General features: G+C 55.0%; 49 protein-coding genes, 2 tRNA genes and 1 pseudogene (1 of these 52 running past the window's edge). 26 read left to right on the top strand and 26 right to left on the bottom strand.

Features of this window, described 5'->3' with window-relative positions:
• The 4 genes and pseudogenes from NW211_RS09495 to NW211_RS09480 all read left to right on the top strand — a co-directional run.
• Window positions 1–13, top strand: partial view of a zinc ribbon domain-containing protein gene (locus NW211_RS09495; RefSeq protein WP_025278023.1) — the 3' end only. The gene continues 668 nt to the left of window position 1, outside the view; 13 of the gene's 681 nt are visible here — the last part of the coding sequence; its start codon lies off the left edge, out of view; its stop codon occupies window positions 11–13.
• A 2-nt stretch (window positions 14–15) separates the two neighbouring features.
• A pseudogene (locus NW211_RS09490) lies at window positions 16–552 on the top strand (GNAT family N-acetyltransferase); the annotation flags it as partial.
• Window positions 526–1,041, top strand: coding sequence for a GNAT family N-acetyltransferase (locus tag NW211_RS09485; protein WP_308778226.1), 516 nt, complete (start codon window positions 526–528; stop codon window positions 1,039–1,041). The pseudogene NW211_RS09490 and the gene NW211_RS09485, both read left to right, overlap by 27 nt.
• Window position 1,042: 1 nt before the next feature.
• Entirely contained in the window at window positions 1,043–1,471 is a 429-nt protein-coding gene (locus NW211_RS09480) for a hypothetical protein (protein ID WP_258327696.1), read from the top strand.
• 334 nt (window positions 1,472–1,805) lie between these two features.
• On the opposite strand, the gene NW211_RS09475 is transcribed toward NW211_RS09480, so the two are convergent.
• Window positions 1,806–1,880, bottom strand: a tRNA-Met gene (locus tag NW211_RS09475).
• Between the two features lie 244 nt (window positions 1,881–2,124).
• Here NW211_RS09475 and NW211_RS09470 point away from each other — a divergent pair.
• Together NW211_RS09470 and fabG are read left to right on the top strand one after the other, a co-directional pair.
• Window positions 2,125–2,703 carry a TetR/AcrR family transcriptional regulator gene (locus NW211_RS09470; protein ID WP_087408438.1) on the top strand — a complete coding sequence of 193 codons (579 nt, stop codon included), beginning with the start codon at window positions 2,125–2,127 and terminating at the stop codon, window positions 2,701–2,703.
• A gap of 57 nt (window positions 2,704–2,760) precedes the next feature.
• Complete coding sequence (gene fabG / locus NW211_RS09465; RefSeq protein ID WP_087408439.1) at window positions 2,761–3,507, top strand: 3-oxoacyl-[acyl-carrier-protein] reductase; 747 nt, start codon at window positions 2,761–2,763, stop codon at window positions 3,505–3,507.
• Window positions 3,508–3,636: 129 nt separating this feature from the next.
• On the opposite strand, the gene NW211_RS09460 is transcribed toward fabG, so the two are convergent.
• Entirely contained in the window at window positions 3,637–5,826 is a 2,190-nt protein-coding gene (locus tag NW211_RS09460) for a TonB-dependent siderophore receptor (protein WP_258327674.1), read from the bottom strand.
• 209 nt (window positions 5,827–6,035) lie between these two features.
• Between NW211_RS09460 and NW211_RS09455 the strand changes: the two genes are divergently transcribed.
• The 4 genes from NW211_RS09455 (at window position 6,036) to NW211_RS09440 (ending at window position 8,623) form a co-directional block, all read left to right on the top strand.
• Window positions 6,036–6,917, top strand: a complete 882-nt coding sequence (locus NW211_RS09455) for a decaprenyl-phosphate phosphoribosyltransferase (RefSeq protein WP_258327673.1) — start codon at window positions 6,036–6,038, stop codon at window positions 6,915–6,917.
• 1 nt (window position 6,918) lies between these two features.
• On the top strand, window positions 6,919–7,518 hold the full coding sequence (locus NW211_RS09450; RefSeq protein WP_258327672.1) for an HAD-IB family hydrolase: 600 nt from the start codon (window positions 6,919–6,921) through the stop codon (window positions 7,516–7,518).
• A 2-nt stretch (window positions 7,519–7,520) separates the two neighbouring features.
• Complete coding sequence (locus NW211_RS09445; RefSeq protein WP_258327671.1) at window positions 7,521–7,871, top strand: EamA family transporter; 351 nt, start codon at window positions 7,521–7,523, stop codon at window positions 7,869–7,871.
• Window positions 7,872–7,936: 65 nt separating this feature from the next.
• Window positions 7,937–8,623, top strand: a complete 687-nt coding sequence (locus NW211_RS09440) for an RluA family pseudouridine synthase (RefSeq protein WP_258327670.1) — start codon at window positions 7,937–7,939, stop codon at window positions 8,621–8,623.
• Window positions 8,624–9,059: 436 nt separating this feature from the next.
• Here NW211_RS09440 and NW211_RS09435 read toward each other — a convergent pair whose 3' ends face one another.
• Entirely contained in the window at window positions 9,060–10,394 is a 1,335-nt protein-coding gene (locus NW211_RS09435) for a DEAD/DEAH box helicase (RefSeq protein WP_258327669.1), read from the bottom strand.
• Between the two features lie 501 nt (window positions 10,395–10,895).
• Complete coding sequence (locus NW211_RS09430; RefSeq protein ID WP_258327668.1) at window positions 10,896–12,080, bottom strand: hypothetical protein; 1,185 nt, start codon at window positions 12,078–12,080, stop codon at window positions 10,896–10,898.
• Window positions 12,081–12,455: 375 nt separating this feature from the next.
• Here NW211_RS09430 and NW211_RS09425 point away from each other — a divergent pair, with 375 nt between their 5' ends.
• The gene (locus NW211_RS09425; RefSeq protein WP_258327667.1) at window positions 12,456–14,804 is read left to right on the top strand and encodes a PKD domain-containing protein; all 2,349 of its coding nucleotides are present in this window, start codon (window positions 12,456–12,458) and stop codon (window positions 14,802–14,804) included.
• Between the two features lie 204 nt (window positions 14,805–15,008).
• Window positions 15,009–16,205, top strand: coding sequence for a TPR end-of-group domain-containing protein (locus NW211_RS09420; RefSeq protein ID WP_258327666.1), 1,197 nt, complete (start codon window positions 15,009–15,011; stop codon window positions 16,203–16,205).
• A gap of 302 nt (window positions 16,206–16,507) precedes the next feature.
• Here the strand turns inward: NW211_RS09420 and NW211_RS09415 are convergent, their stop codons facing one another.
• From NW211_RS09415 to NW211_RS09400, 4 genes are read right to left on the bottom strand one after another with little or no spacing between them, the layout of a single operon-like run.
• On the bottom strand, window positions 16,508–17,089 hold the full coding sequence (locus tag NW211_RS09415) for a Maf-like protein (RefSeq protein ID WP_087408447.1): 582 nt from the start codon (window positions 17,087–17,089) through the stop codon (window positions 16,508–16,510).
• A gap of 22 nt (window positions 17,090–17,111) precedes the next feature.
• On the bottom strand, window positions 17,112–17,636 hold the full coding sequence (locus NW211_RS09410) for an HAD family hydrolase (protein WP_258327665.1): 525 nt from the start codon (window positions 17,634–17,636) through the stop codon (window positions 17,112–17,114).
• Window positions 17,633–18,418 carry a Rossmann-like and DUF2520 domain-containing protein gene (locus NW211_RS09405; protein ID WP_258327664.1) on the bottom strand — a complete coding sequence of 262 codons (786 nt, stop codon included), beginning with the start codon at window positions 18,416–18,418 and terminating at the stop codon, window positions 17,633–17,635. The genes NW211_RS09410 and NW211_RS09405 overlap by 4 nt, the downstream gene beginning before the upstream one ends.
• A gap of 11 nt (window positions 18,419–18,429) precedes the next feature.
• A complete protein-coding gene (locus NW211_RS09400) occupies window positions 18,430–18,960 on the bottom strand; it encodes a nitroreductase family protein (RefSeq protein ID WP_087408449.1) in 531 nt (176 codons plus the stop codon).
• A 256-nt stretch (window positions 18,961–19,216) separates the two neighbouring features.
• Here NW211_RS09400 and NW211_RS09395 point away from each other — a divergent pair, with 256 nt between their 5' ends.
• A complete protein-coding gene (locus tag NW211_RS09395; RefSeq protein ID WP_258327663.1) occupies window positions 19,217–21,631 on the top strand; it encodes a TonB-dependent receptor in 2,415 nt (804 codons plus the stop codon).
• Window positions 21,632–21,640: 9 nt separating this feature from the next.
• Here the strand turns inward: NW211_RS09395 and NW211_RS09390 are convergent, their stop codons facing one another.
• Window positions 21,641–22,153 (bottom strand): DUF308 domain-containing protein, encoded by a 513-nt coding sequence (locus NW211_RS09390; RefSeq protein WP_258327662.1) that lies wholly within the window; start codon window positions 22,151–22,153, stop codon window positions 21,641–21,643.
• Window positions 22,154–22,426: 273 nt separating this feature from the next.
• Here NW211_RS09390 and NW211_RS09385 point away from each other — a divergent pair, with 273 nt between their 5' ends.
• Window positions 22,427–23,395, top strand: a complete 969-nt coding sequence (locus NW211_RS09385) for a diacylglycerol kinase family protein (RefSeq protein WP_258327661.1) — start codon at window positions 22,427–22,429, stop codon at window positions 23,393–23,395.
• 52 nt (window positions 23,396–23,447) lie between these two features.
• Here the strand turns inward: NW211_RS09385 and NW211_RS09380 are convergent, their stop codons facing one another.
• Window positions 23,448–23,954, bottom strand: a complete 507-nt coding sequence (locus NW211_RS09380; RefSeq protein WP_258327660.1) for a metallophosphoesterase — start codon at window positions 23,952–23,954, stop codon at window positions 23,448–23,450.
• A gap of 89 nt (window positions 23,955–24,043) precedes the next feature.
• On the opposite strand from NW211_RS09380, the gene NW211_RS09375 reads away from it, so the two are divergent.
• Window positions 24,044–24,116: transfer RNA gene (locus tag NW211_RS09375), tRNA-Gly, on the top strand.
• 364 nt (window positions 24,117–24,480) lie between these two features.
• Here the strand turns inward: NW211_RS09375 and NW211_RS09370 are convergent.
• Complete coding sequence (locus tag NW211_RS09370) at window positions 24,481–26,025, bottom strand: bifunctional GNAT family N-acetyltransferase/carbon-nitrogen hydrolase family protein (RefSeq protein ID WP_258327659.1); 1,545 nt, start codon at window positions 26,023–26,025, stop codon at window positions 24,481–24,483.
• Window positions 26,026–26,277: 252 nt separating this feature from the next.
• Between NW211_RS09370 and NW211_RS09365 the strand changes: the two genes are divergently transcribed.
• The 3 genes from NW211_RS09365 to NW211_RS09355 are packed head-to-tail and all read left to right on the top strand — an operon-like array spanning window position 26,278 to window position 27,816.
• Window positions 26,278–26,946, top strand: a complete 669-nt coding sequence (locus NW211_RS09365) for a DUF6249 domain-containing protein (protein WP_258327658.1) — start codon at window positions 26,278–26,280, stop codon at window positions 26,944–26,946.
• Between the two features lie 14 nt (window positions 26,947–26,960).
• Window positions 26,961–27,506, top strand: a complete 546-nt coding sequence (locus NW211_RS09360) for an RNA polymerase sigma factor (RefSeq protein ID WP_258327657.1) — start codon at window positions 26,961–26,963, stop codon at window positions 27,504–27,506.
• Window positions 27,490–27,816, top strand: coding sequence for a hypothetical protein (locus NW211_RS09355; protein ID WP_258327656.1), 327 nt, complete (start codon window positions 27,490–27,492; stop codon window positions 27,814–27,816). The genes NW211_RS09360 and NW211_RS09355 overlap by 17 nt, the downstream gene beginning before the upstream one ends.
• Window positions 27,817–27,905: 89 nt before the next feature.
• Here NW211_RS09355 and NW211_RS09350 read toward each other — a convergent pair whose 3' ends face one another.
• The 8 genes from NW211_RS09350 to NW211_RS09315 form a co-directional block, all read right to left on the bottom strand.
• The gene (locus NW211_RS09350) at window positions 27,906–28,664 is read right to left on the bottom strand and encodes a LytTR family DNA-binding domain-containing protein (protein ID WP_258327655.1); all 759 of its coding nucleotides are present in this window, start codon (window positions 28,662–28,664) and stop codon (window positions 27,906–27,908) included.
• Between the two features lie 18 nt (window positions 28,665–28,682).
• Window positions 28,683–29,750 (bottom strand): sensor histidine kinase, encoded by a 1,068-nt coding sequence (locus NW211_RS09345; RefSeq protein WP_258327654.1) that lies wholly within the window; start codon window positions 29,748–29,750, stop codon window positions 28,683–28,685.
• Window positions 29,751–29,787: 37 nt separating this feature from the next.
• Window positions 29,788–31,008 carry an ABC transporter permease gene (locus NW211_RS09340; RefSeq protein WP_258327653.1) on the bottom strand — a complete coding sequence of 407 codons (1,221 nt, stop codon included), beginning with the start codon at window positions 31,006–31,008 and terminating at the stop codon, window positions 29,788–29,790.
• Between the two features lie 13 nt (window positions 31,009–31,021).
• Window positions 31,022–31,768 carry an ABC transporter ATP-binding protein gene (locus NW211_RS09335; protein ID WP_087408460.1) on the bottom strand — a complete coding sequence of 249 codons (747 nt, stop codon included), beginning with the start codon at window positions 31,766–31,768 and terminating at the stop codon, window positions 31,022–31,024.
• Between the two features lie 18 nt (window positions 31,769–31,786).
• On the bottom strand, window positions 31,787–32,992 hold the full coding sequence (locus NW211_RS09330; protein WP_258327652.1) for an efflux RND transporter periplasmic adaptor subunit: 1,206 nt from the start codon (window positions 32,990–32,992) through the stop codon (window positions 31,787–31,789).
• A gap of 36 nt (window positions 32,993–33,028) precedes the next feature.
• Complete coding sequence (locus NW211_RS09325) at window positions 33,029–34,372, bottom strand: TolC family protein (RefSeq protein WP_258327651.1); 1,344 nt, start codon at window positions 34,370–34,372, stop codon at window positions 33,029–33,031.
• Window positions 34,373–34,593: 221 nt separating this feature from the next.
• Window positions 34,594–36,270: a putative transporter gene (locus tag NW211_RS09320; protein WP_087408463.1), complete on the bottom strand. Its 1,677-nt coding sequence runs from the start codon at window positions 36,268–36,270 to the stop codon at window positions 34,594–34,596.
• 285 nt (window positions 36,271–36,555) lie between these two features.
• Window positions 36,556–37,284, bottom strand: coding sequence for an HAD family hydrolase (locus tag NW211_RS09315; protein ID WP_087408464.1), 729 nt, complete (start codon window positions 37,282–37,284; stop codon window positions 36,556–36,558).
• A gap of 270 nt (window positions 37,285–37,554) precedes the next feature.
• On the opposite strand from NW211_RS09315, the gene NW211_RS09310 reads away from it, so the two are divergent.
• Window positions 37,555–38,214, top strand: coding sequence for an HAD family hydrolase (locus NW211_RS09310; RefSeq protein ID WP_258327650.1), 660 nt, complete (start codon window positions 37,555–37,557; stop codon window positions 38,212–38,214).
• 242 nt (window positions 38,215–38,456) lie between these two features.
• On the opposite strand, the gene NW211_RS09305 is transcribed toward NW211_RS09310, so the two are convergent.
• The 7 genes from NW211_RS09305 to NW211_RS09275 form a co-directional block, all read right to left on the bottom strand.
• Window positions 38,457–39,215, bottom strand: coding sequence for a nitroreductase family protein (locus tag NW211_RS09305; protein WP_087408466.1), 759 nt, complete (start codon window positions 39,213–39,215; stop codon window positions 38,457–38,459).
• 12 nt (window positions 39,216–39,227) lie between these two features.
• Window positions 39,228–39,638 carry a 2-amino-4-hydroxy-6-hydroxymethyldihydropteridine diphosphokinase gene (gene folK / locus NW211_RS09300; protein WP_087408467.1) on the bottom strand — a complete coding sequence of 137 codons (411 nt, stop codon included), beginning with the start codon at window positions 39,636–39,638 and terminating at the stop codon, window positions 39,228–39,230.
• Window positions 39,635–41,764 (bottom strand): Tex family protein, encoded by a 2,130-nt coding sequence (locus NW211_RS09295; RefSeq protein WP_258327649.1) that lies wholly within the window; start codon window positions 41,762–41,764, stop codon window positions 39,635–39,637. Before NW211_RS09295 ends, folK begins: the two co-directional genes overlap by 4 nt.
• Entirely contained in the window at window positions 41,761–42,951 is a 1,191-nt protein-coding gene (locus tag NW211_RS09290; protein WP_258327648.1) for a metallophosphoesterase, read from the bottom strand. Before NW211_RS09290 ends, NW211_RS09295 begins: the two co-directional genes overlap by 4 nt.
• A gap of 83 nt (window positions 42,952–43,034) precedes the next feature.
• On the bottom strand, window positions 43,035–44,201 hold the full coding sequence (locus NW211_RS09285; protein WP_258327646.1) for an acyltransferase: 1,167 nt from the start codon (window positions 44,199–44,201) through the stop codon (window positions 43,035–43,037).
• Between the two features lie 73 nt (window positions 44,202–44,274).
• The gene (locus NW211_RS09280) at window positions 44,275–45,336 is read right to left on the bottom strand and encodes an RluA family pseudouridine synthase (RefSeq protein WP_087408471.1); all 1,062 of its coding nucleotides are present in this window, start codon (window positions 45,334–45,336) and stop codon (window positions 44,275–44,277) included.
• A gap of 18 nt (window positions 45,337–45,354) precedes the next feature.
• Window positions 45,355–45,933 carry a PASTA domain-containing protein gene (locus NW211_RS09275; protein WP_158096849.1) on the bottom strand — a complete coding sequence of 193 codons (579 nt, stop codon included), beginning with the start codon at window positions 45,931–45,933 and terminating at the stop codon, window positions 45,355–45,357.
• Between the two features lie 328 nt (window positions 45,934–46,261).
• Between NW211_RS09275 and NW211_RS09270 the strand changes: the two genes are divergently transcribed.
• The 7 genes from NW211_RS09270 (at window position 46,262) to NW211_RS09240 (ending at window position 57,453) form a co-directional block, all read left to right on the top strand.
• Window positions 46,262–47,155 (top strand): hypothetical protein, encoded by an 894-nt coding sequence (locus NW211_RS09270; RefSeq protein WP_087408473.1) that lies wholly within the window; start codon window positions 46,262–46,264, stop codon window positions 47,153–47,155.
• A 218-nt stretch (window positions 47,156–47,373) separates the two neighbouring features.
• Entirely contained in the window at window positions 47,374–48,828 is a 1,455-nt protein-coding gene (locus NW211_RS09265; RefSeq protein ID WP_087408474.1) for a TolC family protein, read from the top strand.
• A gap of 36 nt (window positions 48,829–48,864) precedes the next feature.
• Window positions 48,865–49,866, top strand: coding sequence for an HlyD family secretion protein (locus NW211_RS09260; RefSeq protein WP_258327645.1), 1,002 nt, complete (start codon window positions 48,865–48,867; stop codon window positions 49,864–49,866).
• A gap of 40 nt (window positions 49,867–49,906) precedes the next feature.
• Window positions 49,907–51,088, top strand: a complete 1,182-nt coding sequence (locus tag NW211_RS09255) for an ABC transporter permease (protein WP_258327644.1) — start codon at window positions 49,907–49,909, stop codon at window positions 51,086–51,088.
• Between the two features lie 18 nt (window positions 51,089–51,106).
• Complete coding sequence (locus NW211_RS09250; protein WP_258327643.1) at window positions 51,107–52,327, top strand: ABC transporter permease; 1,221 nt, start codon at window positions 51,107–51,109, stop codon at window positions 52,325–52,327.
• A 162-nt stretch (window positions 52,328–52,489) separates the two neighbouring features.
• Window positions 52,490–54,541, top strand: coding sequence for an endonuclease (locus NW211_RS09245; protein WP_258327642.1), 2,052 nt, complete (start codon window positions 52,490–52,492; stop codon window positions 54,539–54,541).
• Between the two features lie 65 nt (window positions 54,542–54,606).
• Window positions 54,607–57,453, top strand: a complete 2,847-nt coding sequence (locus NW211_RS09240) for an endonuclease (RefSeq protein ID WP_258327641.1) — start codon at window positions 54,607–54,609, stop codon at window positions 57,451–57,453.
• The last annotated feature ends 218 nt before the right edge of the window (window positions 57,454–57,671 follow it).

Genomic DNA, 57,671 nt, shown 5'->3' with positions numbered 1-57,671 from the left:
CTCTAACATCTAACAATGATTAAAGAAATAAATACAGAACGGCTTATACTGCGACCTTGGCAAGAATCCGATGCCGAGGCTTTATATAAATACGCTCAAGACCCTGCAATCGGGCCTATTGCTGGATGGCCACCGCATACTTCCGTGGAAGACAGTTTGAACATCATCCGTACCGTTTTTGCTGCTCCGGAAATCTACGCTGTTGAGTTAAAACAAACCGGTGAACCGGTCGGGAGCATAGGTATTATGTTCGGGGATGGTCTGCATAGTGCCGAAATGCAAGAGAATGAGGCGGAGATAGGTTATTGGATAGGCAAGCCGTATTGGGGACAAGGATTGATACCGGAAGCCGTGCGCCGTCTGATGCAACGATGTTTCGAGGATTTGGGAATAAATGCCATTTGGTGTGGCTACTATGACGGTAACACGAAATCCCGCCGGGTGATGGAGAAGTGTGGTTTCCGTTTCCATCATACGGAAGAGGGCAAGACTTCTCCTCTTGGGGATATTCGCACGGAACATTTTATGCGAATGACGAAGGAGGAATGGGAATCTGCTCAACATTTATCTATACGTTCGTTGGCAGAACAAGACATTCCAGAAATGCGGGAATTGTTCCGCGCCACTGTTCTTACTATCAATTCCAAGGACTACACGAAGGAGGAAGTAGAAGACTGGGCTTCGTGCGGTGACAGCATAAAACATTGGAAAGAGCTGCTTGCAAAGAACAATTATATCGGTGCGCTTGACGGACAAGGTAGAATCGTAGGTCTTTCCTCTATGAATGCTAACGGCTATCTGCACTCCATGTTTGTCCACAAGGACTGGCAAGGAAAAGGTGTGGCAACCTTGCTGCTTTCGGAAGTAGAAAAGATAGCTCATGAATACGGAGTGTCCAAAATTACTGCCGAAGTCAGCATCACCGCACGTTCTTTTTTTGATAAACGAGGTTATACAGTGGTACGAGAACAGAAAGCAAGAGCTAAAAAGCTGTATCTGACAAACTATGTAATGGAAAAGGCATTAAATGTTATCGAATAATATGGGAAACTCTGATTGGTTCAAAGGATTTGAGAAAGGAATTGCTAAACTTACAGCAGAACAAAGAGAACAATTCTTTTCGGAATGCGGAAAGAATTGTGTGAATGGCGGTACGCTTTCCGTTTATAGAAAACTCTATGAGGACGCGAAAGGTGACTTGGATGTTTTCTTTCAAATGGCAAATGATTTACCGGGAGTAAAAGGAGAGGTGGTAGAGAAAGGGCGTATATATCATCTTATTTTCTTAGCGTGTACTTGCGATTTGTGCAAGAAAGGTTATATCACTACACCTTTACTCTGTGAATGTTCCCGCCAAAGTGTCATTTATTCTATGCAAAGCCTTTGGAAAGAACTGAAATTTAATATCACGCTCTGCCATTCTATTTTGCAAGGTAAAAAGGATTGTAAGATAAGGATTGAAGTGATATAGGGCACATCCATCTTATTTAATTGAATAAAACAATGTAAGCAGGCAAAAAGAAAATGGCTTTATTTTTCTTTTTGCCTGCTATATTTCACTATATTTACATCCGTAAGAGTTATCCGAACAAGCAAAGCGATGCAGACCACGGCAATTGGAACGGTTGCCAACTCATTACCTCAAAACGAGGTAATTCTTCTAACTCTCTTGATTTCAAGCAGGTATATTCTTTTTGCAGAATTACGGAATAATTTTGTATCCTCTGAATATTTTCGGGAGGCCGACATAAGAGAAGGGGGAGGGGTAGATACGAAAAAAGGGTCGCTGTTGCGACCCTTTGTCTTGGTTGCGGGAGCCGGACTCGAACCGACGACCTTTGGGTTATGAGCCCAACGAGCTACCACTGCTCCACCCCGCGGTGTTTGTGAGTGCAAAGGTACGGAGAATAATTGAAAAAGCAAATGTTTGGATATATTTTTTTAGCCTGATTTGATGATTTTGAATTAAAATATTGTGTGTCAAATAGTTATTGTTGTGTTAAAGTTTTTAGCACTTCGTGCGGTTTGAAAAACGAAGTGCATACTTTGGTTTTTAATAATAAAAATATGTAATTTCGCACACGTTTTGCACGATTGTGCAACTGAAAAAAAAGAGACAGGTTTATGGTTCGTACGCGTGAATTGCTTATCGATGTGGCTCGCCAGTTGTTTGCCCGCAAAGGGGTGGCAGCTACGACGATGAACGATATAGCCGAAGCGTCGGGGAAAGGGCGTCGCACGATCTATACCTATTTCAAAAACAAGAACGAAATCTATTGGGCCGTGGTCGAGGCCGAGTCGGAGCACCTGTATGCCCGGCTCGAGGGGCTTGCCAACCGCGACTTGCCGCCCGAGGAGAAGTTGCTCCACTACATCAACACCCGGCTGGAGGCGGTCAAGGAGGCGGTGGTGCGCAACGGTACGCTGCGGGCCGAGTTCTTCCGCGACATCTGGAAGGTGGAGAAGGCCCGGCGCAGCATCGACATCCGCGAGGAGGCGCTCTTGCGGAGCATCCTCACCGAAGGGGTAGAGCAGGGGGTGTTTCATATCCCCAATGTGACGGCTACCGCCTCGGTGCTGCACTATGCGTTGCGGGGGCTCGATGTGCCCTACATTCGCGACAACTTTGCCGAGTCGGGCATCGAGCGGTCGCGGCTGAAGGATTACATCCTGGATTTCATCTTGTACGGGATAAAACGATAATTTTATTAACCGAGGGCGGCGAGGCGACTTGCGGCCCTGCATATAAACAAGAAAATTATGAAATTACTGGAAGGAAAAGTTGCTGTCATTACTGGTGCAGCACGGGGTATAGGAAAAGCTATCGCCCTGAAATTCGCTTCGGAAGGAGCTGATATTGCATTTACCGACCTCGCCATCGACGAGAACGGAAAAGCTACCGAGCAAGAGATTGCCGCTCTGGGTGTACGTGCCAAAGGGTATGCTTCGAATGCCGCCAACTTCGAGGAGGCTCACAGCGTGGTTGCCGAAATCGTGAAGGACTTCGGCCGTATCGACATCCTGGTAAACAATGCCGGTATCACTCGCGACGGTCTGATGATGCGTATGACCGAGCAACAATGGGATATGGTTATCAACGTAAACCTCAAGTCGGCTTTCAACTTCATCCACGCCGTTACGCCCATCATGATGAAACAGAAGGGCGGAAGCATCATCAACATGGCTTCGGTGGTAGGTGTATCGGGTAACGCCGGACAGTGCAACTACTCGGCATCGAAGGCCGGTATGATTGGTTTGGCCAAGTCGATTGCCAAAGAGCTGGGCTCGCGTGGTGTACGTGCCAACGCTATCGCTCCGGGCTTCATCATCACCGACATGACGGCCGCTCTCTCCGACGAGGTGAAAGCCGAATGGGCCAAACAGATTCCTCTGCGTCGTGGCGGAACGCCCGAAGATGTGGCCAACGTGGCTACGTTCCTCGCATCTGACCTGTCGTCGTATGTAACGGGTCAGGTTATCCACTGCTGCGGTGGTATGAACATGTAATTCAGAAACCTGCATAAAGAACGGGGCTGTATCGCGCAAACGATACGGCCCCGTTTTGTTTCTGTTGGATGCCAGGCCGGGAACCTGTTGGCCGCGGGGGGGGGGAGGGGCCGGCCCGACGGACAGGGGTTATTTGCCGGCGGCATTGACACCACCGCCGCCTATCGCGTTGTTGATGCGCTGCTCGCCAGCCTCGTATCGGCGGCCCCAGTTGAGGTTCCAGCTCACGCTGACGACAACCAGTTGTTTGACCATGTTCGAGGTCATTGTCTGTTGGTATCCGGCGTAGCGGTTCCAGTTCTCGCTTTTCACTTTGTAGTCGTTGACGAAGGGGTCGAACACCATCACCCCGAAATTCCAGTCCTTGTAGTTGTAGGTGAGCTTGAGGGTGTGCACGTTCTCTCCGCCATTGAGCGTCTCTCCCCAGAACCGGTTGAAGTTGGTCTGGAGCATACCCTCGAGCGAAAATCCCCAGTGCGACAGTTCGAAGGTGGCGTAGCAATAGAAGTTGTTGTAGACGTGGGTGTAGTTGTTGCCCCGCATCCAGTAGCGGTGCCAGGCGGGCCCGACACTGAGGGTGAGCCAGTTGGGGATGGCCGTTACCCGGGTATCGAGGTAGAAACGCAGCTCTTCGGCATTTCGCTGGTTGTTGTAGCGGGTGAGGATTTTTTCGCCTACCCACACCTTTTCGGGCATGATGGCTCCCGGGGCATGGGTATAGAAGGCTCCCAGCTTGCCGTAGAAGATGCCGCGGTTGTACTGGTATTGCAGGTCGTACTTGTAGGTGGCATAGGGCTTGACATCGGGGTTGCCGGTCGATTGCTGTATGCCGTCGACATCCTGCACCACGGGGCTGAGCATGTCGAGGCTGATGACGCTGCCCATGCGCACGAAGTTGAACCGCAGCGACGAGTGGTCGTCGATGGTGTATCGGGCCGAGATACGGGGCCGCCAGATGGAGTAGAGGTGCGACTCCCGGTCGCGCGGCACATAGGAGTAGAGGCTGTATCCGATGCCGGCCGAGAAGTCGAAATGTTTTCCCAGCCGCATCCAGTATTCGCCGAAGATGTAGCTGTTGCCCTGGTTCATGTGGTCGTCGACGCCCTGCGCCACATAGTCGTTGGTAATCCACGACTGCGTGTGGCGGATACCGGCCGTCACGCGGCTGTTTTTCCACCTCTTTTCATAGTCGACTTCGCCCAGTATCGAGTAGGTGCGGTTCTTGATGAGGTTGTCGATGTCGACCAGCGGCGAGCCGGTGGTAAAGCCGTTGTCGGTATAGATGAGTTCATCCTCGGTATAGATGCGGTGGCTGTTGGGTCGCTCGTAGCTGGCCACGACGTTGGCCATGAGCAGCTGGTCTTTGTCGAAGTTGTATTGATAGTAGAGGTTAAGCGAGGGCCTGATACGATGCGTTTTCGAGTCGTCGAGCATGAGGCTGGTCGTGCCGCCGGGCGAATGGTCGGTGAGGATACCTCGGTAAAGGTTCTCTTGGTGACCATAATAGAAGTTGAGCGAGGCGTTGAACATCTGCTTTTGAGGGTCGAGGTAGTTGTAGTTGAGCGAATGGCCGTTGGTCCACTGTTCGAATTTGTTCCCGTCGAGACTCTCCTCGGTGCGGGTATAGCGGGTGCCGTCGGGCAGTTCGTAGTGTTCGGTATTGTCGCGCAGCATCTCTATATTCCAACGGGGCGAGCACCAACCCGAGTAGGAGAACTCAGACTTGCCGCTGTTCACCTTGGCTGCGAGCCAGTATTCGCCGAATCCCCGGTTGACGCTTTGGCTGATGTCGCCCATGAAGCTGCCGCCCGAGGTGGGGTTCTTGACGATGAAATCGATTACGGCACTCACCTCGCCGTAGCGTACGCCGGGATTGTCGATGTACTCGACGCGCACAATCTGCTCGGGCGAAAGAGCCTGAATCTCCTTGTTGTCGGCGGGGCGGCCATTGATGCGCAGGCTCACCTCGCTCTTGTCGGCCAGGGCAATGCTTTGGTCCGAGGGGTTTATGATGACGCCGGGAATCTGCAACTTCTGGAGCAACTGCAAGCCGTTGCGCGATTGCTTTATCTGCTGGGCGTTGGGAAATAACAGGTTGCGGTCGGCCTTCTGCACCCACGACGAAGCCTCGACAGTCACCTCGTCGAGGTCGACCTGCTTGAGCGAACTTTCGATAGAGTCGACATTCAGGCCGGTGGTATCGGCATAGACTACGGCGATGGAATCGTCTGCATGAGTCGAAGTTTCGGGGGTGGCACCGTGTGCGCACAAGGTAGAGAGAGCCACCGCAAGCAGGGTGGCCGGGAGCGTTTGTTTCATTCTGTATCGTCTTTTCTCTTATAGACGTAAAAACTTCGAGTTCCGTTGCAAAAAAACGGCTCAAAAAAGAAAAATTTTTAGGGCGAATATGACAATACGTTGTAAATCTTTATGTTATTGTAAATAATTCTTGCAGATAAAGAAGGTGATATTTGTGACTGTAAAATTTTACATATACTTTTGTTTTTAGTCTAAATATTTTTTTGAAGATGAAAGATTTTATTCTTCTACTGCGGCCTCACCAATGGATAAAAAATGGATTTGTTTTTCTTCCCTTGTTCTTTTCTGGGCAAATTCTTCATTACGACTATTTCTTGGCAACAGTGGTTGCTTTCTTTGCATTCAGTTTTATGGCAAGTTCGATTTACTGTTTCAATGATATATGGGATGTTGAGGCAGACCGAAGGCATGCCAAGAAGCGCTTTCGTCCTATTGCTTCGGGGAGAGTCTCGAAGAATATGGGTTATTGTCTAATGGGGGTAATGGCAGTTCTATCCATATTGTTGACTTGCATTTATTTCCCCCAAGCTCTTTTTTATAAAGTAGCAGGGGTGTTATTGACCTATTTTATAATGAATGTCGTCTATTGCATAAAACTTAAAAATGTAGCAATAGTCGATGTTTTTATCATTGCTACAGGATTTGTTTTGAGAGTCTTGTTGGGTGGATTGGTTACGGGTATATGGATTTCACATTGGATCATATTGATGACATTCCTGTTGGCTCTCTTTCTGGCTTTTGCCAAGCGTCGTGACGATGTAGTGGCATTTGAAGAAACCGGAGTAGTATTGCGGAAAAATGTGAGCAGGTATAATTTGGCTTTTATAAATCAAGTCATAACCATTCTGGCAACCATAATTATGGTGTGTTACATCATGTACACGGTGTCGGAAGAGGTGGTTTCTCGTATGGGAACTCCCTATTTGTATGTTACGTCGGTTTTCGTGTTGGCCGGACTTATTCGCTACTTGCAGCTGACAATTGTCGATGTAAAAAGTGGAAGCCCTACTCGTGTATTGATGCACGATCTGTTCATCCAACTCTGTGTTGTGGGATGGATACTTTCTTTCTTTGTAATTATATACATCTGATATGAAAAAGAGGACTGTGGCGACGTTCGATTTCGATGGAACGATTACTCGCAAAGATACCTTATTGGAATTTATTAAATTTGTAAAGGGTGCACCTGCTCTTTACGGAGGCCTGTTGTGGCATGCCCCTCTATTGGTAGCTTATAAATTGAGGTTGTATCCCAACTGGAAAGTGAAGCAGAAGTTTTTTTCTCATTTCTTCAAAGGAATGTCGTATAATGAATTTTGCCGTTGGGGCGAATGTTTTGCCGATACTGTAGACCAGATGATAAAGCATTCGGTTTTTCAAAAGTTGTTGCAGCATCAACGACAGGGCGATACGGTTTATATCGTCAGTGCCAGTGTGAAAGAGTGGATTCTGCCATGGGCACGAAAGTCGGGTATATCTCATGTGATTGCGACCGAGGTGGAGGTTGATGAGGACGGTCGGTTGACCGGCCGATTCGCCTCTAGAAATTGTTACGGTCAAGAGAAAGTAAACCGATTTCTGGCAGAGGAACCTCGGCGGGAGAGCTATTATTTATATGCCTATGGCGATAGTCGGGGAGACCGGTATATGTTGGATTTGGCCGATCGGGCTATCTGGTGTAAAAAGATGTAAGTATGATTTATCTGTTGGCCTTTATCAGTATTTTGTTGGGAGCCGTTGCCCAGTATTTTTTGAAGATGGGTATGACAAATTGGACCTTGAAGGGTTCTGTGGTTGAGATGCTCCGCCTCCTTTTTCACAATTATTACCTGTGGAGCGGCATTCTTTGCTATGGTGTGAGTATGCTCTTTTGGCTTTATGTGCTGTCGCGAATGGAATTGAGCAAGGCCTATCCGATGGTGAGTCTGGGGTATGTCATCACATTGCTGATCGGGTATTTTTTATTGAATGAGCCGTTGAATGTTTCTAAGGTAGTAGGCATATTGCTGATTGTCGCGGGCGTGTGTTTCATAGCTCGAGGTTAGCATTCTCTCGGGTTGCATGCTTGAGAGGTTTGCACTATCTTTGTGCCGAAAAAAACGGGATAACTATGGAGGTACTCTACGAAGACAATCATGTGATTATCGTCAACAAGACCTGCTCCGAAATCGTGCAGGGCGACAAGACGGGCGACACGCCGTTGAGCGAGATGCTGAAGGCTTGGCTCAAGGAGAAGTACAACAAGCCGGGCAATGTCTTCGTGGGGGTGACTCATCGCCTCGACCGTCCCGTGAGCGGGCTGGTGGTCTTTGCCAAAACGAGCAAGGCGCTGGCCCGGTTGAACGAGATGTTCCGCAACGGCGAGGTGAAAAAGCAGTATTGGGCTATCGTGAAGCAGGCCCCCGAGCAGGAGAGCGGCGAACTGGTGCACTACCTGGTGCGCAACGAGAAGAGCAACAAGTCGGTGGCCTATGACCGGGAGCGGCCGGGAGCCAAACGGGCGGTGCTCGACTATCGCGTGTTGGCTCACAGCGACCGCTATACGTTGCTCGAGGTGAATCTGAAGACGGGGCGTCACCACCAGATACGCTGCCAGTTGGCCAAGATAGGGTCGCCTATCAAGGGCGATTTGAAGTATGGGGCCGAGCGCTCCAACCCCGACGGCGGTATCTCGCTCCATGCCCGCCATGTCGAGTTTGTCCATCCCGTGTCGAAACAGCTCATCAGCGTGACGGCTCCCGTACCCGACGACAAGTTGTGGAAGGCTTTCGAGCAGATGGTCGAGGCCGGTAAATAAAGGGGAAATACCTGCAAGACTTATTGCTGAAGATTGTCTCTGGACCCCGCATCGGGGTGCGGGGTGACACGCACGTCATACCGCGCTACGACGCGGTATCCAGGTACTGGCAGGGGTAATACCTGTAAAATACATTTCCTTTTGCTTGCATTTGACTGGACCCCGCATCGGGGTGCGGGGTGACACGCACGTCATACCGCGCTACGACGCGGTATCCAGGTACTGGCAGGGGTAATACCTGCAAAATACATTTCCTTTTGCTTGCATTTGACTGGACCCCGCATCGGGGTGCGGGGTGACACGCACGTCATACCGCGCTACGACGCGGAATCCAAGAATACTGGCTGGGGTAAATATCTGCAAAATACATTCCCTTTTGCTTGTACTCGACTGGACCCCGCATCGGGGTGCGGGGTGACAGAGGGGCGTGGAGCCATCAGTAGCTGAACGAAATCTTTGCCTTTTTGCCTTTTATCTTTTCGTCGCGAAGGCGGCGCAGCGTTTCGTGTGCCTTGTTGCGCGCTACGGCGGCGTAGCTGTAATGGTCTTTTACCTCGATGAGACCGATTTCGTCGGCCGCCAGTCCGCCCTTCTGGGTGAGGAATCCCACGATGTCGCCCTTGCTAATCTTCTCCTTTTTACCGGCGGCAAAGTGCAGGGTGGCCATCGGCGGCGTTTGCAGCCAGTTGGCCTTGGGGTCCAGCCTGAAGTCGGTCGCTTGATTGGCATACTCGGGCAGTTGCTCGGTGGGGCCCACAATCAGGAAGGCCTCGCCCTCGGCGTGCATGCGGGCGGTGCGGCCGTTGCGGTGGGTGAAGCTCTCGAGGTCGACAGGCAGGTGATAATGGATGATATATTTCACCTCGGGGATGTCGAGGCCGCGGGCGGCCAGGTCGGTCGAGATGCAGATGTAGCTGCTGTGGTTGCGGAATTTACAGAGGGCCCGTTCGCGGTCGGCCTGCTCCATGCCGCCGTGAAACGATTCGGCAATGATACCCCGGTCGGTGAGGAACTGCTGCACCCGCTCCACGCTCTCGCGCTGGTTGCAGAAGACGAGCGTAAGCCCCGGCTTCAGGTTGCGCAGCAGGAGCAGCAGGGTGTCGAGCTTGTCCTTCACGGGCGAGTCGATGCGGTAGAGTGTCAGCCGCTCGTTCGTGCTCTCCTCGCTCCGTTTCGAGCCCAGAAAGTCGAGCTTCACCGGGCGGCGCAGGGCGGTGAATGCCGGCAGCGATTCGCTGTCGGTGGCCGAGGTGAGAATCTTTTTCTTCACTCCCTCGAGTGGGGCGATAATCTCTTTCATCTCGTCGTGGAAACCCAGGGCAAGGCATTTGTCAAACTCGTCGAGTACCAGCGTGTCGAGGGTGTCGAGCGACAGGCGTCCGCGGCGCAGGTGGTCGGCAATGCGGCCCGGAGTACCCACCACGAGGGCCGGAGCCACCTCGAGCGACTTGCTCTCCTCGCGCACCGAGTGGCCTCCGTAGCAACATACGATTTTGATGCCTGCGGCAATCTTGCGCAGCACGCTCTCGATTTGCAGCGCCAGTTCGCGCGAAGGCACCAGCACCAGCGCCTGTACACCGGCAGCCCGCGGGTCGATACGCAGCAGCACCGGCAGCAGGAAGGCCAGTGTCTTGCCCGACCCGGTGGGCGATAGCAGGATGATGTCGTTGGGGCGTTGCGCCGTCTCGAGCATTTGTTTCTGCATGCCGTTCAGCGAATCGATGTTCAGGTTGCGGCACGCCTTTTCGATGAGTGACTGTGATTCTTTCATGGCTGCAAAGATACGACATATCGCCACACCGTGCAAACCGCCTGACGTTTGCCTCTTACTGCAAGGAGTAAAAATGGTTTGCCGCATCGTTGGTTGGTTTGTCGATACTTAAATAATATTAAATCGGTATGAAATATGCTTGAAAATTATGTTGTATAACAGAAAGTGCCTATATTTGCACTGTGTTTTTCATAGTATTAGATTAAGATTAAGGTTAACAAAGATTGGTTGTCGTGAGACAATCAATTTTTTTTGTACCTGTTCGAACCCTTTTCTCGATATGTAATCAGTTTATATACAATTGTTTATGTCTTAAATTTGCGTAGCTGGGTCTCGTGATGTGTAGCCCGGTAGATTGTCTATCGCCGGTAGTTTTGCGGGTATTTCTGGATACCGCGTCGTGGCGCGGTATGACGAGGGTGTCACCCCGCACTGTGATGCGGGGTCCAGAGATGTGTAGCTGGGTAAAATCCTTTTTGCCGGTAGTTTTGCGGGTATTATTCATCGGGCATCAAATTCGATGCAGGCGCGGTATTGGCTGTCGGGTAGAACCGGGGTAAGGGCAAAGTATCCGCCGGCGAAGCGGCCGTCGACAATCCGGGCGGGGTGTTGGTGGAGGCGCTCCAGGTGGTCGCGATAGAGGGTGCCGGGCCGGGGGAAATAGTCGATGCGGTAGTGCCCCTCGCAGCCCGGAGCCACGAAGCGGTCGGCGATGCGGCGGGCCACCACGCCCATATTCATGCGCAGGTTTATTTCGACGAAGGGGTGCAGCCGGGTTGTGCCGTCGGGGGCGAGGTAGGTCATCATGTCGACCCCGAGGTAGCCGGTATAGACCGGGGCAACGCGTTCGGTGAAGAAGCTGGCAAGGGCCTCGCGCACGGCCGTGACGATGTGGGGGCCGACGGCCGCACTGAGCTCCTTGTGCAGGCGGTGATCGGTGGTGAGCCGGTTCTCCTTATAAGCTCCGTGGTTGTCGGTAAGGAACGACGAGTATCCGGCAAAGGTCACGCGGGTACCGTCGCTGTAAAACTCCATGGCCCAGTCACGCTCTTTCTCGTAAAAGGGTTCACCCATCAGTACCCCCTGCTTTTGCAACACGCCGTTGCTCCATTGTGCCAGCGAGGTATCGTAGCCGTAGAGGTTCCAGTAGAGGCCGCGTCCGCTGCCCGACCAGGGCGCCTTGAGTACCTTGCGGTCGCTCTGCTCGGTAAAGGCCTGCACCTCGTCGGGTGTATGCAGCTCGACCGGCAGCGGGGGCATGGGGTAGTCGATGTGCGAGGCGAGGTATCGGCCCGCCTCGGTAGCCAGGCGGCGATGGGCCAGGCGGCGCAAGTGGTTGCACTGTTCGGGCGAGGGGAGCAGCCGATTGTCCACGCCGGCCTGATGCAGGCGGTGAGCCAGGGCGAGGTTCCACCCCCACACCTCGATGCGGTCGAAGGGCAGTTCGCCGATTTGCTTGAACGCGACGGTCGAGACCGCGAGCCCCAGCGGCTCGAGGCTGTGGCGGAAGTCGTCGGGCACCGGCTCGGCAGAGCATATCGTCGTCTCCTCCCCCTCGCGGGCATACCACAGCGGCAGCAGGGCCAGCTCGCGCGCGATGCGTTGGGCGGCAGGGGGCGGCGTGTAGTTGATGCCGCCGAAGGCCAGGGCCAGGTCGTTCTCGGGGTTGAAGATATAGAGGTTCACAGTGGGCGATATTTTCGAGCGACAAAGGTAGTAAATGTATGCACCCGGTGCAAGCGGGTAGAGTATGGAGTGCAGGAGCTTATGGAGCGAGTTGCAGGGCAGAGAACAAATTGCCAGAATAAGATGCAAAATCTATTATATTTTTTAGAATGTAATCCTATTTTATTTTCTAATTAAAAAAATATCGTCAATAATATTTTCAAATTGTAAATTTTTACTACCTTTGAGTTTTGTAGTCCTGCCGATATTAGAAATATATAGAATAGCTATGAAAAAACTTCATCTACATATTATGCCATACGGCCTGCTGGATAGCGGGTGGGAGATTTTGCAACGAATCAAATTCATCCAATAATTTTTTAATCGTGTAAGTGTATGAAAAGCGTTATTGTAAACCTGATCTTGACTACTGCGCTCTGGGCCGTTTGCCCGGTGGGAGCGCAGCAATGGGCCAACGAACGGGTGCACGATCGGGTAGCCCCGACCGAAGAGGCACCGCACATTTCGTTTGCCGGGAAACAATCGATGAAGAAACAGCTGTTCCGTTCGACCTCGGCCAGTGTGACGGCCGACTTCAGTTGCCAGAGTACAGGTAGCGCCGTGACGGTGTGGAAGGAAGATTTCGACGACGGAGCAACGGGTTGGACCCTGACCGATGCCGAGTCTTTCTCGTGGGAGTTGAAAAAGATGACCGGCGACAAGAGTTTCACGGCCATCGATTCCGATGACACGCAGTCGCTTTTTATCGGAGGGCCTTCCCGGCGGTATGAGCGAGATATTGCTTCGGCTACCAGTCCGCTAATCGATGTACCGGCCAACGCCATGCTGAAGGGGTATGTGGGCTTCAGCCAGAATATGGACGACTATTGCCGCCTGCATATCTCGGTGTCGACCGATGCCTTCGCTACTTCGGAACTGCTGTGGAACAGCGGCGACGAGAACGGCGAGAAACCCTGGCGCTGGCACGAGTTTGCCGTGTCGCTCGAGAAGTATGCCGGACAGAAAGTTCAGATACGTTTTACCTATACGGCCGGTTCGGACGACGATATGAACGTGGGCGGCTACATGGGCGACTTTACCATCGACGGGTTGCAGATGACCGGTGTGGAGGCCGTCGACCAGGTAGAGGTGACTACCGGCGAGGAGATCGCCTTTGCCGACATGTCGACCGGGAATCCCACGGCCTGGCAGTGGTCGTTCCCCGGCGGGACACCGGAGACCTCGACCGAACAGAATCCCCGGGTATACTACACCCGCGACGGAGTCTATGACGTGACCCTGACGGTGAGCAATGCCGACGGCAGCGATACCAAGACCCGCACCGCCTTTGTCAAGGTGACCGGCGTGGCTCCTGTAGCTCACATTCTGCCGCCTGCCACCTTCCGGTACAGCGAGACGCGTCTGCCCATGGTGGCCCCGCTGGTGGGTGTGCAGTATCACGACAACTCGACGGGGTATCCCACTTCGTGGCAGTGGACCTTCGGCGGTGTGAGCCCCGAGTCGTATGCCCAGGTAACCTCGAACGAAGAGAATCCCGTGGTGGCCTATAACTTCCTGCACCAGCAATCGGTGAATCTGCAGGTGGCCAACGAGCACGGTGAGTCGGAAGATGCCACCGATGTATCGGTCGAGTACAGCGGACTCATTACCAACTTCGAGCCGGGCGACCAGCCGACCACCTTCGACATGGAAGACTGGGGTACCTTCCCCGGTACCAATACCATAGGCATTACGGCCTACGCCGAGAAGTTCTCCAAACCCTCGCGTCCCATTTTGGTATTTGGGGCCTATGTCTATTTTGTTACCGCTTCGGCTACGAGCCTCACCGACCAGATTGCCGACGTGGGCGTGCACCTCTATACCAGCGAAAACGGTCTGCCGGGCAAGAAACTCGACTCCACCTGGTGGCGTGTGTTCGAGCTCGATACCCCTTCGGGCAGTACGATGGTAGGCACTGCCTTTGAGTTCAACCCCAAGGTCATCGACGACGAGTTCTTTATCGTGGTCGATGGTATCCCCGAGAAGAACGACAGTGTAGACGTGTCGTTTGCCATGGCCGATTTCCGCGACCACGGCAACACGGCCTATATGTATAAAGATGACCAGTGGGTCGATGTGAGCACCTATTTCCCCGCCGGAGCCAACCACACCTCTTATCTGATTATGCCCTCGATCGTGCACTCGGTGATGTCGCCCATCCCGACCGACCGCGGTCCGCTGGTGGTAGGCAAAGAGGCCGGTACGAGTAAGTATCCCTTCTTCTCGATTTACGGCTATGAGACCCCTATCGAGAGCAGTGCCGACTGGTGCCGCGTGGTAGGTCAGCCCAACGGGCTTACCCTCGACACGCTGCTTGTCTCGTACGACCGTCTGCCCGACGGCATCGACGAGCGGGTGGCTACCCTTACCATCAACGACAGCATATCGACCTACGACATCAAGGTGACGCAAAGCGTGAATGGCGTGAGCGCCGTCGAGGCTGTAGCTCAAGCTCCGGCCACGCTCTGCCCCTCGATTTTCGACCAGGAGGTGACGGTGTTGTTGCCCGAAGATTCCCGCCGGTTGATGGTAGTCGACGAGAAGGGTCGCGAGTGGTATAGCCGCGAGTTGAGCGACGTAGAGCGGCAAGTGACAGTCGACGCTTCGGGCTGGGCCCCGGGAACTTACTTCTTCCGGGTGTTGGGCAATCGCGAGGTGATTGTCGTCAAAGGTGTGAAACGATAACGACCGGGCAAGTGTGAAAGATGACGAGAGGTGTGTCGTGGGGAGAGAGACCCGTGTCGCGCCTCTCTTCTATTGTGGTATCGCCCCGTACGGCGATGCGGGGACCAATAGGATAAACGCTATTTGTCTAAAAAAAACGAGAAAAAGTTGTAACAAATACGATATATTTGCGTCTCATCTATATACGAACAAACATACGAGTCTATGAAACGATTTTTGTGGCTGATGCTTTTGCCCCTCTGTTTCGGGAGTTGGGCTGCCGAGAGAGAATGGAATGCCGATAGCGTGCAGGTGTATTACGAGAGCCAGGTGCAGCCGGTGATACAGAAAAGTTGGAAGAACTACAATCTGATCGAGAAGACCTACCGGCAGTTTTTCGACCGTTGCAAGTCGTTGCCCGACTCGGTAATCGACCAGAGTTCGTGGTGTTTCACCGAGGCCTATTACAACCTGGCCTGCTGCCTCTCGCTCAAGGGGCGCAAGCGGGCGGCTATCGATGCCTTCGAGCAGGCTATCCGGCATGGTTACTACGACTATGCCCATGCCCGGCAGGATACCGACCTGGACAATATCCGGGGCGACAAGCGTTTTCAGCGGCTCCTGGCCCAGTTGCGCGAGGTGGGCGATTTCAACTACATACTCCGCAAGTCGCCCGGCTATGACAACACCGCCTCTACCGACTCGCTGCCGGCCTTTACCTATATGGAGCCCAACGACAGCAACCTGGTGCGGGTGCGCCGCTACTTCAACCTCGACAGCATTGCGGGTGCGGGCGACGAAATCTCGAAAATCAAGAACTTGCTGTTGTGGGTACACAACACCATCCGTCACGACGGGTCGTCATACAATCCCAAGGTGAAGAATGCCATTGCCATCTACGAAATCTGCAAGCGCGAAGACCGGGGTGTCAACTGCCGCATGATGGCGCAGATGCTCAATGAGTGCTATCTGGCCATGGGCTTCAAGTCGCGCTATGTCACCTGCCTGCCCAAGAGCTATATCAACGACTGCCACGTCATCAACGCCGTCTACTCCTGCACCCTCGACAAGTGGGTGTGGGTAGACCCCACCTGGGGCGCCTATGTGATGGACGAGGAGGGCAATCTGCTTGGCCTCTCGGAGGTGCGCGACCGGTTGAAAACGGGCCAGTTCGTCACGGTGAACGAGGATGCCAACTGGAATCATCAAGTGGCTTGCACGACCGATTACTACCTGAACTACTACATGAGCAAGAACCTCTATTATCTGCAATGTTCCGATATTAGCGGTTTCGACAACGAGACCCGTATCGAGGGAAAAGTGATGCCGCGCTACGTCACCCTCTCGCCCGAGGGCGAACCCTATGACAACTCGTTCAGCACCTCGAACGAGGCTTGGTTCTGGGCATCGCCTTATAAATGATGCGGTTAGTTGCCCCACATCGAAATACGGGGGCCAGCTTTTGGAATATGGAGAGGAGAGTATCTCTTGCCGGTATTCCTGCCCGGGTATTTTCTGGATTCCGCGTCGGGGCGCGGAATGACGTGTGTGTCACCCCGCACCGTGATGTGGGGTCCAGAAGGTGAAGTCGAGGGAATAGGCTTTTGCCGGTAATTTTCGGTTATTCCTGGATACCGCGTCGTAGCGCGGTATGACGTGCGTGTCCCCCGCACCTCGATGCGGGGTCCAGAAGAGAGCCGTTTGGTATTTTTGTGGGATGACTCTTAGAATCTCTTCAACTCGGTGTAGAGCCGCTGGATAGGCAGCCCCATTACGTTGTAGTAGCTGCCGTGCAACCCGGTCACACCGATGTAGCCAATCCACTCCTGTACGCCATAGGCGCCGGCCTTGTCGAGCGGGCGGTAGCGGTCTACGTAGTAGTCTATTTCGTCGTCGGTGAGGGGGGCGAAGTCGACCTCGGTCGATACGGCAAAGGAGATTTGCTTCTGCATCGAGGTGAGCGTAACCCCGGTGATGACGGTGTGCGTCTTACCCGAGAGGGCCCGCAGCATGGCTTTGGCATCGGCCAGATCGTGCGGCTTGCCATAGACCCGGCCGTCGAGCCAGACGATGGTATCGGCCGTGATGAGCAGCGTGTTTTCTTTCATCTGGCTGCGATAGGCGGCCGCCTTCTCCTGCGAGATGTAGAGCGGAATCTCTTCACCCGAGAGGGTAGCGGGGTACGACTCGTCCACCTCGGGCAGAGCCGTTACGCGGTATTCGATGTCGAGCCCGGCCAGGAGCTCGCGGCGACGTGGCGAGTTGCTCGCCAGCAGTATTTCGTATTTCTGGAGATTCGATAACATAGTCAATCGTTTTTTCTGAGGTTTACCAGCCGAACGCCTTTTCGTCGGCCATCCATTTGCCTTGGGCGCGCAGCACCTGTTCGATGATGTCGCGGCCACAACCCATCCCGCCGCAGAGGGGCGAAACGTAGCGGGCAATCTGTTTGATTTCGGGTGCCGCATCGGCCGGGCAGGCGGGCAGACCGGCTACCTGCATCACCTCGTAGTCGGGGATATCGTCGCCCATGTACATCACCTCGTCGGCTTGCAGGCCGCACTCGGCGAGCCACTGTTCGAATATCTTGATTTTCACGGCCACGCCCATGTAGACGTGCGAGAGGCCCAGCCCCTCGAAGCGTTTGCGCACCGCCTCGGTGCGTCCGCCGGTGATGATGGCCACGGGGTATCCCAGTTTGGCCGCCAGTTGCAAGGCATATCCGTCTTTGATGTTGATGACCCGCATGGGTTCGCCCGAGGGGTGCAGGGGTATGGAGTCGGACGACAGCACGCCGTCCACGTCGAAGGCAAAGGCTTTTATTTTTGTCAGGTCGAAATCGGTTCGGCTCATGGTTGTTTGGTTTTATCGGGGTTATGGATTTCGTGAATGCTGCGGCTCATCAGACTGTAAATCTCGCGCATCGTGGGGTCGGAGAGCAGTGCCTCCTGTTTGGCGATGATGTTGCGGTCGTATCGGATGGCCGGGCCCGTCTGGGCATCGAAGGGCGACATGTCGGCCACCTTGTCGGCCGTTTCTCGGATAAGGGGCAGCATCGCCTCGAAAGGCAGTCCGTGTTCCTGCAGGATGCGGTCGCATAGCACATAGAGGTGGTTGGTGAAGTTGCAGGCAAAGACGGCAGCCAGGTGCAGATACTTGCGTTGCTCCGAGTCGGCCCGGTAGACGCGGCCCGAGAGCCGGGCGGCCAGGTGGTACAGCAGGTCGGCATCGGCTTCGCTGTTGGCCTCGATGAAGAGGGGAATGTTGTCGAATGCCACCTCGCGCTCCTTGCTGAAGGTCTGCATGGGGTAGAAGACTCCGTAGCGGGTCGAGTAGGGGCAGAATATTTCGCAGTCTACACTGCCGGCCGTGTGTACCCACAGCCCGTTGTTGGCCGGCATACGGGCAAGTAGGTCGGGCAGTACCGAGTCCTTCACGGCGAAAATATAGAGGTCGCCGTCGGCAGGCAGACTGTTGAGGTCGGTCGTGTAGCGGCAGCGGGGCAACTGTTCGCCCAACCGCCGGGCCGACTCTTCGGTGCGGCTATATACCCACGCCGGGGCGAGACCCTTCTCCCGCAACACCAGTGCCAGCCTCGTAGCCAGGTTGCCGGCACCGATCAGGACTATCTTCATCGTTGCGTCGTTCATTCCCATTTGCCTATATGCACCTTTTCCCACATCATCTTCTCTTCGTCGAAGGGCTTGCGCTCCTCGTCCTTGTGGCCGATGGAGAGGATGCAGAGCACGCCCATCGTTTCGGGTATGCCCAGTATGCTGCGTACGATGTCTTCGGCCGGTTCGTCGTCGGCCCCGAATCGGTTGCGCACCTGAATCCAGCAGCTGCCCAGCCCCAGGTCGGCCGCTTGCAGTTGCATGAGTATGGCGGCAATCGAGGCATCCTCGACCCAGGTATCGGTAAGGGTCATGTCGGCCGTCACGACGATAGCCAAGGCAGCCCCTTCGACAGGCTTGGCTCCGGCCGTCTTGCAGGCAGCCAGGCGGGCCAGCACCTCTTTGTCTTCGACGGCGATAAACTCCCAAGGGGTACAGCGTTTCGACGAGGGGGCGAGCAGCCCGGCCTCGAGAATCAGCTTCACCGAGTCGGGCGACAGCGGTTGGTCGGTATACTTGCGGATGCTCCGGCGGTGCATCAACAGATCGTGCAGATTATTCATAAGGGTAATGTTTTTACGGTTTGTATTTCATGAATTGGAGGAGGTGACGTTCGGCCCCGGCTGTGTGGCGTACAGACGAGCGGGGACACGAGCCTGCATCTCTTCCAGTAGCAAAGATACAAAACCTAATGCTTACGCGGGGAATCTGCGAAAACTTTTTTCGCTACTTTTCGGCGGGCCGCATACTGAACGACGCTTTTTTGCGTTTATTAAATGTGCCTCTCGACAAACGGGGCACGTTGTGTATAGAATCCCGATGAAATACAAGATATTACTCCTTTTTGTCGCGATAGGTGCGGTGCTCGAGCTGGCGGCGCAAGGGCGTGTGAAACTCACGGGCCGGGTCTACGACAGCGACAACCAGCCTATCGAACTGGCTACGGTGCGTGTGGCGGGGACGACCATGGGCACGATGACCGACCTCAAGGGCGAGTATCAGCTCTCCATACCGGCGGGCGACTCGATTGTGGTCATCTACTCGTGCCTGGGCTACCGCGAGGAGCAGCGGCAGCTGCTCAACCTCACGAAAGATGTCTCGCTGTCGGTGCGGCTGAACAAGAACTCGAAGATGCTGAGCGAGGTGGTGGTGGCGACTCACCGCCGGCAGACCAGTACGCTGCAGACTATCGACACGAAGGACCTCAAGCTGATGCCCGATGCCTCGGGCGGCAGTATCGAGGCGATGCTCACCACCTTTGCCGGGGTCAACTCGAGCAACGAGTTGAGTTCGCAATACTCGGTGCGGGGCGGTAACTTCGACGAGAATATCGTCTACATCAACGGTATCGAGGTGTATCGTCCGCTCACGGTGCGGTCGGGACAGCAGGAGGGGTTGAGTATCATCAACCCCGATATGGTGGGGGCCGTAGGCTTTTCGTCGGGCGGTTTCTCGGCCGAGTATGGCGACAAGATGTCGTCGGTGCTCGATATTATCTACAAGCACCCCGAGGCTTTCGAGGGGTCGGTGTCGGCCAGCTTTCTGGGGGCCACCGCCTCGATTGGGCAGAGTACCAAGAAGTTCTCGCAACTGCACGGTATCCGCTACAAGACCAACTCCACCCTGTTGAGCTCGCTCGATACCAAGGGCGAATATGAGCCGTCGTTCTTCGATTATCAAACCTATCTCACCTATAAGTTCGCCCCCAAGTGGGAGGCTTCGTTCCTGGGCAACATTGCCATCAACGACTACAAGTTCACCCCCCACGAGCGCAATACCTCATTTGGTACGGCCACGAATGCCAAGCAGTTCAAGGTCTATTTCGACGGCGGGGAGCGCGACAAGTTCGAGACCTATTTCGGGGCTCTGTCGCTGAACTTCTTCCCCGACAAATATACCCAGTGGGCCTTGATGACCTCGGCCTTTGTCACCAACGAGCTGGTGACCTACGACATTTCGGGGCAATACTGGCTCGACGAGCTGGCTGATAACGGTGATGGCGAGGCTACCGAAAATACCGGTACGCTGGGCGTGGGCACCTATCACGAGCATGCCCGCAACCGACTCAAGGCCTCGGTGATTGCCACCTCGATCAAGGGGGCTACCAAGTTGGGACAGAACGAGCTGAAGTGGGGATTCACCCACCAGTACGAACAGATTTACGACCGCGTGCGCGAGTGGGAGATGCGCGACTCGGCCGGCTATTCGCTACCGCATACCGGGCAGTCGGTCGAGATGATTTACAACCTCTTTTCGAAGCAGGACATGGAGAGCCACCGCCTCTCGGCCTATCTGCAGGATACCTATCGGATGCGCACCTTGTGGGGGCGGCTCATCTTCACCGGTGGTGTGCGGGCCTCGTACTGGGGCTTCAACAAGGAGACGCTGGTGAGTCCGCGGGCCTCGATTACCTTCATCCCGGCCGCCAACGAGCAGATTACGGCCCGCCTGGCCGGCGGTCTCTATTACCAGGCCCCCTTCTACAAGGAGTTGCGCGACACGGTGTGCGATGCCTCCAACAATTACGTGGTGCAGTTGAACCGCAACATCAAGTCGCAACGCTCGATACACGTGGTGCTCGGCGGCGACTATTCGTTTCGGGCGTTGGACCGTCCGTTCAAATTCACGGCCGAACTCTACTACAAGAAACTCGATAACCTCATTCCCTACGAAATCGACAACCTGCGGGTGTGGTACAGCGGGCAGAACGAGGCCAAGGGCTACGCCGCCGGTATCGACCTGAAGCTCTTCGGGCAGTTTGTGCCCGGGGTCGACTCGTGGCTCACCTTCTCGCTGATGAAGACGCAGGAGGAAATCGGCGGCATCAAACTGCCCCGACCTACCGACCAGCGGTACAGCGTGGGGCTCTACTTCCAGGACTATGTGCCCCGCTTCCCCAAATACAAATTCAGCCTGCGGGCTATCCTGGCCGACGGTCTGCCGGTGGGTTCGCCCCGCAAGGGACGTCAGGCGGGCTACTTCAGGGCCCCGGCCTACAAGCGTATCGACATCGGAGCTTCGCGTCTGCTGGTGGGGGGCGAAGACAAACTCCTGCAGCGGGGTATCTTCCGCAACCTGAAAAGCGTGTGGATTGGTATCGACGTGTTCAACCTCTTCGACATCAGCAACGTGAACTCCTACTATTGGGTCACCGACATTACCAATGCCCAGTATGCCGTGCCCAACTACCTTACCCGCAGGCAGATAAACCTGCGTCTCTCCATCGACTTTTAATCGACTCGATTACCGCAGGCGAATGTAGTACATCAGGTCGGTGATGCCGTAGAGCAGTGTGGCCGCACCGAAGGTGGCGACAATGATGCGCTCGGTCGCCGAGAAGGGATTGACCAGAATCTCGATACCGATAAGCAGAACAATCACCGGCAGCAGATAGGAGAGCCACCCCGCCTTGCGCTTGATGGTCTTCTTCAGTGTGAGCAGATAGAGCAACTGGTAAACTCCGATTAAGATGAGTGCACCCCCCAGCACGTAGATGGTCACCCCGATGTACCAACTGGGCACCAGGATGAGCGAACACCCGAACAGCAGCAGGATGGCCGACATCACCGGGAACGGCAGGTGTTTATGGTCGCCGCTCAGCAGATAGAACAGAATGGTGTAGAGACTGGGTATCCCCACCAGGATACCGATAATGAAGAGTATGGTGGGCAGGGCGGCGTTGGGATAGAATATCAACAGCAACCCCACGGCGATAGAGGCGATGATACGGACCAGCGGATTTTGAAAAGCATTCATAAAACAGTATTCGAGATTAGTTGTTTGTATGTGATGTAACAACAGCAAAGGTAGCAAGATGTTTGTGAATAGCCTCGATAGTGAAACGCTATTTAACAGCCTTGCCTGCAGAAGCCGCGGCCGGAGTGTGTGAATTTGGGAATATTTATTAACTTTGTCCCCGCTGCGGTAAATCGCGGTCGAGCCGGGTCGCTTGGATGCGGCTGTGTCGACATCGATGCAAGAGGCTCCACACGAGAGGTTTACCTCTATTTTCGAAACAAAAAAGATGCTATGTCTGCACCGAAAAAAATCTTAGCCATCATAAATCCCATTTCGGGAACCAAAGATAAAGAGGAACTGCCTGCCTTGATCGACGAGGTGATAGACCCGTCGAAATACAGCGTGGAGTGCCGCTTCACCCAATATGCCGGCCATGCGGCCGAGATGACCCGTCAGGCTGTTGCCGACGGGGTAGATGTGGTGCTCTCGGTCGGGGGCGACGGTACCTGCAACGAGATTGCCCGCGAATTGATAAACACCCCCACGGCCCTGGCCATTGTGCCGGTGGGTTCGGGCAACGGGTTGGCCCGCCACCTGGGCATTTCGATGGATGCCCGCAAGGCACTCGAGATTGTCAACGACGGCGTGATTGCCGACCTCGACTACTGCACGGCCAACGGCCGCCCCTTCTTCTGTACTTGCGGGGTGGGGTTCGACGCGCTGGTGAGCCTCAAGTTTGCGCAGGGAAAACGTCGCGGCAAGCTGGCCTATGTGGCCAAGGCGCTCACCGAGTACCTCAAGTACAAGTCGGAGACCTATCAGATTGAGATGCCCGACGGTACTGTCACCGAGAAGGCCTTCCTCATTGCCTGCGGCAACGCCTCGCAATATGGCAACAACGCCTATATCGCCCCCCATGCCAGCATGCAGGACGGCAAAATAGACGTCACGGTGCTCATGCCCTTTACCCCCTTCGACACGGCGGGGTTGGCCCTGTTGCTCTTCACCAAGCATATCGACCAGGATGCCAACATCAAGAGCTTTACCACCGAGTCGCTCGTCATCAAGCGCGAGAAACCGGGGGCCATGCACCTCGATGGTGAGCCTGTCGAGATGGGTACCCGCATCGACATCCGCTGCTTCAAAGGCGGCCTGCGCGCCCTCATTCCGGCCGAGGACCCCAAGCGCTCCATCATCGAGCCCTTCGCCTCGGTATTCTGGGAGTTTATCGAGACCGTGCGTCAGGAGTTGAATATCTGATAGTTAGTTGTTATTCCATGAAGATGAGATTGTCGAGCGGCCGCAGACCGTGTTAGCCACCCTGCCTACGGTCGGCCAGTTCGATGACCTCGAGGTCTTTGATTTCGGCCCCGTCGATGACGAAGCGCACGAGGGTGCGTTTCTTGTGGAATCCGTACAGACCGGCGGCTCCGGGGTTGATATGAAGGCATTTCAGGGTTTTGTCGTAGAGTACCTTCAGGATGTGCGAGTGGCCCGAGATGAAGAGTTTGGGCGGATGAATGTAAATCTGGGGTATCACCTCGCGGGCATATTTGCCGGGGTATCCGCCGATGTGGGTCATCCACACGTCCACCCCCTCGATGGTAAACCGCTGGTGTTGCGGGTAGCGCAGGCGCAATTCGTGACCGTCGATGTTGCCATAGACGGCCCGGAAGGGCTTCAGCGCCTCGAAGCGGTCGGCCAGCTCGACCGAGCCGATGTCGCCCGCGTGCCAAATCTCGTCGCACTCGGCAAAATATTTCGCGTAACGGTTGTCCCACCAGGCGTGGGTATCGGATAACAGACCAATCTTTACCATGACTTCTTTTCTCAATTTAAGGGTAAAAGTACGGCAATAATTTGTAAAGTCGAAAAAAAACATCTACATTTGTCCCCACAGAAACAGATGCGGTAGTAGCTCAGTTGGTAGAGCATCAGCTTCCCAAGCTGAGGGTCGCGAGTTCGAGCCTCGTTTGCCGCTCTTTGAGAAGCCGGTTTGCATGCAGCAAGCCGGCTTTTTTTATATATTCATTCCGCCTGTCAATTCATAATTTTATGAATTGAGACGAGATATTGCCAATCTGGGGATTCATTTTTATATTTGTTGTGATTTTTCTTACGTTTAGTTAATATAATTAACAGTATAGTCACAATCTAAATATGACGTTGAACGGAGTTTCGCAGACTTCTGTCCTCAATTATATGATACGGGACAATAAGTTGTATCTCTCGCAAGGCGACGAGACTGTCGTGTATGTAAGGCGATAAACTTTGATCCGGAATATAGCAGCAGGGGATAGAATCGACGTTCTATCCCCTGCGTGCATATACTGGAAACACCGTGGTTATTCCTGACTTACCTTTTTCATCTTCACCTCGTAGAGGTCGCTGCGGCGGTCCTTGAGGTTGCGCACGCTGCCGTAGGTGTGGAGCTCGTTGAGCAGGTCGAGGTCGACGTCGGAGATGAGAATCATCTCGGTGTTGGGGGTAGCCTCGGCACGGCGTCCGTCGGTGGGGAAGGCGAAGTCGCAGGGGGTGAAGACACCCGACTGGGCATACTGGATGTCCATGTTGTGCACCTTGGGCAAGTTGCCTACACTACCGGCAATGACCACGAAGCACTCGTTTTCGATGGCGCGGGCCTGGGCGCAGACGCGCACGCGCGAATAGGCATTCTGCGTGTCCGTGAGGAAGGGGACGAAGAGTATTTGCATGCCCTCGCCGGCCATGATGCGCGACAGCTCGGGGAACTCGACATCGTAGCAGATGAGCACGCCTATCTTGGCGCAGTCGGTCTCGAAGGTGCGGATGGCTTTGCCGCCGTTCAATCCCCAGCACTTCATTTCGTCGGGGGTGACGTGCAGTTTCTCGTACATCTCGTAGGTACCGTCGCGACGGCACAGGTAGCCGATGTTGTAGAGCAGTCCGTCCTCTTTGATGAGGGGCATGCTGCCGGTGATGATATTGATGTTGTAGCGGATGGCCAGGTTGATGAACCGCTCGCGTATCTCGTCGGTGTACTGGGCCAGACCGCGGATGGCCTCCGACTCGCTCTCGTCGTTGAAGCGGGCCATGAGGGGGGCGTTGAAGTATTCGGGGAAGAGCACGAAGTCGCTCTGGTAGCTGCTCACCGAGTCGACGAAGAACTCGACCTGTTCGAAGAGGTCGTCGAGCGTCTTGTAGCTGCGCATCTGCCACTGCACGAGTCCCACCCGCACGGTCGTCTTGGGCGAGATATACTCTTCGGTAGGCTCCTGGTAGTAGATGTTGTCCCACTGGAGCAGGCAGGCGAAATGTTTCGACTCCTCGTCGTTGGGCAGGTAGTTGCGCATCACCTTGCGCACGTGGAAGTCGTTGGAGAGCTGGAAGAGCAGTACCGGGTCGAATATCTCGCGCTTGCGCACCTTGTCGATGTACTCTTTGGGGCGCATGTGGTCGGCATACTTGTGGTAGTTGGGCAGCCGGCCGCCAAACATGATGGCCTTGAGGTTGAGTTTCTCGCACAGCTCCTTGCGGTATTCATACATACGGCGGGCGAGCCGCAGGCCGCGGTAGTCGGGGTGCACGAATACCTCGATGCCGTAGAGGATGTTACCCTTGCGGGTGTGGGTGTTGAAGGTTTCGTTGCCGGTCACCTGAGCATAGGTGTGGTCGTTTTTCACATCGTTGTAGTTGACGATGATCGAGAGGGCGCATCCCACGATTTTGCCATCGACCACGGTCACGATCTGCCCTTCGGGGAAGATGCGGATGAGTTTGTCTATCTGTTCGGGGGTCCAGAACACGTCGCTGCCGTCGGCATAGACACGGGTGAACGAGTTGGCCAACTGGTCGTAGTCTTCGCGTTGCAGATTACGAATCTCGACTTTATTGATCTCTTTGGGTTTCATAGCTTCGTTATTTGTTTCGCGGTGCAAAATTACCGCTTTTTTGCGGGCATTGGTTGCTTGTGGCCCTATTTTCTTGGATTATGAGTAAATTTGTTGTGCCTCGGGCGGGGGCTGATGCCCTGTCGAGAAATTTTTTTGAAAAAAATCGGGGGTGTCTGCAACCTGCCGGGGGGTGACTTGCGTCTAATGGTTGAATTTCCGGAAAGAGAGATGAACAAAAAAATGATACATAAATTAAAAACAGATAGCAAGATGAAACGATTTGTAATGACAGCGCTCCTTTCACTCGTGTTGTGGACGGGCGCAACTGTAATGGCACAGACCGGGAATGTGAACCCGACTTCAAAACCGACAGCAGCCGTGGCTGCGGCGACGACCGAAAGCGATACTCTTGGCGACATGAACGAGACCGAAGCCTACAAGGTGCGTATGGCCGAGATTGAGCTGGAAAAACAACGGTCTTTGATGCATTATGAGGCCGATGCCGAGGATATTCTCGATGCGATTGTCCCAGTGTTGGGCATAACCGTTCCCTTCCTGTTTGCCTTCCTGATTATCTTCTTCTTTATCTACTACCGCAACAAGAAGCAGAAGGCCCACTATCAGGTTATCGAGAAGGCCATCGAGGCCGGGCGTGAGTTGCCCGACGGATTTTTCGAGTCGCCCCGGTCGCGACAGGCTCGCCCCGACAAGCTGGTGACCCTCAACCAGGGCTTGGTATTCCTGGGTATCGGTTTGGGCTTTGCCATCTGGAGCATTGTGTTGTGGAGTATCAACGGTACCGAAGAGTTTGGCGATGGCGTGGGAATCTTCCTGTTGGGATTGGCGGCCATCTTTATTCTGGTGGGTGCGGGCAAACTGATACTCTATCGGGTATCGTCGCGCCCCGATAACGATCACACCGATAATCAACCCGAATAACCGGCCTCGACACGATGGAGAAGACCGAGGATATGATGTGGGTGGCACGTTGCGCCCTGCTGGACGACCGCAAGGCTTTTGCCTCGCTGGTCGATAAATACCAGGGGCGGGTGAAGCGCTTCTTTCTGAGCCTCACCGGTGGCGACGAATCGCTCAGCGATGACCTGGCGCAGGAGACCTTCATCAAGGTCTATTACCACCTGCGCAGCTACAAGGGTCTCTCCTCGTTCTCGACCTGGCTCTTCAGGGTGGCCTACAACCTCTACTACGACGAGTTGCGCAAGCGGGGCGACCGCTACTTCGAGCCTTTGGACGAGGCGGCGGCGATACCCCAGTCGCCCGAGCCGGTAGACCGTCGGCTCGACATGACCCAGGCTCTGTCGATACTGCGTCCCGAGGAACGTACGGTCGTTACCCTCTACTTCGTCGAGGATATGGCCATCGCCCGCATCGCCGCGGTGACGGGTATGCCCGAGGGGACCGTCAAGTCGTACCTCTCGCGCGCCAAACAAAAATTAGGAGAATATTTAAAGAAAAACGGATATGAAAGAGTGGAATGACGACCAGTGGCGGGAGCTTTTCGACCGACACACTCCCCAACCCCGGCACGACCGGTGGTTTACCCGCCGGGTGATGAACCGACTGCCGCGCAAGCGGTGGAGCCTCGAGGCGAAGATTTCGCTGGTGGTTCTGGTGCTGATATTGCTCATCTGCACGGCCTTGTGTGTAGCTTTTGCCCGCGAGCTGACAGCGAACCCCTGCTGGAACTGTGCCGGTACCTGGGTGATGTATGGAGCCCTGACGGCGGCCTGTATCCTCTTCGCCGCGCAGCTGAACTCTTTCTTCCGCTCGATTTACGACGCTTCCTGAAACTGAAATAAATTTAAGTAAACAAGCCAAGGAGCAGACGTCCCGTTGCCGGGGTGCCTGCTCCTTGTGTGGTTTATGGCGAGCATCGTTCAACCCTGCGACTTGCCGGCGATGGGCGAGTGGCGGGCGATGAACTCGGCAAACGACTCCTTGTAGGTGTCGGAGATGGGGATATACTCCTTGCCGAAGACGATGCGGTTGCGGTCGATCATTTTGATTTTGCATCCCTGCACGATGAACGAGCGGTGCACCCGGATGAACTGCCCCTCGGGCAGCATCTCTTCGAGCGACTTGAGGCTCAGCAGCGAGAGGATGGGGTGCGGCTCGCCTTCGAGATAAATCTTCACATAATCTTTCAATCCCTCGATGTAGAGAATCTTGTCGAGGGGTATCTGCTTGAGCTTGTAGTCGCTCTTGACAAAGATATAGGGGCTTGCCGCCGGCGATTCGGCCGGGGTAGTCGGGGCATTGGCGGTGTTCCCCTCCGACAGCTCGAACCATTGCAGCGCCTTTTGTGCCGCCTTGAGGAAATCGGCATAGGCGATGGGCTTGAGCAGGTAGTCGATGGCGTTGACCTTGTAGCTGTCTACGGCATATTGCCCGAAGGCGGTGGTAAAGACAATGCGGCTGCGCCCCTCGATCATGTGCGAGAACTCCATGCCGTCGAGCTCGGGCATCTGTATGTCGAGGAAGATGAGGTCGATGTCGCCCCGCGAAACCCGCTCGACAGCCTGCACGGCCGAGTTGAACGAGGCTTCCAGTTGCAGGAAGGGGGTACGCTTGACATAACTCTCCAGCAGTTCGATGGCCAGAGGCTCGTCGTCGATAATACAGCATTTCAGTATCATAGTCTCCACGTATTTGGGTTAGTTCAAGTCGATGGTGAGCGACGAGCGGTAGACCCGTGTGTCGCTATCGGCATGCAGGGTGTACTTGCCGGGGTAGAGCAGTTCGAGCTGTCGCGAGAGGTTTTTGAGCCCGATGCCCGAGCCGCTTTTGTCGTTCTCGTTTTTGGGGAAGCAGCTGTTCTCGATGCGGCACTCGATGACACCGGGCGAGGGTTCGCGCATGACGATGGTCACAAACGAGGGTTCGGTGGCGCTGGTGCCGTGCTTGAAGGCATTCTCGATGAGGGTGATGAAGAGCAGCGGAGCAATCTGGTATCCCCGGCACAACCCTTGGGGCATATCGACCTCGACCTTCACGTGGCGGGCGAGCCGAAGCCGCATCAGCTCGATGTAGTTGTGGTTAAACTCCAGCTCTTTCTCCATGGGAACATAGGCCTGAGCATTTTCATAGAGTACATAGCGCAGCATCTTGCTCAACTCGAGCACGGCACTCTGCGCCCGGTCGGGGCTGATGGCGATGAGCGAGTAGATGTTGTTGAGGGTATTGAAGAGGAAGTGCGGGTTGAGCTGGTTCTTCAGGTTCTTCAACTCGGCCTCGGTGCGCTCCTGCTCCAGTTGCTTGCGCTCCTTCTCGGTGACAATCCACTTCTGCGTCATCTTGATGGCTACGCTCAATCCCACCATCAGAGCCAGGGTGATGGAATCCTGCCACTGCATGAGCCCCGGCCGTGGAGGACGAGGACCGCCCGGCCGCCTGAACAGGAACTCGTCGGGGATAATCATGCGGTGTACCAGATAGATGGCCACATTGGCTACCACGATGAGCAGCACGTTGTAGAGGATAAACTGTACCGGCTTTTTACGGAACAGCACCCGGTCGATAAGCCACAGATAGTTGATGTAGAAGATGACCGCGATGCAGATGGGCTGGATATAGAACTTCATGAGGCTGAAGTTGCGTATGCGCCCCATACTCTCGAACCGCTCGATGAAGAGGAGCGGGAAGAGAAAGACAATCGTCCATGCAATGGCATGGATGAAGAGGGGATTCCATCGGAGGCGTATATGTTGCCGGTTGGGTGTCATGGTACAAAGATAAAGATTTTGAGTATAAGAATGTCGATTATTCATAACGAATAGCTTCAATGGGGTCGAGGTTGGCGGCTTTGCGGGCCGGGTACCAGCCGAAGAATATGCCGGTGAAGGTACATACCAGGAAGGAGAGTATCACCGAATAGGCCTGGATGTAGACCGGCCAGTTGAATACGAGGTTGACCACCATCGATGCTCCCACACCCAGCAGCACCCCGATGATGCCGCCCGTGACGCTGATGAGCACCGCCTCGATGAGGAACTGGGCCAGGATGTCGATGCCCCGGGCTCCGATCGACATGCGCAGCCCGATTTCGCGGGTGCGCTCCGTTACCGATACATACATGATGTTCATGATGCCGATACCGCCCACCAGCAGCGAGATACCGGCGATACAGGCGAGCAGGATGGTCATCATGTCGGTAGTCGAGCTCATCATCGAGCTCATCTCCTCTTGCGACCGTATTTCGAAGTCGTCGTCTTCGCCCTCCTTGATTTTGTGATTCTTGCGCAGAATCTGGGTAATCTCGTTGATAGCCTGCGGGGTGAGTTCCTCGGTCAGGGCCGAGCAGAAGATGCCTTGCAGGTAGGTGATGGCCAGTACCCGCTTCTGCACCGTGGTGTAGGGGGCCAGCACCATGTCGTCCTGGTCCATGCCCATGCTGTTGTAGCCCTTGGGGGTGAGGGTTCCCACAATCTTGAGCGGTATCTTGTTGAACCGTATCACCTTGCCGATAGGGTTCTCGCCGTTGGGGAAGAGGTTGTCGATGATGGTCTGTCCCACCAGGCAGACTTTGGCCGAGGTGAGCACGTCTTGCGGGGTGAACATGCTGCCCTCGTCGATGGAGAATTTGCGTATCTCGAGGTAGTCTTCGGTCACGCCGTAGATGGTGCTGGGGTAGTTGTTGGCCCCGTAGATGAACTGCCCGCTGCTGCTGACCGAGGGCGAGCAGGCCGACACATATTCGGTGCCGTCGAGAATGTCCTGGTAGTCGTTGAGCTTGAGGGTCTGCATCGACGAGGCATCCTGCCGCACGCCGCCCCGCTCCATGTTGCCGGGGTGAATCATAATCATGTTCGACCCCATTTCGGCAATCTGGGCCCGGATGCTCCGCTTCGACCCTTGCCCGATGGCCAGCATGGTAATCACCGACGCTACGCCGATGATGATGCCCAGCATCGTGAGGAAGCATCGCATCTTATTATTGTTGAGCGCCTTGAGCGCTATCTTGGTGAGATTGGTCAGATTCATAGTCGTTTGTTCCTTAATCGCTTTCTACCGGTAGTTTTTTCAGCATCTCCAGGGCCGAGGCCGGATGGTCGTTGGGGGTGTCGCTGATGATTTTCCCGTCGCGCAGCACGATGTTGCGGCTGCTGTAGGCCGAGAGTTCGGGGTTGTGCGTGACGAAAATGATGGTGCGTCCCCGGTCGTGCAGCTCCTGGAAGAGAACCAGAATCTCGAACGAGGTGCGGGTGTCGAGGTTACCGGTAGCCTCGTCGGCCAGAATGATGACTGGGTCGTTTACCAAAGCCCGGGCAATGGCCACACGTTGCTGCTGTCCGCCCGACATCTGGTTCGACTTGTGGTTTTTCCGTTCGGCCAGTCCCACGGCATCGAGTGCCCTGGAGGCCAGTTCGTGCCGCTCGCGGGCCGAGATGGCCGAGTTGTACATGAGGGGCAGCTCCACGTTTTCGAGGGCGGTCGTCTTGGGCAGCAGGTTGTAAGACTGGAATACGAAACCAATCTTGCGGTTGCGCAGCACCGACCGCTCGTTTTTGCCCATGCTCCGTACCGGGATGCCGTCGAGGTAGTATTCGCCCGAGGTGGGGGTGTCGAGGCAGCCCAGAATGTTGAGCAAGGTCGACTTGCCCGAGCCGCTGGTGCCCATGATGGTCACGAACTCGCCGGCGTTGATGGTGAAGCTCACCCCCCGCAGGGCGTGTACCGTCTCGTTACCCACGATAAAGTTGCGCCGTATGTTCTCCAGACGTATGATCTCTTTTGTTGCCATGCTGTCGGTTTCCTTTCTTTATTTCTTCTTTCCCGGCGGTTTGGGCATGAAGGGGCTCTCCTCCTTGTTTCCCGAGAGCTGAGCGGCCGGCAGGCCGCCGTTGCTCTTGCGGTCGATGGCTACGGTTTCGCCTTCGTTCAGCCCCTCGCAAATCTCTACATTCACGCCGTTGTTCATACCCACTTTTACCTGCCGGGGAGTCCAGGTATTGTTCTCTTGTACCCAAATAGTCTTGATGCTGTCGTTGCCCGGCTTCTGGGGTTGGGGCTGCGGTTGCGACTCGGCTGCCGGAGCTTGTCCCGAAGGCATATCGGGGACGAAGCGGAGTGCCTTGAGTGGAATGTTGATGACGTTGCGCCGCTCGGCGATGTAGATGGTGACGTTGGCCGTGAGGCCCGGTTTCAGTTTCAAATCGGGGTTGTGGGCCGAGATGACCACCTCGTAGGTAACCACGTTGCTCTCTTCGGTAGCCTCGAGACGCACCTGTGTCACGGTGCCCTCGAAGGTGTCGTTGGGGTAGGCGTCGACGCTAAATTCGACCCGTTGTCCCTCTTTCACACCGCCTATATCGGCCTCGTCGACATCGGCAATCACCTGCATCTGGGTGAGGTCGGCGGCAATGGTGAAGAGGGTAGGCGTTTCGAATCCGGCGGCAACGGTCTGTCCCTCCTCGACGGCGCGGCTGATGACTACCCCGTCGATGGGCGAGGTAATGGTAGCGTAGGCCAGGTTACGCTTGGCCTTGGCCAGATTGGCCTCGCTGCTCTCGTAGGCACTCTTGGCCTTGGCATAGTTGTAGGTCGACTCCTCGAACTCGGTGTCGCTGATGAGCTGTTTCTCGTGCAACGCCTTGTTGCGCAGGTAGTTCTTCTCTTGATACTCGTACTCGGCCTTGGCACCGTCGTAGGTGGCCTGTTGCGAGGTGAGTTCGCTTTGCAGGGTCACCTTATCCATCTCGGCGATGAGCTGTCCCTTGGTGACAATCGAGTTGTAGTCGGCATACAGTTTGTCGATGATACCCGATACCTGGGTACCCACCTCGACCTTGGTCACCGGCTCGATGGTACCGGTAGCCGTGACGGCCTCCGATACGTCGCTTCGGGTGGCCGTGGCCGTCTCGACGATGTAGCTTGTGCTGTTCGATTTCCGTCCGAAGATAAACCACAGGATTATAATCACTGCGACTATCGACACGGCGAGAATGATGATTTTTTTTCGTTTCATATCGTGATGATCAGTTTATTATTCGAGATTGTCAAATCAATCGAGCGTAAGCGGCTTGTTTTCGTAGTAGTCGAGCAGCTTGAGGTTGAGCAGCGCCATGAAGCGCGATTGCAGCTCCTCTTGCTGGGCCGAGAGCCAGTTGTTTTTGGCGGTGAGCATCTCGACGGTATTTTTCATGCCCAGGTAGAATTGCTCTTCGGTGAGCTCGAACGATGTCTGTGTGGCATTGAGCTGCTCGCGGGCGGCCAGGTATTGCGACTGGGCCGACGAGGCGTCGAGCCAGGCGCTCTCGATTTGGTTGAGCAGATTTTTCTCCTGATTCTTGAGGTCGAGCTCGCTGATTTTCTGCTGTATACGAGCCCGCTCTACGGCCGACTTGTTGGCCCGGCGGCTGTAGATGGGTATCGATAGGGTGAGCCCGATCGACTCGTTGAGCCCCTGCTTCAGTTGGGTGCCCAGGCCGCCGTTGTTGTCGGTATTGTGGCCGCTGCCTATGCCGGCATTGAGCGAGAGGTTGGGATAGTAACCTGCTTTGGCATTGGCGATATTGAGCTCGGCCACCTCGAGTTCGAGTTTGCCACTCTGTATCGAGGGGATGAATCCCAGGGCGATGGCATAGACCGTGCTCTTGTCGGGCAGCGGCACAAGCACTTTGCTCTCGTCGATGGGCGGCAGAGCCAGGTTCATCTCTACGTCGATGTCGAGTTCGAGCAGTTGCTTGAGGTTGAGCCGCAGTTGGTCGCGGTTGGCTTCGGCCGATACCAGTTGGTACTTGTCGTTGCTGTATTGGGCCTCGAGTTGGGCCAGGTCGCTCTTCGAGATAGAGCCGGCGGCCAGCAGTTCGCGCGACCGCTCGACTTGCCTCAGCGATACCTCGACAGTCTGCTTGCAGATATTCACGGCCTCCTCGGCATAGAGAATTTGCAGATAGTCGGTGAGAATCTCGATTTGCAGGTTGTCGAGGCTCTCTTGAAAGGCATATTGCTGTTGCTGCTCTTGCAGCTGGTTGCTCTTGATGGTATTGCGGCGCTTCCCGTCGAAGAGGGTCCACGAGGCATTGAGTCCGTAGGTGCCGGTGTAGACGTTTTTGCCGGCCTGGCTGCCGTCGGCCAAGGGGTAGTTGCCGTAGTTGTGCGACGTGGAGAAGTCGAACGAGGGGAAAAGCTGGGCTTTGGCCTCCTTGGTATTGACCGAGCTCTCCTCGATCGACAGTCGGTTCTGTTGCAGCGTGATGCTGTGGTCGTGGGCGTAGTCGAAGCAATCCTGTAATGTCCACACTTCGGGCATCGACTCTTCCTGGCTCACCTGAAGTTCCTGAGCATGCAGCGGCGAGTAGCAGAGAAGCGTTAAAATGCCGGTGGATATTATTAAATTTTTCATAACCGATACGTTAAATTCGAACTCAAATTTAACATTTGGCGAGCCATTAAGAAAAATGTAATAGAGAGAGTTTCCTTTTTTGTGGATAAAGCGGTCTCTTTTATCGATAAAACAGGGGTGTATGGTTATGCGTTTTCCCTTATGGAGAGAGGCTGGTGAAAAAACGAGGGGAACCCGTGTGGATTCCCCTCGTGAAGATAGTTTCGAAAAGGTATGCTTCGTTAATAGAAGAGCAGGATGAGCAACTGCGCCGACAGAACTCGCAGGAACATGGTGAGCGGGTAGACGGTCGAGTAGGCTACCGACGGTGCATCGTTACCCGAAACCTTGTTGGCATAAGCCAAGGCGGGGGGATCGGTGCAGGCTCCCGAGAGCAGACCCATGATTGAGCAGTAGTTGATTTTGTAGTGAGCCCGGGCGATAACGGCAATGACGAGCAGGGGAATGACGGTGATGAGGAATCCCCACCATACCCACACGAGGCCGCCCGACATGATGGTATTGACAAACTCGCCGCCGGCCGAGATGCCCACACTGGCCAGGAAGAGGCAGATGCCTACCTCGCGCAGCATGAGGCTGGCGCCTGTCGAGGTGTAGGTAACCAGGTGTACCTTGTGACCGAAGCGGCCCAGCAGAATGGCAACGACCAGAGGACCACCGGCCAGACCCAGTTTCATCGGCACGCTCATGCCCGGTATGGCGATAGGAATACTACCCAGAATGATACCGAGGAAGATACCCACGAAGAGGGTTACCATGTTGGGCTCGTGCAGACGTTTGGTCGAGTTGCCCAACTTTTCGGCCAGACGGTTGATGTCTTCGATACGGCCTACTACGGTGAGGCGGTCGCCGATTTGCAGCTCCAGATTGGGGTTGGCCAACAGGTCTAAACCGGCACGGTTCACGCGGGTAGCGTTCAGGCGGTATCCCATGCGCAGCCGCAAGCTACCGATTTTGCGCCCGTTGATTTCGGGGCGGGTAACCAGAATACGGCGCGAAACCACCGGTGCCTGAATGGCTTCCCAGTTCATCTCGACGGGGCGTCCGATGAAGGCTTCGAGGGCGCTTTCGTCCTGCAGCGAGAGAACCACCAGCAACAGGTCGCCCTCTTGCAGCAGCGTGTCGGAGTTGGGAATCATCACCTCGTCGTTGTGCTTGATACGCGACACCACGAAGTTGCGGTCGATGAGCTTGGCGAGGTCGTCGAGCGTTTTACCTACGATGAGTTTGTTTTCTACCTGGTAGGTAACCACGTGGGGCACGAGTTGGCTCGACTGGTTTTCCTCCTCGATTTGCTTATTTTCCTTGTCGAGTTTCACCTTGAAGATGGCCCGAATCACCAGCATCGAGGCGATGATGCCGATTACACCCAGCGGATAAGCGGCGGCATAGCCCAGGGCAATCTCGGGGACTTCGGTGATAGAACCGTCGAACCGCAGCTGCGACAGGGTTTGTTGTGCGGCACCCAGTCCCGGGGTGTTGGTAACGGCACCCGAGAGAATACCCACCATCATGGGCATGCTCACCTGGTCTTCGTTGAGGAAGTAGATGCCGAGCGCCACAGCAATGTTGAGAACTACAATACCCACGGCCAGCATATTGAGGGTGAGCCCGCCTCGCTTGAACGAGGAGAAGAAACTGGGTCCCACTTGCAGACCGATGGAGTAAATAAAGAGAATTAAACCGAACTCCTGTACGAAGTGGAGTATGTTTTTCTCGGCCGAGAAGCCGAAGTGCCCGGCTATCAGCCCGACGAAGAGAACAAACGTAACTCCCAAAGATACTCCGAAGAACTTCAGTTTGCCCAATGCTACTCCCACCGCAATGACAAAGGCGTATAGGATTACGGTATGGGCTACCGATGCGTCATTAAATAGCAGACTTTGTATCCAATCCATTTTAGACAAACAATACTTTTTATTTTTTGTGCAAAGTTAGCAATATTCTCTATAAACAACTCTTGTCGGTATAGTTTTTCTTGTTGCCGAAAAAGGATATGGCGAAAAAAAAGGTCCTGGACATCGCGCCCTGGACCTTCCATCAAGTCAATACACTTTTTATGCTAAGAGCCTTCCTCGGCTATACTCGCGCACAGCGTTCGGAATATTTAGTTAGATTTGTTTTTCACAACACAGTATTCAATTCAATAGTAAGCAGTTGTTTCCTTTTTTCGTATTCCTACATTATGTATTGCTTTTTGAATATAATAGTGCATTAAGGTCTGTTAAGGAGGTTATATGATAGTTCGATACCCGTTTGGCCGGAGGTACCGGGCGCAGATTCAGCCAAGCCGTTTGGCAGCCGATGCCTTGTGCGGGCAACAGGTCGTTGTTGAGCGAATTGCTCACGCACAGTGTCTCTTCGGGGGCAATGTGCAGGGCATCGACCGAGAGTTTGAAAATGGCTTGGTCGGGCTTGTTGAGGTTGACGGCACTCGATTCGATCACGTCGGTAAAGTAGGGGGTGAGCCCGAAGTCTACCAGCATGGCCGGTAGGTTGCCGTACGACTGTGCTACGATACCCAGTCGATATTGCTTGACCAGTTGTTCGAGAATCAATTCGTTTTGTCTCACGTGCATGATGGCCCGATTGTAGCAGAGGGTAGCCAACTGCTGCGGATACTTGCGGGTGCATACGTTGTCGGATAGCAGTCCTTTGTCGATGAGATATTTGATTTGCAGCGAGAGTTTGATGTAGAGCATCTGATATAGATTGAACCCGGGCTCGATGAGATTACATTCCGAAATCTGGGCTTCGGCATATTCGTGGGCACACAGGTAGTCGCTCTTCGATACCGGAATACCGGTCTCCCGATATTTCCGCCAAATGAGGTCGAACCATTCGCATCCCTCGGTGTCGATTGTACCCGAAAAGTTAAACAGAATGCCCTTTATGTCGTGTGTTTGTTCCATATCCTTTTGTTAGAAAACAGTGCAAAGTTACCTTGTGACAGGCCTCTCCACAAGGTCGTTATGTATATATATTTGTTCTAAAAGTCGTATCTGTGAAAATGTCGGCCGGCCCCGTCTGTTTGCTTGTCGAGGGGCGGCAGTCGGGTATTTGTGCACAAAAAATAGGGCCATGGATTCACGAAGGCTGGGGATGTTGCGACATAAAAATCAAGCGGGCTTGTTTTTCTGCCTTCGACTTTCACTATCTTTGCACGGATAAAAGGAAAAAAGATGAAACAACTGGTTATTTTTGATTTGGATGGGACGTTGTTGAACACGATAGCCGACTTGGCTGCGAGTACCAACTATGCTTTGCGGGGTTGTGGCTACCCCGAACATCGGGTAGAGGAGTATCTCTATTTCGTGGGCAACGGCATCACCAAACTGTTCGAACGTGCCTTGCCCGAAGCGGCTCGCACGGCCGAGAATGTGGCTCACATGCGCACTCTCTTTCTCGAATATTATACCGAACACAATACCGACCACACTCGCCCCTACGACGGTATAGCGCGTCTGCTCGATGAGTTGTCGGGCCAAGGTGTAAAGCTGGCGGTGGCTTCGAACAAATATCAGGCGGGTACCGAGAAGCTGGTTGCCCACTACTTTCCCCGTGTGCCGTTTGTAGCCGTACTGGGACAGCGCGAAGGGGTGCCGACGAAACCGGCTCCCGATATTGTCTACGACATCATGCAGCGTGCCGGGGTGGAGAAGGTCGATACGTTGTATGTAGGCGACTCGGACGTAGACATGTGTACCGCCCGTGCAGCCGGGGTAGAGTCGGCCGGGGTAATCTGGGGATTTCGGGGGCGCGACGAGTTGAGCCGGGCCGGTGCTACCCATCTGGTCGATACGCCCGACGATATTCTGCATCTGTGCGGCATCGGGGTGTGAGCCGTAGAAAAAAAAGTAGCAACCTCGCTTCTCAGCGAAATTGCTACATAACCAAAATATATAGAATAGTTAATCGAAAAAAATAGTCTGTAATATTTACATAGGGCGATTAATTAATTGTGATACAAATGTATGTCCGCAGCCGGGCATATCAAAACCATATCGACAAAAGGCTGAAAAATATCGCCTAACCGCCCCTTTTTCCGTTGGAACATTACCTTGTCGATAACCGAAAATTGTCTCTATTTTTTCGGTACGAAGGGTAATTTGCATCCTTGTTTGTTGAGGTAACCCTCCATGTCGTAGTCGAGAGCGATGCGGTAGTAGTCGAGTATGTGGCCGCACCAGTCGTTTTCGGTGGTAGTGCCGCTGCGGTGGCGGTTATACTCCGATATGGTTTGGTCGTATTGCTCGAGGTCGGCGCTCATGTCGTCGGTGCGATAGTGGTTGTGATGTACCACGAGCGAGAGGGGTTGCTTGGGTTTCAGGTCGGGCGATTCGCGGGGAATACCCAGCGTGAGGGCGCAGATGACAAAGGTGCCCTGAGGCAGTTTCAGAATTTCGGCAATCTTCTCGGGATTGGCGGTGCGGGCATATCCCACGCAGCAGCTGCCCAGACCGGCGGCCTGTGCGGCCACTACGGCATTCTGCATGGCCAGGGCGGCGTCGATGATACCCACCATCACCCCGTCGAGCGTGTTTTCGAAGTGGGGGTTGTCTATTCCCTTCTTTTGGGCCAGCACGTCGATTTTGTGGAAATCGGCGCAGAACATCAGCAGCGTGGCGCAGGTTTTGATCTGCTTTTGGTTGGTGATGGCATAGAGCTCCTCCTTGATGGCCTGGTCGTCGATGGCGATGACCGAGAATTGCTGACCGTTGTAACTGGTGGGGGTGTTGGCAATGGCCCGGTAGATAAAGTCGAGAGTCTCGGCCGGTATCTTGTCGTATTCGTAACGGCGTACCGAAGTACGTTTGAGTAAGGTTTCTTCTACTGTTTTCATATCGAATCGTATTTAATGTGAAACAATCGGGTGGGGTTGTTGGTTCTCAACAGGTTGTATCTCGTGCAGTCCGGTCTTGAAGTAGTCGCGCTCGTAGTCTTGCGGGCGCAGGGTCTCACCGTTCCACACGACGATGTCGATGTCGAGCGGAATCTCGCCGCTCAGTTTCGACTGGGGGGTGCGGCCGTGGGCTCGCTCCATCTCCTTGAGGGTATCGTAGAGCACCGGGTATTCGGCCGCAGTGCGGATGCAGGCCACGGCGTTGAGGTAGTTGGGGTGTCGGGGATTTCCGTAAGGGGCCGTCTCGTAAATCGACGACGACCGGGCCACGATGCCCATGGCCCGCAACTCGGCAAAGGCCTGTTCCATCTGTTCCCGTTTATCGGGCGAATTGGAAGCCAAACTGATTAAAGCGGTATTCATGATACATCTTTTAATGAGAGTTGTATGCGTTTGCGTTCGCGGTCTATCCCGATGACCCGTACCCGCACGGGCTGGTGCATCGATACCACCTCGGCGGGGTTGGCGATGTAGCGGTCGGCCATCTGCGAGATGTGTACCAGGCCGTTCTCCTTGATGCCGATGTCGACAAAGCAGCCGAACTGCGTAATGTTGGTGACGATGCCGTTGAGCACCATGCCCTCTTGCAGGTCGTCGATGCTCTTGACTTTGGCGTCGAACTCCATCATCTCGATATAGCGGCGGGGGTCCCGCCCGGGTTTGTCGAGCTCGGCCATGATGTCGGTGAGGGTGGGCATGCCCACGTCGCCCGCGATGTATCGCTTCAGGTCGAGCTGCTTTTTCAGCTCTTTGTTCTCGATGAGTTCGCCTATGGTGCAGCCCAGGTCGGCGGCCATCTGTTCGACGATGGCGTAGCGCTCGGGGTGAACGGCCGAGTTGTCGAGCGGGTTGGCGGCATGAGGTATGCGCAGGAATCCGGCCGACTGCTCAAAGGCCTTGGCTCCCATGCGGGGCACCCGGAGCAGGTCGCTGCGGCTCATAAAGTCGCCGTTGGCTTGGCGGTACTCCACGATATTCTGGGCCAGCTGAGGGCCCAGTCCCGAGATGTAGGTGAGCAGGTGCTTGCTGGCGGTGTTGACGTTGACGCCTACCGAGTTGACGCAATACTCCACCACACGGTCGAGCGACCGCTTCAGCTTCGTCTGGTCCACGTCGTGCTGGTATTGCCCCACGCCTATCGACTTGGGGTCGATCTTCACCAGTTCGGCCAGGGGGTCGATGAGCCGCCGGCCTATCGACACGGCACCTCGCACCGTCACGTCCTGGTCGGGGAACTCCTCGCGGGCCACCTTCGAAGCCGAGTAGATGGAGGCACCGCTTTCGCTCACGACAAAGACCTGTATCTTGCGGTCGTAGCGCAGGTTGGTGACAAACTCTTCGGTCTCGCGTCCGGCGGTACCGTTGCCTATGGCGATGGCTTCAATCTTGTAGCTCTCGACCAGTTGGGTGAGTTTGCGGGCCGCCCCTGCGCGGTCCTGCCGGGGCGGGTGGGGATAGATGGTCTCGTTGTGCAGCAGGTTGCCCTGGGCATCGAGGCAGACCACCTTGCAGCCGGTACGGAATCCGGGGTCGATGGCCAATACCCGTTTCTGCCCCAGCGGAGGGGCCAGCAGCAACTGCTTCACGTTCTCGGCAAAGACGGCGATGGCCGCATCGTCGGCCTTCTCTTTGGACGAGGCGGCAAATTCGCTCTCAATCGAGGGTCGCAACAGTCGTTTGTAGCTGTCGGTCACCGCCTCCCCTACGAGGGTAGAGGCTTCGCCTTCGCCCTTGACAAAGAGGCGTTGCAGGCGAGTGAGAGCCTGTTCGTCGTCGGGGGCAATCGATACCCGCAGGATACCCTCCTTTTCGCCGCGGCGCACGGCCAGAATCTTGTGCGAGGCACATCGCCGCAGCGGTTCGCTCCAGGCAAAGTAGTCGCGGTATTTATCGCCCTCCGTCTCTTTGCCCTTGACCACTTTGGCCGCGATGACACCGCTCTGCTCGAAGCTGCGGCGCACGGTGTTGCGGGCCCGTTCGTTTTCGGCCACCCATTCGGCCATGATGTCGCAGGCTCCCTTGATGGCGCTTTCGGCGTCGGTCACCTCGGCCGTAATGAATCGCGAGGCGCTGGCCTCGATGCGGTCGTTGCGTTGCGACATGATGATTTTGGCCAGCGGTTCGAGACCGCGTTCGCGGGCAATCTCGGCTCGGGTCCGTCGGCGGGGCTTGTAGGGCAGATATATGTCTTCGAGTTCGGTGGCGTTCCAGCACGAGTCGATGCGCTGGCGCAGCTCGTCGGTGAGTTTGCCCTGCTCGTCGATGGTCGATAGTATCGATTCTTTGCGTTTGGCCAGTTCGCACAGTCGGTCATAATCCTCCTTGATGCGGCCTATCTGCACCTCGTCGAGCGAGCCGGTGGCCTCCTTGCGGTATCGGCTGATGAAGGGGATGGTGGCCCCGCCCTCGAGCAGTTCGATGGTTTTGGCTACCTGGGGTTCGGCGATACCCAGCGACTGGGCCAGGATTTTTGGGAACGTTGTATTCATGGTTCTTTCTTTAGCGTGATGACGGTAATCTCGGGGCGGGCGCCTATGCGCATGGGCAGGAAGACGCACCCCATACCCTCGTTGACGTAGAGTTTGTGTCGTCCGTCGGGAGCGGTGTAGAGACCGCTCCATTCGGGGTACATGGGTTCGGCCAGCGAGTATTCAAACCCTTTCCACCCCAACTTCAACTGCATGGCGTGGGTATGGCCCGAGAGGGTGAGGTTGATGTTGCTCTGCGGAATCACCTCGTGGCGCCAGTGCAGCGGGTTGTGCGAGAGCAGTATCTTGAAGGTCGAGTCGTTCAGCGCGGGGTAGGCTTCGGCCAGCCGTCCGTATTGGGGGAAGGGGGGCATGCCCCAGTTTTCGACCCCGATGAGGGCGATGCTGTCGTTGCCGCGGTGCAGCCATACCGACCGGTTGTTGAGCATGTGCCACCCCATGCGGCCCTCGTCGGCGATGAGCTGTTGCAGGGTTTTCTCCTGTTCGGCAGGCGAGCTCCAGTGATAGTAGTCACCATAGTCGTGGTTGCCCAGTACCGAGTAGACTCCGTCGGTAGCCGAGAGCCGCGAGAGCTCAGGCATGTAGCGGGGCAGTTCGCCGCCCTGCCGGTTCACCAGGTCGCCGGTGAAGACGATGAGGTCGGGGTGCAGGCTGTCGATGTCGGCCACCCATCGGGGCAGGTATCGCCCGGCCGAGCCGAGGGTCTCGATGTGGAGGTCGGAGAATTGTACGATGCGGTATCCGTCGAAGGCCTCGGGCAGGCGGTCGAAGGTGACGGTACGGTAGTTGTATACCGGGTGCTGGCGGGCATAGAAGGCTCCGTAGAGCATGCTCGCCATGACGTAGAACGACAGCACGAGTCCCACGAAGTGGCCCCAGCGTCCCCGCCGTTTGTGCCACAGGCGGGGCAGGTAGTCGAACAGCGAACAGATAGAGTAGAACCATTTGGGCATGTAGACGAGGAAGAAGGCGTAGAATGTCCACATGGCTACGTTGATGTCGAGTCTGCCTTTGAATTTGATCTGGAAGAGTACCGCCAGGAGTACGGCTACGAGAACGAGGACTGTGACAGCCCACCAAAGCACCTTGACCCACCGCGATTTGTGCCGCAGGTTCCGCCCGTAGATGTAGGCATCGGCGGCAAGGGCCAGGAGCGGGAACAGAATGAGAAGAAGAGGTAACCGCATAGATTTTGTTTTGAGTTTGAGAAGAAAAACGATGAGCCGTTTTGTACGGAAACCGCTCATCGTTTTGTCTTATACGTCTTTCGTCAGGCTTCCTGACCGGTTGCCATCAACTTGTTCTTCAGCGGATTGGCATACATCAGCAGGATGCACCGTTCGAGAAACTCCCGATTCTTTTCGTCGTCCGAGTCGGGTATCTTGGCCAGTTGCGAGTGCAGGTAGTTGGTAAAGGTGAGCGACTCTTTGCGAGTGTAGCGGTCGGCAAACCGGTTGGTGCCGTTGAGCATGTCGTAGGCGACGTAGTTGCCGGGGTAAATCATGTAGCCCGAGTGGATGCCCTTGTCGATGATTTTGAGTATCCGGGCCAGAATTTCCGATTTTTCCTCGAGATGCGAGAGCTTGTCGAGCTCGTCGTTGATGCAGGGCGATATTTCGAAATGAACGCGGCCTTTGTAGCCGAGCAGCCCGATTTCCATGCTGTGCAGGTCGTCTTCTTGCGACTTCTTGAAGTCGGGGTTGTCGCGTTTGAGCAGGAACTCTTGGGCCTTGAGGTAGTCGCACGGGTCGTATTCGTAAGAGATGGATACGGGTACGAGGTTTATCTCCTTCAGGTTGTCGATGAGGTTGCCGTTGCCGGCCAATCCCAACATCTTGATGAGCGACTCCTGCGTGCGGTCGTCCGAGTCTTTAGACCGGCCTTCGCGTTGGGCAATCCAGACCGACTCCTTCTTCTGGGTGATGGCAAAGTGGATATACCCCGAGAGTTGCCGGGCCGCTTCGAGCATCTGTCGTACCCCCACGTCGCGTTTCACGATAAAGCTTTTGTTGAGCCGCACCAGGTCGGATATCCAGTCGAAGATGAGCAGATTGTTTCCGATGGCGATTTCGCTGGTGTTGAAGCCATGGCGAATGAGCAGCAGGTTGAGCAACGAGGCATCGAGAATGATGTCGCGGTGGTTCGACATGTAGGTATAGTTCTTGGTCTTTTCGAGCAGGTCGAAGTTCTTCTCGGAGAGACTTTTGGTCGTCTTCTTGGTGAGCACTTCGAGAAAGGCGCGCATGACGAGCAGTTGAAAATCTTTCTTGTTGTCGAGCGAGAGCAGTTGCTGGCACAATACGTCGTAGTTGACATCGCGCAGCACGTAGCGCACGGCGTGTTCGAATTTTGGTTCTTTGACCAAGACTTTCATCTTGTCGTGGAATTCGCGGTCGTAAAACGGCCTGATATCGTCAAATTCTTTTGGGCATTCCATAACTCTTGTTTTTAAGGTATAGAACCGTCTTTTATTGATTGGTAGTTCTTTTTCTCTGGGTTTATAATATCTCCTATATATCTCGATTGGCGGTGTAGTTGCGCCATTTGTCAAACAACTGAGTCATATCCTGAGGAATAGGCGAGTCGAAAAACATCTCTTCTCCTGTGACGGGATGTTTGAAGCCGAGTGTCTTGGCGTGCAGTGCCTGTCGGGGGCAGATGTCGAAACAGTTCTGAACAAACTGTTTGTATTTGGAGAAGGTTGTCCCCTTGAGTATCTGGTCTCCGCCATAGCGCTCGTCGTTGAAAAGCGTGTGGCCTATGTATTTCATGTGTACTCTGATTTGGTGTGTGCGCCCGGTCTCGAGTCGGCATTCGACAATCGAGACATACCCCAGACGCTCCAGGGTTCGGTAATGGGTGACGGCGTGTTTGCCCTGATCGCCGTCGGGGAATACGGTCATTTGCAGCCGGTCCTTGAGGCTGCGGCCTATGTTGCCCTCGATGGTACCCTCGTCTTGTTCCATCAATCCCCACACCAGCGCCACATATTTGCGCTGGGTGGTTTTGTGGAAGAACTGCAGTCCCAGGTTGGTCTTGGCCTCGGGAGTCTTGGCGATGACCAGCAGACCCGAGGTGTCTTTGTCGATGCGGTGTACCAGTCCCAGCCGGGGGTCGTTTACGTCGTAGTTGGGGGTGTTGCGGAAGTAGTAGGCCAGGGCGTTTACCAGCGTACCGCTGTAATTGCCATGCCCGGGATGCACCACCAGTCCGGCCGGCTTGTTCACCACCAGCACGGCATCGTCTTCGTAGACGACGTCGAGGGGAATATCCTGAGGTATGATTTCAAATTCGTAGCGGGGGCGGTCCATGACGACCGAAACGACATCGAGCGGCTTCACCCGGTAGTTCGACTTGACGGGCTTGCCGTTGACCAGTATGCAGCCGGCCTCGGCAGCCTGTTGCACCCGGTTGCGCGACGAGTTTTCGAGGCGGGCCACCAGAAATTTGTCTACCCGCAGCAGGCTCTGCCCCTTGTCGGCAACAAACCGAAAGTGCTCGTAAAGCTCCCGTTCACCCTCTTCGGCAACGATTTTATCGTCGGCTTCTATGTCTTCGTCGCAAAAGTTCATTCTTGTCGCATCGTCTGTTTAGTTAAACCAACTTTCATCGGTCAGCGATTCGGTATCCATGGCTTGTGGAGCCTCTTCGTCGGTGGTCGAGTCGGTGTAGACTTCGGGTACACCGTTACCCACGAGCAGTGTCAATGAGCTGCCGGCGGGTACTTTGTCGCCGGCTTGCAAGGTTTCGCCTTGATATTGTAGCCCCATGACCAAATCGGGGTACTCCGATGGAACCTCCTGGATGCGTACGTCGTTCAGGCCCCGGCTCTCCAGCAGCGAAAGCGCCTGGCGCATCGACATGTCGACCACTTTGGGGCAGGTAATCATGCGCGGGGAGTAGGCGTTTATCGAGATGTAGACGATACGTCCCTCCTTCACTTTGCTGCCGCCGGCCGGAGTCTGCTCTACGACCGTGCCGGGCACGGCTTCGTCGATAAACAGCGAGTCGATGATGTCGTATCTGAAGCCTTCCCGGTCGAGTATGCGCAGGGCATCGGGCAAGGCCATGGCCTTTACGTCGGGCACGAGCACGGCTTTCCCGTGTCGTGTATATAGTTTCAGCCCGTAGAGGGTGATTCCGATTAACAGAAAAAAGACGATAACCATCTGTACTAATGTTTTGATTATCGGGTGCTTTTTGAAAAATTCGATCAATTTTCCCATCATTGCTTAGGCGTATAACTGTTCTAAGGTTTCACAAAGATAGGGAAAATCGTTTGCAATAGGTGTTAACTTAATTATTTTTATGAGAAAAAGATTTTGTGAGCCGGGCTTACTTTCTTTTTGCCGACAGGGTCGCCGCCGTTGCTTATCTACCTGTGGACGCCGCATGAATAGACTATTTTAACATTTATAACTTAAATAATCTGTTACACCTTGGCTGGTTGGCGAGAATGCGTTACTTTTGCAGAAAAATAATAGCTTCTGATAAACTATGAAAAGAAGTAATCTGGTAGTGATTATTATTGCCGTGTTGGCTGTCGCTCTGATAGGGACAGGTATTTTCATCTATATACAGCACAAACAGATGTCCGACTTCAAGGAGCAGGTCGAGATTGACAAGCAGCGTAGCGAACTCGAGAAGGAGTATAGCGACCTGGCTGCCCAATACGACCAGTTCGAGGGGCAAAAGATGATGTTCAACAACGACTCGCTCATCGAGAAACTCGATGCCGAGAAGGTGAAGGTACAGCGCCTGCTCGAAGAGTTGCGCACGGTGAAAAATACCAGTTCGGCCCGTATCGAGGAGCTGAAGAAAGAGCTGGCTACCCTGCGCGGTATCATGCGCCACTATGTGATGCAGATCGACTCGCTCAACGTCGCCAACAAGCAGCTGCGCGAAGAGAATGCCCAGGTGACCCGCCGCTATCGCGAGGTATCGGCTACGGCCGACCAGCTGAAACAGGAGCGTGAGGAACTCACCGAGAAGGTGACGCTGGCCTCGAAGCTCGATGCCGTGGGCGTGGTGGTTACCCCCATCGACTCGCGGGGCAAGGTGGCCAAGCGCATCAAAAAGACCGACAAGATAAAGATTACCTTCTCCATAGCCAAGAACGTGACGGCCGAGGTGGGCGAGAAGTATATCTATGCCCGCATCGTGAAACCCGACGGCGACGTGCTGGTCAAGGACCGGGCCGACGTCTTCCCCTTCGAAGATCGCGAAATCAACTATTCGTGCCGCAAGCTCATCGAGTTTACCGGCGATGAATTGAACGATGTGACCATGTACTGGGCGGTCGAGGAGTTCCTCTATCCGGGTGAGTATCGGGTCGACATCTTTGCCGACAACTACAAGATAGGCACCCGCTCGTTTACCCTGAAAGAGTGAGTCGGGCACCTTCGTGGCCTGCTGTCGACGGGGTGGGGTGAGACTCTTAAAAAAAAGTAAAAATAGAAAACAAACTCATCAAATATTTGTTTAATGCTAAACTCGGCGTATTTTTGCGGGGTAATGCCGAGGGCATTATTTTTTTAAGATATAAAATTGTTTAGGCAACTATAAGCATGGCAAGTATTAACCCTGCAACGTGTAAAAGGTAAAAAGATATGAGAATCAACCGAACTTTAGGGGCGGGAAGAGTGCTGGTCGCCCTCTTTCTACTCTCTTTCCTGGCCGCTTCGGCGCAACAGCCCGTGTCGCTCGACTCGTGCCGCCGCATGGCTTTGAAGAACAACAAGCAACTGCGCATTGCCGAGGAGAAGGTCAAGGGTGCAGGCTATACCAAGAAGTCGGCTCGGGGAGCCTATTTCCCGGGAATCGATTTCAGCGGTACCTATATGTATAACCAGAAATCCATCTCGCTGCTCGAGGAGGATCAGTATCTGCCCACCAAGAGCTTCGACCTGGCTACTCAGGAGTATAAATATAATGTGGTGACCAACCCGATGACGGGTGAGCCCATCTTGAACAACGGGCAGCCCATTCCCCAGACCGTAGCGCTCATCCCGAAAGAGGCTTTCGAGTTCGATGTGCACAATGTCTACGTCGGTCTGGTTACCCTCACGCAGCCCATCTTCATGGGCGGTAAAATCAAGGCGTTGAACGACATCGCCAGCTATGCCGAAAAACTGGCCGTCACGCAGCGCAACACGGCCGAGAAGGAGATTGTCTATCAAACCGACGAGGCCTACTGGCAGGTGGTATCGCTTGTGCATAAAAAGCGGTTGGCCGAGAGCTACACCGCCCTGCTCGACACCCTCAACCGCCACGTGCAGGATATGATCGAGGAGGGGGTAGCTACCCAGTCCGACGGCCTCACGGTAGCCGTGCGGCTCAATGCCGCGCAGATTACGCTGGCCAAAGTCGACAACGGCCTGGCCCTGTCGCGCATGGCGCTGGCCCAGATTTGCGGGTTGCCGGTAAACTCGGTATTTACGCTCGAGGACGAGTCGCTCGAGCGGGTAGAGCCGCAGGAGCAACCGCTCGCCTACGATATGGACGAGGTGTTTAGGAACCGCAACGAGGTTCTCAGTCTCGACTATGCCGCCAAGATTTACGAGAAGAAGAAAAACCTGGCCCTCTCCGACATGTTGCCCAAGCTGGCGCTGGTCGGCACCTACTCGTTCTCCAATCCCAACGCCTTCAATGGTTTCAAGAACGAGTTTAACGGCATGTTCAGCGTGGGGGTTATGCTCAACATTCCCATCTTGCACTGGGGGCAGAACTACAACAAGATACGGGCGGCCAAGAGCGAGGCTGTCGTAGCCAAGCTGCAACTGGCCGACACGAAAGAGAAAATCGAGTTGCAGGTCAACCAGGCCGCCTTCAAGGCTTCGGAGGCTTACCGCACCTACCGCATGGCGGTGAAGAATCTCGAGAAAGCCGACGAAAACCTGCGCAATGCCCAGGTGGGTTTTGAAGAGGGTGTGCTTACCACGACCAACGTGCTCGAGGCCCAGACTGCCTGGCTCGAAGCCCAGTCGGAGAAAATCGATGCCGAAATCGACACCCGCCTGTGCGAGGTCTACCTGGCCAAGGCTTTGGGAACCATGAGATATTGAAAAAGAAAATAAAAAAATAGCAAAACAAGATTTACGATGGAAAATCTAAAAGAAAAGAAAGAACGCAGTTTGGTCGTTGGACTCATTGCTTTGATTGTCATTATCGTTGTTTTGGCCTTGATCGGATTGTTCCTGCTCAAACCCGAACCCCAGATTATCCAGGGGCAGGCCGAAGCTACCCAGGTGCGGGTATCGGGCAAACTGCCCGGGCGCGTGGTCGAGTTTATGGTCGAGGAGGGACAGCATGTGAAGGCCGGCGATACGCTGGTGCACATACACTCGTCGCTCGTCGAGGCCAAGCTCTCGCAAGCCGAGGCCATGGAGTCGGTGGCTCAAGCCCAGAACAAGAAGGTCGACAAGGGTACCCGCATCGAGTTGCTCAACTCGGCCTACGACATGTGGCAGCAGGCTCAAGCCGGTCTTACGATAGCCAAGAAGACCTATGACCGCATGGAGTCGCTGTATAAAAAAGGTGTCATTTCGGCACAGAAGCGCGACGAGGCCGAAGCCTCGTACAAGGCGATGGTCGCTACCGAGAGTGCCGCCCGCTCGCAATACGAGATGGCCAAGGCCGGAGCACAGGTCGAAGACAAGGCTGCTGCCGCTGCCATGGTTGCTGCCGCCCGAGGTAGTGTGGCCGAAGTGGAGTCGATACTCGACGACTCTTACCTGACGGCTCCCACCGATGGCGAAATCTCCGACATATTCCCCAACGTGGGCGAGCTGGTGAGCCTGGGAGCTCCTATTATGAATGTGTTGAAACTCGACGACATGTGGGTTTCGTTCAACGTGCGCGAAGACCTGCTGAAGGACCTCACGATGGGGGCCGAGGTGCGTGCCGTCATTCCCGCACTCGGCAACAAGGAGGTTACTCTCAAGGTATTCTACATTCGCGACATGGGCTCCTATGCCGTATGGCGGGCCACCAAGGTGACGGGGCAGTACGATGCCAAGACCTTCGAGGTGAAGGCTCGTCCCGTAGAACCGGTCGAGAACCTGCGTCCGGGCATGTCGGTACTGTTGAAACGCAATAAGTAAGCCGGATTCCGGCACACGTTTAACGTCGGGAGATTGTTATATGACAGAACAAACGGAAAATAGAACAGGCTTGTGGGCAAGCATCGTCAGGGAGATGCGGCAGCTCGTGTCGCGCCCCATCTATGTGCTGTGCATGGTGGTGGCTCCGCTGTTTTGCTGCCTCTTCATGTTCTCCCTGATGCACGAAGGGCTGCCCCACAAGATACCGGTGGCCATTGTCGACCAGGACCACTCCAACTCGTCGCAAGACTTCACCCAGCAGTTGGGTGCTCTGGAGTCGGTCGACGTGCTCTACAAGCTCAACAGCTTTACCGAGGCCCGCGAGTTGATGCAGTCGGGCGACATCTTCGGCTTCCTCATGATTCCCGAGGGGTTCGAGGCCAAGGCTACGGCCGGACGTCAGCCCGAGATTTCGTTCTACACCAACAACGCCTATTACATACCCGCTTCGCTGCTCTACAAGAGTTTCAAGACCATGTCGGTGTTGGCCTCGGGGGCGGTCGTGCGGCAGGTGCTGCTCGCTACCGGGGTAGAGGAGTCGCAGATTATGGCCAAGTTGCAGCCCATTGCCACCGATATGCACGCACTGGGCAACCCGTGGATCAGCTATTCGGTCTACCTCAACAACTCGTTCCTGCCCGGTCTGCTGCAGTTGATGATTCTGCTGGTGACGGTCTTCAGCATCGGGTCCGAAATCAAACGCTCCACCGCTCGCGAGTGGCTGCGCACGGCCGACGACTCGATTATCGTCGCCATTACCGGCAAGCTGGTGCCCCAGACCATCATCTTCTTTGCCATGGGGCTCCTCTATCTGGCCCTGCTGTACGGCTACCTGCACTTCCCCATGCAGGGGAATATCTGGCACATGATTGCAGCCATGTTGCTGCTGGTGGTATCGACCCAGAGCTTTGCCGTCATCATCATGAGCATAGCCCCCTCGTTGCGCATCGGGTTGAGTGCCGCCGGTCTGGTGGGGGTCTTGTCGCTCTCCATTGCCGGCTTCTCGTTCCCGGTACCGGCCATGTATCTGCCTTTCCAGGCCATATCGTATGTGTTGCCCGTGCGCCATTACTTCTTGATTTATGTCGACCAGGCACTCAACGGCATACCGCTCTACTATTCGCGTTGGCACTATGTGGCGCTCATTCTCTTTGCCGTAGCGTCGACCCCGTTGTTGCCCCGGCTCAAAAAGGCCCTCATGCGGCAGGTATATGTACCGTGATGTAAAAAACAGATTGCTATGAAATTTTTCCACTCCATAAGAATAGGATTGGCCGACATCTACTACATCTGGCGGCGGGAGTACCGTGCCGTCTTCCAGGATTTCGGGGTTATCCTCTTTTTCTTTGCCTTGCCCTTTGTCTATCCCATCGTCTATGCTGCGGTTTATAATCCCGAGGTGGTACGCGATGTACCTATGGTGGTGGTCGACAATGCCCGCACCCCGTTGAGTCGGGAGTTGGCTCGCGAGATGGATGCCACGCCGAACGCCCGTATCGTCTCCTACTGTGCCAACATGGATGAGGCCAAGCGCATGATGCACGAGAAGAACTGCTACGGTATCTTGTTTATCCCGAGCGACTTCAGCCAGAAGATCGAACGGGGCGAGCAGAGTGTCGTATCGTTCTATTCCGATATGAGTATCCTGCTCAATTACAAAGGATTCCTCATTGCACTCACCGATGTGACCATGAATCTGGGCGGCCGGTTGCAAACCCAGTCGTTGGGCGGTGCCACGCAAGAGCAGATCAACGTAGCCACTCAGCCCATTCCCTACGTCTCGGTCAACCTCTACAACCCCGAGTCGGGTCTGGCCTCTTTCCTGCTGCCCGCCATCCTGATACTCATCCTGCAGCAGAGTCTTATTCTGGGTATCGGCATGCTGGCCGGGGGAATCTACGAGCACCATCAGCTGCACCTCTTTTACAGCGGACGCGAGCACATGCACAACAACGTGCTGCATCTGGTCATAGGCAAAGCCTTGTGCTACTTCAGCCTCTATGTGTTGTGTACGGCCTACATTCTGCACTTCATACCGTGGCTGTTCAAGTTCCCGCAGATAGGCAGTCAGGTCGAAATCTATTCGTTTGCCGTGCCCTTCCTGCTCTCGTCGATATTCTTCGGCATGACCCTCTCGGTCTTTGTGCGTGAGCGCGAGAGCTCGTTCCTGCTCTTTGTCTTCACCTCGGTCATCTTCCTCTTCATTTCGGGTATCACCTGGCCGCGCTACGCCATGCCCGAGTATTGGCAGTGGCTGGGGGCCATCATACCGTCGACCTGGGGTATCGAGGGTTTTGTGCGCATGAACACGGCCGGGGCCGGTATCTACGATGTGCGGCATGCCTACACGATGCTGTGGATACTCACAGGAGTCTATTTCGTTACTACCTGTCTGGTCTATCGGTACCAGATATGGAAAGACAAGAAGCGGGGCCATTCGGGTGTACTCGAATCGGAATAACTCGCTTGGCGAAAGTAATCTTATTACGGCAGGCTGGCTTCTCTGGCAGAAGTCGGCCCGCTGATTTTTTATAAAAATGGACGGTTCTTAAGCAGATTTTGATAAATTATCATTACCTTTATCGCCCTTTTCCAAAAACAAGAAAACTTAAATAAACAGTTTATGAATCGTATTTCACACAATCGTTTCGGGCTTGCCTTGGCAGCCTGCCTGTTTTCTCTCTCGTTGTGGGCCGAAGTGCCTGCCGGATATTACGACGCAGCCGTCGGCAAGAGTGGCGAAGAGTTACAGAAGAGCTTGTCGACCATCATCAACAACGCGACCGATGTGGGGTACAGCGGTTTGTGGGATCTTTACCGTACGACCGACAAGCGTCCCGACGGGAAGGTGTGGGATATGTATTCCGATGTAACCGATTTTGTATTTGGAACCGATCAGTGTGGTACCTATTCGAGCGAAGGCGACTGCTACAACCGGGAGCACTCGGTACCCAAGAGCTGGTTTAGCGAACAGTCGCCCATGAAGTCTGATGTGTGGCATGTCTATCCCACCGATGGCAAGGTGAACGGTATGCGCAGCAACAATCCCTTTGGCGAGGTTGGCTCGGGTGCTTCGAGTTCGAAAAACGGTTTCTCCAAGTGGGGCAAGTGTGTAACGCCCGGATATTCCGGTACGGTGTTCGAACCCAACGACGAGTATAAAGGCGACTTTGCCCGTACCTATTTCTATTTTGCTACGCGCTATCAAAACCGTATCAACAACTGGGGCGGTATCTTCGTGTCGTCCTATCCGCATATCGTACAGTGGCAGCTCGACATGCTGCTCCGTTGGAACGAGATGGATCCCGTGAGCCAGAAGGAGATTGACCGCAACGAGGCCGTGTATGCGTCGAAGCAGGGCAACCGCAACCCCTTCATCGATTATCCCGAACTGGTCGATTTGATTTTCGGCGACCGTCGTAACGAGCCTTTCTCGCCTGCGGGACAAAACTCGCCCTATATCGAGGCTCCTCAAGGAGGATCGACTATCGACCTGGGCATTGCTTCGGTCAATGTATCCGACCCCGTCACCATGCAGATTCAGGTGAAGGGCCGCAATATCGAGGGTGAAGTGTCGCTCGAGATTGGCGGAACCGACAGCGAGTGCTTCTCGGTCAATCCCCGTACCCTCACGGCCGATGCCGTCAACAACGGAGCTACGGTCGAACTCTCTTACCACTCTACGGTAGTAGGCTCGCATCGGGCTACGCTCGACATCACGGGTGGAGGCATCTCGTCGGCTGTGGTAGTCAACCTCACCGGTCAGGCCATCGACGACTTTGTGGCTCTGCCGGCCAAGGAGATAGGCAAGACCTCGTTTGTGGCCGCCTGGACTCCCAAGTCCGAGGCTACCGACTATGAACTGAATGTGTGGTACGACGACTATTCGTCGAGTTCGCCCGAGAAAGAGATATTGAATACCGTATTCTCGTCGAAACCCGATACCTGGACATACGAAGGGTATACGGCTGTCGAGAATGGAATGCTTCGTTTGGGTTCGGGTAGCAACGATGGCAGTGCCACCTCGCCTGCCATGGATCTCTCGGCTGGTGATGCCTCGATAACGGTAGTAGCCGAGCCTTATCACAACGACCAGTCGGTAATCTATGTTTCGGTCGATGGGCAGGAGATCGGCCAGATTACCCTCGACGGGACTACCACCACGACTATTCCCGTGAAGGAAGGCACTGCCGCTTCGACCATCACCCTGATGGCCGAGAGCGACCACCGGGCCTACCTGCACAGTGTGGTGGTGAAGAGCGGTGGCGGATTTACACCGGTTACTCTCGACGGCTATCCTCGTCGCGTGGGTAATGTGACCGAATACGAGGTGACCGACCTCACCCCGGCCGTACAGTATCACTACACCGTTACCCCCTATGTGGGCGACGAGGCACAGACAGTCTCCAACACCGTATCGGTAGCCACGTGGTCGGCTGCCGTCGACGAGGTAGCCAGCGACCATATCCTTATCTATACCTCGGGTACGACGCTGTATATCCTCAATGCCCCCATGAATGCGGTAGCCCAATGGTACACGATGGACGGCCGTCTGTGTGGCTCGCGCGTGCTGCACGGCGAGGAGACCGAATGGGAGTTGCCCGAGGGGCTCTTCATCGTGCGGGTGGTATCGCGTACCATGCAGAGCACGGTGCGGGTACGTAGCGCTCAATAAAAACGAATTGAAACAGGGGAGAGCTTCAAGCTCTCCCGCTTTCCTTAATTTTAATCTTGACAGCCATGAAAAATAGAAAATTTATCCAGATAATTTTAGTGGCAATGGCAATCTTCTCCCTCGGGCCTTACCTGAGGGCCGAGGTGCCTGCCGGCTATTATTATGCCGCCGACGGCAAGAGTGGAGCCGAGTTGAAAACCGCCTTGCACCAGATAGTGAGTGCCATGCACACCCTCGACTATGGCAGTGGCGAGGGGGCTACCTGGGAGGGCTTCTCGCGCACCGACCGCCTCGACGACGGCCGTGTGTGGGACCGTTACTCCTCCGAGGTGCGCTATTTCGATGGCTACAAGGCGGTCGACGGCATGCATATCGAGCACTCATTCCCCAAGAGTTGGTGGGGTGCCTACGAGAACAACGCCTACCGCGACCTGCATCACCTCTATCCGGCCGACGGCTCGGCCAACTCGTCGAAGAATAACTTGCCGCTGGGCGAGGTTACGGGTACTCCGGGCTTCGACAACGGCGTTTCCAAAATCGGGTATAACGGTTTCGGTACCGACTATACCGACCGCTGTTTCGAACCGGCCGACGAGTACAAGGGCGACTTTGCCCGGGCCTACCTCTATGTGGTCACGGCCTACGAAAATCTGTATGACTATTGGCAATCGCCCATGGTCGACAACAATACCTATCCGGTGTGGAAGAATTGGGCCCGCAACCTCTTGCTCGAGTGGCACCGGCAGGACCCGCCGAGCGAACGTGAGATGGCTCGCAACGACTCGGTCTATACCATACAGGGCAATCGCAACCCTTATATCGATTACCCCGACCTGGTCGAATATGTGTGGGGCGACCACGTGGGCCAGGCTTACGCTTTCCCCGAAGAGACGGCCCCCTTCCTGGCGATGCCCCGCTACGGCGAGTCGGTCGACATGGGGGTGATTCTGGCGGGCGACAGCCGCTCGGCACAGCTCGAGATTCTGGGCGACAACCTCACCTCTGCCTTAAGTATCGCTTGGACTCAAGGCAATATATTCTCTTTGTCGGCCACGACACTTTCGCCGCAACAGGTGAGCGACGGGTATAGCCTCGAAATCGCCTGCGACCGTCCGGTACAGGGCGAATATCGCGACACCTTGACCATCGTGGGTGGAGGTCTCGAGCGGCAATATCGCATCCCTGTACGGCTGATTGTGGTACCCTCGTTCATCGTTACTGGTGCTACCGACATCACGGCATCCGAAGCTACGGTGCAATGGGTCAACTACCCCTCGGCTACCGACTACCGGGTATCGCTCTGGCGGGGCAATACATCTGCCGGCGATCTCATCATCTCGGCCTATGTCGAGGGCTCGAGCTACAACAAGGCCATCGAACTCTACAACGGCACGGGCGCTCCCGTTGACCTCTCGGCATACAGCCTGCGCATCGAGTCGAACGGCGGCGGCAGTTTCTACAACGATACCCCGCTGGGCAATGCCGTATTGCAGAATGGCGAGACCTGGTTGCTGCTGAACGAGCAGTCGACCGACGCCACGCTCCGCGCCAAGGCTTCGCAGATGATTCCCGGCGGAGAAGATTCGCCGCTCAATTTCAACGGCAACGACGCTGTGGCACTCTGCCGCAACGGCATCATCATCGACGTGGTAGGTTTTGCTGGCGAAATAGCCTATTGGGGACAGGACAAGACCCTCTATCGCCAATCCCGCGTTACGCACCCCTCGGCCGTATACGACCCGAGCGAATGGACCGAAGCACCCAAAGACGACTTTTCGCAACTGGGCAGCTTTGCGATGCAGTTCGATGCAGAGCGCGAATACATCTGTGACGGAGAGTCGGCCGGCCTCGGTCTGGAATATCGTTTCACCGGACTCCGACCGTTGACGCGCTACACCTATCGGGTCGATGCCGTCACCCCCTCCGCTACCGTTGCTGCGGCATATAGCATGCAGTTTGTTACCGATTCTCTCGAGACGCCCCAACTGCTCGATGCCTCCGAAGTGACCGATACCTCCTTCCGCATCAACTGGGAAGAGGTGCAGGCCGCCGACGACTACGAGGTGCTTTGCTTTACGCAGAGTGGCGAGCAGCACACCGTGACCGAAGGTTTCGACAACGTGGGCTCCAAGGGCGAACCTTTGCCCGACGGCTGGAGCGGCAATGCGAGCGGCAACTACACCTCGGCGGCCAGCAGTGGCCAGTCGGCACCCTCGGTAGCCCTGAAGGCAACGGGCGAATACCTGTGTACCCCCACCTATCCTCAGGGCATCGTCTCCTTCTCGTTCATGTACCGCTTCGCCTCGTCGGGTTCCGGCTCCTATGTGGTGGTCGAGAAACAGGTGGGCGGCAACTGGGCGTCGGTCGATACCCTGCGCTACGTCAATACGTCGAAATATTATCCGAGCTACACCTTCTCGATTGACGAGGGGGTAACGGCCATGAAGATAACCTATGCCCACAAGGCAACCGGCAACGTGGCTATCGACGATGCCACGATTGTCTATGGCGACTATCTCAATACCGTCCACACGCAGGAGCGGATAGGGCAGGTCACCTCGTATGTGGTTCACGATCTCGAGCCGTTGAGCGAGTATCACTATCAGGTGCGGGCTCTTTGCGACGATGTGGTTTCGCCCTGGTCGCCGGTGCAGAGGGTAACGACGGCCGAATTCTCGGGCATGGCCCGACCTCAGGCCGATACCCCGCGAGTCTATGCCGCCGACGGTCGGGTGGTTGTCTCCGGTCTATCGGGCCGTGGGCAGGTTACCGTATACAATCTGTCGGGGCAGCTTCTCTATTCCGGTTCCGTAGATGACCGTGGCGAGATAGTTGTCGGATTGAATCGAGGCATCTATTTGGTGCGCGTGGTCGACTGCAATCAAATATACAATTATAAGGTCGGTTTGTAAAATGCAGACCAATAGGTGATTGATGGCATCCTCGAAAATTTTTTAGAAAAAAGTCGTCAAAAAATTTGGAGGGAATATATAAAAACGCCTACCTTTGCATCGCTTTTCGAAAGAACACCGGGTCAACCGGAGCGAAAACGGAGGCACAGTTCATTGACAAGACTGAAAAGAAGCAAGTGTAGTACAAGAGAAAAGAGAGAACGAAGTCAATTCGGCCA

It is taken from the genome of Barnesiella sp. ET7, assembly GCF_024733785.1.
Classification (GTDB): Bacteria; Bacteroidota; Bacteroidia; order Bacteroidales; family Barnesiellaceae; genus Barnesiella; species Barnesiella merdigallinarum.
Note: the sequence above shows the minus strand (reverse complement) of the source record. Positions and strands in the feature narration are given on the sequence as shown.

Bases quoted from the DNA above. Each gene is read 5' to 3' on its own strand.
- NW211_RS09485 (WP_308778226.1), top strand. From the start codon at position 526: ATGCGAATGACGAAGGAGGAATGGGAATCTGCTCAACATTTATCTATA.
- NW211_RS09480 (WP_258327696.1), top strand. From the start codon at position 1,043: ATGGGAAACTCTGATTGGTTCAAAGGATTTGAGAAAGGAATTGCTAAA.
- NW211_RS09470 (WP_087408438.1), top strand. From the start codon at position 2,125: ATGGTTCGTACGCGTGAATTGCTTATCGATGTGGCTCGCCAGTTGTTT.
- fabG (WP_087408439.1), top strand. From the start codon at position 2,761: ATGAAATTACTGGAAGGAAAAGTTGCTGTCATTACTGGTGCAGCACGG.
- NW211_RS09460 (WP_258327674.1), bottom strand. From the start codon at position 5,826: ATGAAACAAACGCTCCCGGCCACCCTGCTTGCGGTGGCTCTCTCTACC.
- NW211_RS09455 (WP_258327673.1), top strand. From the start codon at position 6,036: ATGAAAGATTTTATTCTTCTACTGCGGCCTCACCAATGGATAAAAAAT.
- NW211_RS09450 (WP_258327672.1), top strand. From the start codon at position 6,919: ATGAAAAAGAGGACTGTGGCGACGTTCGATTTCGATGGAACGATTACT.
- NW211_RS09445 (WP_258327671.1), top strand. From the start codon at position 7,521: ATGATTTATCTGTTGGCCTTTATCAGTATTTTGTTGGGAGCCGTTGCC.
- NW211_RS09440 (WP_258327670.1), top strand. From the start codon at position 7,937: ATGGAGGTACTCTACGAAGACAATCATGTGATTATCGTCAACAAGACC.
- NW211_RS09435 (WP_258327669.1), bottom strand. From the start codon at position 10,394: ATGAAAGAATCACAGTCACTCATCGAAAAGGCGTGCCGCAACCTGAAC.
- NW211_RS09425 (WP_258327667.1), top strand. From the start codon at position 12,456: ATGAAAAGCGTTATTGTAAACCTGATCTTGACTACTGCGCTCTGGGCC.
- NW211_RS09420 (WP_258327666.1), top strand. From the start codon at position 15,009: ATGAAACGATTTTTGTGGCTGATGCTTTTGCCCCTCTGTTTCGGGAGT.
- NW211_RS09415 (WP_087408447.1), bottom strand. From the start codon at position 17,089: ATGTTATCGAATCTCCAGAAATACGAAATACTGCTGGCGAGCAACTCG.
- NW211_RS09410 (WP_258327665.1), bottom strand. From the start codon at position 17,636: ATGAGCCGAACCGATTTCGACCTGACAAAAATAAAAGCCTTTGCCTTC.
- NW211_RS09405 (WP_258327664.1), bottom strand. From the start codon at position 18,418: ATGAAGATAGTCCTGATCGGTGCCGGCAACCTGGCTACGAGGCTGGCA.
- NW211_RS09400 (WP_087408449.1), bottom strand. From the start codon at position 18,960: ATGAATAATCTGCACGATCTGTTGATGCACCGCCGGAGCATCCGCAAG.
- NW211_RS09395 (WP_258327663.1), top strand. From the start codon at position 19,217: ATGAAATACAAGATATTACTCCTTTTTGTCGCGATAGGTGCGGTGCTC.
- NW211_RS09390 (WP_258327662.1), bottom strand. From the start codon at position 22,153: ATGAATGCTTTTCAAAATCCGCTGGTCCGTATCATCGCCTCTATCGCC.
- NW211_RS09385 (WP_258327661.1), top strand. From the start codon at position 22,427: ATGTCTGCACCGAAAAAAATCTTAGCCATCATAAATCCCATTTCGGGA.
- NW211_RS09380 (WP_258327660.1), bottom strand. From the start codon at position 23,954: ATGGTAAAGATTGGTCTGTTATCCGATACCCACGCCTGGTGGGACAAC.
- NW211_RS09370 (WP_258327659.1), bottom strand. From the start codon at position 26,025: ATGAAACCCAAAGAGATCAATAAAGTCGAGATTCGTAATCTGCAACGC.
- NW211_RS09365 (WP_258327658.1), top strand. From the start codon at position 26,278: ATGAAACGATTTGTAATGACAGCGCTCCTTTCACTCGTGTTGTGGACG.
- NW211_RS09360 (WP_258327657.1), top strand. From the start codon at position 26,961: ATGGAGAAGACCGAGGATATGATGTGGGTGGCACGTTGCGCCCTGCTG.
- NW211_RS09355 (WP_258327656.1), top strand. From the start codon at position 27,490: ATGAAAGAGTGGAATGACGACCAGTGGCGGGAGCTTTTCGACCGACAC.
- NW211_RS09350 (WP_258327655.1), bottom strand. From the start codon at position 28,664: ATGATACTGAAATGCTGTATTATCGACGACGAGCCTCTGGCCATCGAA.
- NW211_RS09345 (WP_258327654.1), bottom strand. From the start codon at position 29,750: ATGACACCCAACCGGCAACATATACGCCTCCGATGGAATCCCCTCTTC.
- NW211_RS09340 (WP_258327653.1), bottom strand. From the start codon at position 31,008: ATGAATCTGACCAATCTCACCAAGATAGCGCTCAAGGCGCTCAACAAT.
- NW211_RS09335 (WP_087408460.1), bottom strand. From the start codon at position 31,768: ATGGCAACAAAAGAGATCATACGTCTGGAGAACATACGGCGCAACTTT.
- NW211_RS09330 (WP_258327652.1), bottom strand. From the start codon at position 32,992: ATGAAACGAAAAAAAATCATCATTCTCGCCGTGTCGATAGTCGCAGTG.
- NW211_RS09325 (WP_258327651.1), bottom strand. From the start codon at position 34,372: ATGAAAAATTTAATAATATCCACCGGCATTTTAACGCTTCTCTGCTAC.
- NW211_RS09320 (WP_087408463.1), bottom strand. From the start codon at position 36,270: ATGGATTGGATACAAAGTCTGCTATTTAATGACGCATCGGTAGCCCAT.
- NW211_RS09315 (WP_087408464.1), bottom strand. From the start codon at position 37,284: ATGGAACAAACACACGACATAAAGGGCATTCTGTTTAACTTTTCGGGT.
- NW211_RS09310 (WP_258327650.1), top strand. From the start codon at position 37,555: ATGAAACAACTGGTTATTTTTGATTTGGATGGGACGTTGTTGAACACG.
- NW211_RS09305 (WP_087408466.1), bottom strand. From the start codon at position 39,215: ATGAAAACAGTAGAAGAAACCTTACTCAAACGTACTTCGGTACGCCGT.
- folK (WP_087408467.1), bottom strand. From the start codon at position 39,638: ATGAATACCGCTTTAATCAGTTTGGCTTCCAATTCGCCCGATAAACGG.
- NW211_RS09295 (WP_258327649.1), bottom strand. From the start codon at position 41,764: ATGAATACAACGTTCCCAAAAATCCTGGCCCAGTCGCTGGGTATCGCC.
- NW211_RS09290 (WP_258327648.1), bottom strand. From the start codon at position 42,951: ATGCGGTTACCTCTTCTTCTCATTCTGTTCCCGCTCCTGGCCCTTGCC.
- NW211_RS09285 (WP_258327646.1), bottom strand. From the start codon at position 44,201: ATGGAATGCCCAAAAGAATTTGACGATATCAGGCCGTTTTACGACCGC.
- NW211_RS09280 (WP_087408471.1), bottom strand. From the start codon at position 45,336: ATGAACTTTTGCGACGAAGACATAGAAGCCGACGATAAAATCGTTGCC.
- NW211_RS09275 (WP_158096849.1), bottom strand. From the start codon at position 45,933: ATGGTTATCGTCTTTTTTCTGTTAATCGGAATCACCCTCTACGGGCTG.
- NW211_RS09270 (WP_087408473.1), top strand. From the start codon at position 46,262: ATGAAAAGAAGTAATCTGGTAGTGATTATTATTGCCGTGTTGGCTGTC.
- NW211_RS09265 (WP_087408474.1), top strand. From the start codon at position 47,374: ATGAGAATCAACCGAACTTTAGGGGCGGGAAGAGTGCTGGTCGCCCTC.
- NW211_RS09260 (WP_258327645.1), top strand. From the start codon at position 48,865: ATGGAAAATCTAAAAGAAAAGAAAGAACGCAGTTTGGTCGTTGGACTC.
- NW211_RS09255 (WP_258327644.1), top strand. From the start codon at position 49,907: ATGACAGAACAAACGGAAAATAGAACAGGCTTGTGGGCAAGCATCGTC.
- NW211_RS09250 (WP_258327643.1), top strand. From the start codon at position 51,107: ATGAAATTTTTCCACTCCATAAGAATAGGATTGGCCGACATCTACTAC.
- NW211_RS09245 (WP_258327642.1), top strand. From the start codon at position 52,490: ATGAATCGTATTTCACACAATCGTTTCGGGCTTGCCTTGGCAGCCTGC.
- NW211_RS09240 (WP_258327641.1), top strand. From the start codon at position 54,607: ATGAAAAATAGAAAATTTATCCAGATAATTTTAGTGGCAATGGCAATC.